Source organism: Aneurinibacillus tyrosinisolvens (assembly GCF_001015055.1).
Classification (GTDB): domain Bacteria; phylum Bacillota; class Bacilli; order Aneurinibacillales; family Aneurinibacillaceae; genus Aneurinibacillus_A; species Aneurinibacillus_A tyrosinisolvens.
The window spans coordinates 1-57,671 of sequence record NZ_BBWZ01000011.1; the positions used below are offsets into that span (position 1 = coordinate 1).

At 48.5% G+C, this 57,671-nt stretch carries 58 protein-coding genes and 2 pseudogenes (1 of these 60 running past the window's edge); 9 read left to right on the plus strand and 51 right to left on the minus strand.

Features of this window, described 5'->3' with window-relative positions:
* Window positions 1-543: 543 nt before the first annotated feature.
* The 14 genes from cotE to recA form a co-directional block, all read right to left on the minus strand.
* On the minus strand, window positions 544-789 hold the full coding sequence (cotE, locus tag MBEAL2_RS12000) for an outer spore coat protein CotE (RefSeq protein WP_052947679.1): 246 nt from the start codon (window positions 787-789) through the stop codon (window positions 544-546).
* Between the two features lie 277 nt (window positions 790-1,066).
* Complete coding sequence (locus MBEAL2_RS12005; RefSeq protein WP_047152550.1) at window positions 1,067-1,525, minus strand: YlbF/YmcA family competence regulator; 459 nt, start codon at window positions 1,523-1,525, stop codon at window positions 1,067-1,069.
* Window positions 1,526-1,528: 3 nt separating this feature from the next.
* The gene (gene miaB, locus MBEAL2_RS12010; protein ID WP_047152551.1) at window positions 1,529-3,031 is read right to left on the minus strand and encodes a tRNA (N6-isopentenyl adenosine(37)-C2)-methylthiotransferase MiaB; all 1,503 of its coding nucleotides are present in this window, start codon (window positions 3,029-3,031) and stop codon (window positions 1,529-1,531) included.
* 198 nt (window positions 3,032-3,229) lie between these two features.
* A complete protein-coding gene (locus MBEAL2_RS12015; RefSeq protein WP_047152552.1) occupies window positions 3,230-3,685 on the minus strand; it encodes a chemotaxis protein CheX in 456 nt (151 codons plus the stop codon).
* Window positions 3,686-3,746: 61 nt separating this feature from the next.
* A complete protein-coding gene (locus MBEAL2_RS12020) occupies window positions 3,747-4,109 on the minus strand; it encodes a response regulator (protein WP_047152553.1) in 363 nt (120 codons plus the stop codon).
* Window positions 4,110-4,680: 571 nt separating this feature from the next.
* Window positions 4,681-5,418 carry an MBL fold metallo-hydrolase gene (locus tag MBEAL2_RS12025; RefSeq protein ID WP_047152554.1) on the minus strand — a complete coding sequence of 246 codons (738 nt, stop codon included), beginning with the start codon at window positions 5,416-5,418 and terminating at the stop codon, window positions 4,681-4,683.
* Window positions 5,419-5,582: 164 nt separating this feature from the next.
* Window positions 5,583-6,449, minus strand: coding sequence for a 2-oxoacid:ferredoxin oxidoreductase subunit beta (locus MBEAL2_RS12030; RefSeq protein ID WP_047152555.1), 867 nt, complete (start codon window positions 6,447-6,449; stop codon window positions 5,583-5,585).
* Between the two features lies 1 nt (window position 6,450).
* A complete protein-coding gene (locus MBEAL2_RS12035; RefSeq protein ID WP_047152556.1) occupies window positions 6,451-8,187 on the minus strand; it encodes a 2-oxoacid:acceptor oxidoreductase subunit alpha in 1,737 nt (578 codons plus the stop codon).
* 234 nt (window positions 8,188-8,421) lie between these two features.
* Window positions 8,422-9,378, minus strand: coding sequence for a dipeptidase (locus tag MBEAL2_RS12040; protein ID WP_047152557.1), 957 nt, complete (start codon window positions 9,376-9,378; stop codon window positions 8,422-8,424).
* Between the two features lie 116 nt (window positions 9,379-9,494).
* Entirely contained in the window at window positions 9,495-9,755 is a 261-nt protein-coding gene (spoVS, locus tag MBEAL2_RS12045; RefSeq protein WP_047152558.1) for a stage V sporulation protein SpoVS, read from the minus strand.
* 120 nt (window positions 9,756-9,875) lie between these two features.
* Window positions 9,876-10,673, minus strand: a complete 798-nt coding sequence (locus MBEAL2_RS12050) for a TIGR00282 family metallophosphoesterase (protein ID WP_047152559.1) — start codon at window positions 10,671-10,673, stop codon at window positions 9,876-9,878.
* Window positions 10,674-10,777: 104 nt separating this feature from the next.
* Window positions 10,778-12,325, minus strand: a complete 1,548-nt coding sequence (gene rny, locus MBEAL2_RS12055; RefSeq protein ID WP_047152560.1) for a ribonuclease Y — start codon at window positions 12,323-12,325, stop codon at window positions 10,778-10,780.
* Window positions 12,326-12,580: 255 nt separating this feature from the next.
* Entirely contained in the window at window positions 12,581-13,249 is a 669-nt protein-coding gene (locus MBEAL2_RS12060) for a RecX family transcriptional regulator (RefSeq protein ID WP_047152561.1), read from the minus strand.
* A gap of 67 nt (window positions 13,250-13,316) precedes the next feature.
* A complete protein-coding gene (recA, locus tag MBEAL2_RS12065; RefSeq protein ID WP_047152682.1) occupies window positions 13,317-14,372 on the minus strand; it encodes a recombinase RecA in 1,056 nt (351 codons plus the stop codon).
* Window positions 14,373-14,642: 270 nt separating this feature from the next.
* Here recA and MBEAL2_RS12070 point away from each other — a divergent pair, with 270 nt between their 5' ends.
* The 3 genes from MBEAL2_RS12070 to bioA are packed head-to-tail and all read left to right on the plus strand — an operon-like array spanning window position 14,643 to window position 17,381.
* Window positions 14,643-15,230 carry a biotin transporter BioY gene (locus tag MBEAL2_RS12070; protein WP_047152562.1) on the plus strand — a complete coding sequence of 196 codons (588 nt, stop codon included), beginning with the start codon at window positions 14,643-14,645 and terminating at the stop codon, window positions 15,228-15,230.
* The gene (gene bioD / locus MBEAL2_RS12075) at window positions 15,227-15,988 is read left to right on the plus strand and encodes a dethiobiotin synthase (RefSeq protein ID WP_047152563.1); all 762 of its coding nucleotides are present in this window, start codon (window positions 15,227-15,229) and stop codon (window positions 15,986-15,988) included. Before MBEAL2_RS12070 ends, bioD begins: the two co-directional genes overlap by 4 nt.
* Before the next feature lie 16 nt (window positions 15,989-16,004).
* Complete coding sequence (bioA, locus tag MBEAL2_RS12080) at window positions 16,005-17,381, plus strand: adenosylmethionine--8-amino-7-oxononanoate transaminase (RefSeq protein WP_047152564.1); 1,377 nt, start codon at window positions 16,005-16,007, stop codon at window positions 17,379-17,381.
* A 64-nt stretch (window positions 17,382-17,445) separates the two neighbouring features.
* Here the strand turns inward: bioA and MBEAL2_RS12085 are convergent, their stop codons facing one another.
* From MBEAL2_RS12085 to MBEAL2_RS32250, 11 genes are all read right to left on the minus strand, one after another.
* Window positions 17,446-19,029 (minus strand): DEAD/DEAH box helicase, encoded by a 1,584-nt coding sequence (locus tag MBEAL2_RS12085; RefSeq protein ID WP_047152565.1) that lies wholly within the window; start codon window positions 19,027-19,029, stop codon window positions 17,446-17,448.
* Window positions 19,030-20,274, minus strand: coding sequence for a competence/damage-inducible protein A (locus MBEAL2_RS12090; protein ID WP_047152566.1), 1,245 nt, complete (start codon window positions 20,272-20,274; stop codon window positions 19,030-19,032). It lies immediately after the preceding gene.
* Window positions 20,275-20,324: 50 nt separating this feature from the next.
* Window positions 20,325-20,903: a CDP-diacylglycerol--glycerol-3-phosphate 3-phosphatidyltransferase gene (pgsA, locus tag MBEAL2_RS12095; protein ID WP_047152567.1), complete on the minus strand. Its 579-nt coding sequence runs from the start codon at window positions 20,901-20,903 to the stop codon at window positions 20,325-20,327.
* A complete protein-coding gene (rimO, locus tag MBEAL2_RS12100) occupies window positions 20,904-22,244 on the minus strand; it encodes a 30S ribosomal protein S12 methylthiotransferase RimO (RefSeq protein WP_439644861.1) in 1,341 nt (446 codons plus the stop codon).
* A 98-nt stretch (window positions 22,245-22,342) separates the two neighbouring features.
* A complete protein-coding gene (locus MBEAL2_RS12105) occupies window positions 22,343-23,200 on the minus strand; it encodes a helix-turn-helix domain-containing protein (protein ID WP_047152569.1) in 858 nt (285 codons plus the stop codon).
* 31 nt (window positions 23,201-23,231) lie between these two features.
* Window positions 23,232-24,029 carry a DUF3388 domain-containing protein gene (locus tag MBEAL2_RS12110; protein ID WP_047152570.1) on the minus strand — a complete coding sequence of 266 codons (798 nt, stop codon included), beginning with the start codon at window positions 24,027-24,029 and terminating at the stop codon, window positions 23,232-23,234.
* A 163-nt stretch (window positions 24,030-24,192) separates the two neighbouring features.
* A complete protein-coding gene (locus MBEAL2_RS12115; protein WP_047152571.1) occupies window positions 24,193-24,447 on the minus strand; it encodes a DUF3243 domain-containing protein in 255 nt (84 codons plus the stop codon).
* Window positions 24,448-24,558: 111 nt separating this feature from the next.
* Window positions 24,559-25,299, minus strand: coding sequence for an elongation factor P 5-aminopentanone reductase (gene ymfI, locus MBEAL2_RS12120; RefSeq protein WP_047152572.1), 741 nt, complete (start codon window positions 25,297-25,299; stop codon window positions 24,559-24,561).
* 14 nt (window positions 25,300-25,313) lie between these two features.
* Complete coding sequence (yfmH, locus tag MBEAL2_RS12125) at window positions 25,314-26,597, minus strand: EF-P 5-aminopentanol modification-associated protein YfmH (RefSeq protein ID WP_047152573.1); 1,284 nt, start codon at window positions 26,595-26,597, stop codon at window positions 25,314-25,316.
* Window positions 26,594-27,877: an EF-P 5-aminopentanol modification-associated protein YfmF gene (gene yfmF, locus MBEAL2_RS12130; RefSeq protein ID WP_047152574.1), complete on the minus strand. Its 1,284-nt coding sequence runs from the start codon at window positions 27,875-27,877 to the stop codon at window positions 26,594-26,596. Before yfmF ends, yfmH begins: the two co-directional genes overlap by 4 nt.
* Before the next feature lie 73 nt (window positions 27,878-27,950).
* Window positions 27,951-28,112 carry a hypothetical protein gene (locus MBEAL2_RS32250; protein ID WP_173427714.1) on the minus strand — a complete coding sequence of 54 codons (162 nt, stop codon included), beginning with the start codon at window positions 28,110-28,112 and terminating at the stop codon, window positions 27,951-27,953.
* A 223-nt stretch (window positions 28,113-28,335) separates the two neighbouring features.
* Between MBEAL2_RS32250 and MBEAL2_RS12135 the strand changes: the two genes are divergently transcribed.
* The gene (locus MBEAL2_RS12135) at window positions 28,336-28,626 is read left to right on the plus strand and encodes a hypothetical protein (protein ID WP_047152575.1); all 291 of its coding nucleotides are present in this window, start codon (window positions 28,336-28,338) and stop codon (window positions 28,624-28,626) included.
* Window positions 28,627-28,713: 87 nt separating this feature from the next.
* On the opposite strand, the gene MBEAL2_RS12140 is transcribed toward MBEAL2_RS12135, so the two are convergent.
* Window positions 28,714-28,923: a hypothetical protein gene (locus tag MBEAL2_RS12140; RefSeq protein WP_047152576.1), complete on the minus strand. Its 210-nt coding sequence runs from the start codon at window positions 28,921-28,923 to the stop codon at window positions 28,714-28,716.
* Window positions 28,924-29,106: 183 nt separating this feature from the next.
* Here MBEAL2_RS12140 and MBEAL2_RS32255 point away from each other — a divergent pair, with 183 nt between their 5' ends.
* Both MBEAL2_RS32255 and MBEAL2_RS12145 read left to right on the plus strand, forming a co-directional pair.
* Window positions 29,107-29,304, plus strand: a complete 198-nt coding sequence (locus MBEAL2_RS32255) for a hypothetical protein (RefSeq protein WP_082129915.1) — start codon at window positions 29,107-29,109, stop codon at window positions 29,302-29,304.
* A 28-nt stretch (window positions 29,305-29,332) separates the two neighbouring features.
* Entirely contained in the window at window positions 29,333-30,172 is an 840-nt protein-coding gene (locus MBEAL2_RS12145; protein ID WP_236692802.1) for a serine/threonine protein kinase, read from the plus strand.
* 50 nt (window positions 30,173-30,222) lie between these two features.
* Here MBEAL2_RS12145 and MBEAL2_RS12150 read toward each other — a convergent pair whose 3' ends face one another.
* Window positions 30,223-31,062 (minus strand): sulfurtransferase, encoded by an 840-nt coding sequence (locus tag MBEAL2_RS12150; RefSeq protein WP_047152577.1) that lies wholly within the window; start codon window positions 31,060-31,062, stop codon window positions 30,223-30,225.
* Window positions 31,063-31,097: 35 nt separating this feature from the next.
* Complete coding sequence (locus MBEAL2_RS12155) at window positions 31,098-31,964, minus strand: enoyl-CoA hydratase/isomerase family protein (protein ID WP_236692804.1); 867 nt, start codon at window positions 31,962-31,964, stop codon at window positions 31,098-31,100.
* Window positions 31,965-32,158: 194 nt separating this feature from the next.
* Between MBEAL2_RS12155 and ppdK the strand changes: the two genes are divergently transcribed.
* Window positions 32,159-34,789, plus strand: coding sequence for a pyruvate, phosphate dikinase (gene ppdK, locus MBEAL2_RS12160; RefSeq protein ID WP_369405500.1), 2,631 nt, complete (start codon window positions 32,159-32,161; stop codon window positions 34,787-34,789).
* Between the two features lie 58 nt (window positions 34,790-34,847).
* Here ppdK and MBEAL2_RS12165 read toward each other — a convergent pair whose 3' ends face one another.
* From MBEAL2_RS12165 to asnS, 5 genes are all read right to left on the minus strand, one after another.
* On the minus strand, window positions 34,848-35,258 hold the full coding sequence (locus tag MBEAL2_RS12165; protein WP_047152579.1) for a hypothetical protein: 411 nt from the start codon (window positions 35,256-35,258) through the stop codon (window positions 34,848-34,850).
* Window positions 35,259-35,275: 17 nt separating this feature from the next.
* On the minus strand, window positions 35,276-35,737 hold the full coding sequence (locus MBEAL2_RS12170; RefSeq protein WP_047152580.1) for a nucleotidyltransferase family protein: 462 nt from the start codon (window positions 35,735-35,737) through the stop codon (window positions 35,276-35,278).
* A gap of 116 nt (window positions 35,738-35,853) precedes the next feature.
* Window positions 35,854-36,597: a DnaD domain-containing protein gene (locus MBEAL2_RS12175; protein ID WP_047152581.1), complete on the minus strand. Its 744-nt coding sequence runs from the start codon at window positions 36,595-36,597 to the stop codon at window positions 35,854-35,856.
* Window positions 36,598-36,928: 331 nt separating this feature from the next.
* Window positions 36,929-37,393, minus strand: a complete 465-nt coding sequence (locus MBEAL2_RS12180; RefSeq protein WP_047152582.1) for a cupin domain-containing protein — start codon at window positions 37,391-37,393, stop codon at window positions 36,929-36,931.
* A gap of 262 nt (window positions 37,394-37,655) precedes the next feature.
* The gene (asnS, locus tag MBEAL2_RS12185; protein WP_047152583.1) at window positions 37,656-38,945 is read right to left on the minus strand and encodes an asparagine--tRNA ligase; all 1,290 of its coding nucleotides are present in this window, start codon (window positions 38,943-38,945) and stop codon (window positions 37,656-37,658) included.
* A 204-nt stretch (window positions 38,946-39,149) separates the two neighbouring features.
* Here asnS and MBEAL2_RS12190 point away from each other — a divergent pair, with 204 nt between their 5' ends.
* On the plus strand, window positions 39,150-39,557 hold the full coding sequence (locus MBEAL2_RS12190) for a MerR family transcriptional regulator (protein WP_052947680.1): 408 nt from the start codon (window positions 39,150-39,152) through the stop codon (window positions 39,555-39,557).
* Entirely contained in the window at window positions 39,547-40,455 is a 909-nt protein-coding gene (locus tag MBEAL2_RS12195) for a DMT family transporter (RefSeq protein WP_047152585.1), read from the plus strand. Before MBEAL2_RS12190 ends, MBEAL2_RS12195 begins: the two co-directional genes overlap by 11 nt.
* Window positions 40,456-40,798: 343 nt before the next feature.
* Here MBEAL2_RS12195 and MBEAL2_RS12200 read toward each other — a convergent pair whose 3' ends face one another.
* The 18 genes and pseudogenes from MBEAL2_RS12200 to dapB form a co-directional block, all read right to left on the minus strand.
* On the minus strand, window positions 40,799-42,328 hold the full coding sequence (locus tag MBEAL2_RS12200) for an AAA family ATPase (RefSeq protein ID WP_047152586.1): 1,530 nt from the start codon (window positions 42,326-42,328) through the stop codon (window positions 40,799-40,801).
* Window positions 42,321-42,842 carry a hypothetical protein gene (locus MBEAL2_RS12205; RefSeq protein WP_047152587.1) on the minus strand — a complete coding sequence of 174 codons (522 nt, stop codon included), beginning with the start codon at window positions 42,840-42,842 and terminating at the stop codon, window positions 42,321-42,323. Before MBEAL2_RS12205 ends, MBEAL2_RS12200 begins: the two co-directional genes overlap by 8 nt.
* 119 nt (window positions 42,843-42,961) lie before the next feature.
* Window positions 42,962-43,444, minus strand: a complete 483-nt coding sequence (locus MBEAL2_RS12210) for a cell wall elongation regulator TseB-like domain-containing protein (protein WP_052947681.1) — start codon at window positions 43,442-43,444, stop codon at window positions 42,962-42,964.
* Window positions 43,445-43,534: 90 nt separating this feature from the next.
* Window positions 43,535-43,672, minus strand: a complete 138-nt coding sequence (locus tag MBEAL2_RS31760; protein ID WP_161798205.1) for a hypothetical protein — start codon at window positions 43,670-43,672, stop codon at window positions 43,535-43,537.
* A 160-nt stretch (window positions 43,673-43,832) separates the two neighbouring features.
* Window positions 43,833-45,130, minus strand: a pseudogene (locus MBEAL2_RS12220) (amidohydrolase family protein).
* Between the two features lie 81 nt (window positions 45,131-45,211).
* Window positions 45,212-45,829, minus strand: a complete 618-nt coding sequence (locus MBEAL2_RS12225) for a redox-sensing transcriptional repressor Rex (protein WP_047152589.1) — start codon at window positions 45,827-45,829, stop codon at window positions 45,212-45,214.
* Window positions 45,830-45,889: 60 nt separating this feature from the next.
* Window positions 45,890-48,733, minus strand: a complete 2,844-nt coding sequence (gene dinG, locus MBEAL2_RS12230) for an ATP-dependent DNA helicase DinG (RefSeq protein ID WP_047152590.1) — start codon at window positions 48,731-48,733, stop codon at window positions 45,890-45,892.
* 108 nt (window positions 48,734-48,841) lie between these two features.
* Window positions 48,842-49,825, minus strand: a complete 984-nt coding sequence (locus tag MBEAL2_RS12235) for a tetratricopeptide repeat protein (RefSeq protein ID WP_152667781.1) — start codon at window positions 49,823-49,825, stop codon at window positions 48,842-48,844.
* Window positions 49,780-50,238 carry a tetratricopeptide repeat protein gene (locus tag MBEAL2_RS12240; protein ID WP_047152592.1) on the minus strand — a complete coding sequence of 153 codons (459 nt, stop codon included), beginning with the start codon at window positions 50,236-50,238 and terminating at the stop codon, window positions 49,780-49,782. Before MBEAL2_RS12240 ends, MBEAL2_RS12235 begins: the two co-directional genes overlap by 46 nt.
* 67 nt (window positions 50,239-50,305) lie before the next feature.
* Window positions 50,306-50,688, minus strand: a pseudogene (panD, locus tag MBEAL2_RS12245) (aspartate 1-decarboxylase).
* Window positions 50,673-51,542: a pantoate--beta-alanine ligase gene (panC, locus tag MBEAL2_RS12250; protein ID WP_047152594.1), complete on the minus strand. Its 870-nt coding sequence runs from the start codon at window positions 51,540-51,542 to the stop codon at window positions 50,673-50,675. The pseudogene panD and the gene panC overlap by 16 nt, the downstream one beginning before the upstream one ends.
* A complete protein-coding gene (gene panB / locus MBEAL2_RS12255) occupies window positions 51,539-52,396 on the minus strand; it encodes a 3-methyl-2-oxobutanoate hydroxymethyltransferase (RefSeq protein WP_047152595.1) in 858 nt (285 codons plus the stop codon). Before panB ends, panC begins: the two co-directional genes overlap by 4 nt.
* 299 nt (window positions 52,397-52,695) lie before the next feature.
* Complete coding sequence (locus MBEAL2_RS12260) at window positions 52,696-53,673, minus strand: biotin--[acetyl-CoA-carboxylase] ligase (protein WP_047152596.1); 978 nt, start codon at window positions 53,671-53,673, stop codon at window positions 52,696-52,698.
* The gene (locus MBEAL2_RS12265; RefSeq protein ID WP_052947682.1) at window positions 53,660-54,877 is read right to left on the minus strand and encodes a CCA tRNA nucleotidyltransferase; all 1,218 of its coding nucleotides are present in this window, start codon (window positions 54,875-54,877) and stop codon (window positions 53,660-53,662) included. The genes MBEAL2_RS12260 and MBEAL2_RS12265 overlap by 14 nt, the downstream gene beginning before the upstream one ends.
* A gap of 58 nt (window positions 54,878-54,935) precedes the next feature.
* On the minus strand, window positions 54,936-56,075 hold the full coding sequence (gene bshA, locus MBEAL2_RS12270) for an N-acetyl-alpha-D-glucosaminyl L-malate synthase BshA (RefSeq protein WP_047152598.1): 1,140 nt from the start codon (window positions 56,073-56,075) through the stop codon (window positions 54,936-54,938).
* Between the two features lie 13 nt (window positions 56,076-56,088).
* On the minus strand, window positions 56,089-56,805 hold the full coding sequence (gene bshB1 / locus MBEAL2_RS12275) for a bacillithiol biosynthesis deacetylase BshB1 (protein ID WP_047152599.1): 717 nt from the start codon (window positions 56,803-56,805) through the stop codon (window positions 56,089-56,091).
* Between the two features lie 6 nt (window positions 56,806-56,811).
* Window positions 56,812-57,222 carry a methylglyoxal synthase gene (mgsA, locus tag MBEAL2_RS12280; RefSeq protein ID WP_047152600.1) on the minus strand — a complete coding sequence of 137 codons (411 nt, stop codon included), beginning with the start codon at window positions 57,220-57,222 and terminating at the stop codon, window positions 56,812-56,814.
* A 10-nt stretch (window positions 57,223-57,232) separates the two neighbouring features.
* On the minus strand, window positions 57,233-57,671 hold the 3' portion of the coding sequence (gene dapB, locus MBEAL2_RS12285; RefSeq protein ID WP_047152601.1) for a 4-hydroxy-tetrahydrodipicolinate reductase. 362 nt of this gene lie beyond the right edge of the window; the window shows 439 of its 801 coding nt (coding positions 363-801); the start codon falls outside the window, past its right edge; it ends in the stop codon at window positions 57,233-57,235.

The following is a 57,671-nucleotide window of genomic DNA, read 5'->3' on the forward strand; positions in this document are numbered from 1 at the left end:
ACAATAATGTCGGATAAAAATTTAACTCGCACACATTCGAAGTTTCACTGTTCAGTTTTCAAGGAACTGTTCTTTCAGCGTCATCCGCTCGTTCAAGCGGCGACTTAACTATCTTATCAAATCATCAAGCACTTTACAAGTACTTATTTTTTCCAGCTTGTCCGCTTTTTTAGTTTCTAGTGGTCAACTTCACTGCTGGAACTAAATCATATCAGAACATCGAGCTGTTAGCAACACTTTTTTGTTTATCGTTCACCAGCTCTTTTTGAGCGGCACGTTTTATCTTATCAGGTTGGTGTGCTATCTGCAACAACCTTTTGTTTCCAAAGAAACGGACGCATAATACAAGGTTATTTACCTTTAGACAATCTTTTTCTCTTCATCTGCTTGCTTTGTTGTTTGCGCTGTTTCTCCGCCTGATTATCTTTATTCATTAGTTTTCCTTCCCTGCCGGTATCATAACTACCTTGATTGTATCAAAACAAACGAGAGGCAGGAATGTTCTTTCCAAACAGCGTTCATGCAAAATCGATACAATTAGCGTTACATCAGTTCCGTATTTCTGTTGTAGGAATACCAAATATTAATTTCGTATGTGCCGCTCACCTCTACGGTTTCTCCCACCTTATCAGCCCGGTACGTATGATTAATTACCCAGGCTCCCAGGATGTTTGCCGTTTTGTGGGATGGGGTAACAGTATGAGTGGATTGAGACCATCTCCGCCCTTTACCACAGACAGCTTTTGTGACGATCTCCCTGCACTGCACTTCTTTATCTGTACTCGACATGTTGTTACCTCCTCCATACAACGTTTCACTACATGTGTATGCAGGGCGAACATCACGGGTGCCAACATTAAATTTTTCTAATTGTACGCACCCGGATCATTGCACCCTGTATCAGCATCATGACTGATAATTATAGGTATGCAGTACATACGCCCAGGGTGATTAAAAAAGGACGGCCAAAAAACGCGTCTTACTTTTCTCTGAACAGCACCTGCTGAAAGGCAAAAAAAGATGCACAGGGTTTTCGCCCTGCCGCATCTTTTTTATCTTACTCAAATTAACAGGTTCCACATCCGCCGTCCGTTCCTTCAGGCTTTGCTTTCGGATGTCCCGTATCATTGTAAAGCGGATCGCCGCCGGTTGAAACGATAATTTTTTCAGAAACCGAATTGGCAATTACATTCGTCACCATCTGGAGGAGTTCGTTAATGTCCTCCTGGGTTTGTTTAAACTCCACCACAATCGGAATGGCATCCAGTTCGTCCTGCAGCGCATCGATTTCTTTTTCCATTTCAGGAATGAGATCATACCGGCGGTTATGTTCAAACGACACAATTTGCTTCTGTTTCTGTTTAATTCGTGTAATGAGCGTTTGAACCTTCGCGTTTCCGCTAATCTTCTCTTCCGCCTGCTTGAAGCGCGCTACTTCTTCGGAATCTGCAATCAAATCCGCAAGCTCGCGTGCCTGCCCTACAATCGAAGAATAATCTAATGTACGTTCCTCTTTCTCTTCCATGAGCTACACCTCTACTTTTTCAACTACCTCACCATTTAATGTCCATGTTAGCGGCTCATTTATTTTAACATGAATTAATTTGCCAATACAGTCCTTTGGCGCTCTGAAATTGACAAGTTTATTCGTACGCGTACGCCCTGATAATACATCCGGGTTGTTTTTGCTTTCTCCTTCAACGAGAACCTCAACGACCTGGTCGCGGAGCGCTTCGTTTTTCTCACGTCCGAGTCGGTTAACGACTTCCATCAGGCGCTGTAGACGATCTTTTTTCTCCTGCTCGCTCACATTGTCCTCCATATCGGCAGCGGGTGTGCCGTGACGCGGAGAATAGATGAAGGTGTAAGCTGAATCAAATCCGACCTCTTCCACGAGGGAAAGCGTGTCCTGGAATTGCTCTTCTGTTTCACCCGGGAAACCAACGATAATATCTGTCGTCAGCACAACATCCGGGATCGCTTCTTTGATTTTACGGACAAGTTCAAGATAGCGTTCACGTGTGTACTTACGCGCCATTTTCTTAAGAACTTCTGTGCTTCCGGATTGAACGGGGAGGTGAATGTGCTCAACAAGATTCCCCTTCTTAGCCAGCACTTCAATGAGGTGATCATCAAAATCACGCGGATGGCTTGTCGTAAAACGAATGCGGGGCACATCAATCTTGCGCAATTCGTCCATCAAGTCACCGAAGCCATATTCCAGATCCGTAAAATCCTTGCCGTATGCGTTGACGTTTTGCCCCAGCAGGAAAATTTCCTTGTATCCCTGGCGCGCCAAATCGCGCACTTCCGCAGTCACGTCCTCAGGACGGCGGCTGCGCTCTTTTCCGCGGGTATAAGGAACAATGCAGTACGTACAGAATTTGTCGCACCCATACATAATGTTAACCCAGGCGCGCAGTCCGTTCTGTCTCACCTTCGGCATATTTTCTACAACATCGCCTTCTTTGGACCATACTTCGACGACCATTTCTTTGTTGAAGAAGGCGTCTCTCATCAATACAGGGAGGCGATGAATATTATGCGTACCGAAAATTAAGTCGACATGCGGATAGCTTTTTAAAATCCGGTTCACAACCGCTTCTTCCTGTGACATACAGCCGCAGACACCAAGCACTAATTCGGGCTTTTCTTTTTTCAAATGCTTAAGCCGGCCAATCTCGCCAAACACCTTATCTTCAGCGCCTTCCCGGATCGCGCACGTATTAAAAAGAATGACGTCCGCTTCTCTCTCTTCCTCGGTCGGTGTAAAGCCCATCGAACCGAGAAGACCGGCGATCGTTTCGCTGTCATGCTCGTTTGCCTGGCAGCCGTACGTGCGCATTAAAAACGTTTTCCCCTTGCCCAGCGTCTTTAGTTCACCTTCAATATCACCGAACTGCACCACCTGTATTTCCTCTTTGCCGCGTTTTTTTGCTTCCTTCAAATCCGGCGGAATAAAATATTTCGAATAATCCTTACCGGATTTTAAGTCCGCTGAATGATTCGAGACAGTACGTTCTTTTTTCAAGGATGTTCCCTCCTGTTATTTCATAAAATAAAAAATGCATCATCGAAACAGTATACCACATGCAGAGCGCAAGGAGAATTGAGCGGGCTGAAAAACAAATGTTCTGTAATTGCTGACAAAAAAAGGCCGGGCTGCAGACAAGTACACTTGTGCAGCCGGCCTTCCAGGTCCAATCTGGAAAGACAGGAAATCCCTTTTCTATTCCTGGGCGCTCACGTGTATCATAATTTCATTCTCATCCACCTGAAAGGGAATACTCACAAATTTATGTACTGAACGGAATTTACTTTGCCCTTCGTTAATAATCGGCGGCGTGATGTTCACATCGAAACCATTATTGGTCAATTCCGTGCAGCATGCCGCCCCGACCCAGTTTCCAAATTCGGAGAAAGCACTCCATCCCATGTCATCGATTTGTTCGATTTCCATGCCACCGAACATTTTGCCAATAATGGCCCTTACTGCTTTCTCCGTCATTCCCAGAATGAGTTCTACTTTAAGCGAACCGGTCATTCCAACAATAACGGATACTTGTCCTGACATGACCGGGTTAACCTGCACTAAAGGCTGACCCGATTGTACGCTCAGACCCAGGTGATTCTCAAGAACGCTTCGTGTTCCAAATAAAATGGCGTTAATTTGTTTGGCTTGCATATTTCCCTAATCCCCCAATCCATCCCTCGCGTCCGCAGAGGCGAATCTATTGTGCATGATGCTAGTCGAGCACTTTTTTAATTGCTTCGATTACACGATCTTCCTGAAATGGCTTTACAATAAAATCTCTTGCTCCCGCCTGGATAGCCTGTACTACCATATTTTGCTGTCCCATGGCGGAACACATAATGATTTTGGCGTTTGGATCATGCTGACGGATTGCTTTTACCGCCTCAATTCCATCCATCTCCGGCATTGTAATGTCCATCGTTACAAGATCGGGCGCTACTACCTTGTATTTCTCAACAGCTTCCGCCCCGTTGCTTGCCTCTTCTGCTACCGTGTACCCGTGCTTTGTTAAAAAACCTTTAATCATCATACGCATAAACGATGCGTCATCTACGACTAATATTTTTTTACTCATTAAAATTCCCTCCCGAACTGACGAAGTAATAAATATCAAGATGTAATAACAAAAGAACTAGCTCATGCTCACCTTTATAAAAATAAAATGAAATAAGTTGTATTACTTTAGTATGATGCACGATTGGAAAATGGTCAATAACTGTTGTTGAAAATATTAACACCTATGCAGATTTTTGTTCGGGATATACTACATATACGTCCCGAGAAAACCTGGAGGCAACATCCGCGCCACCCATTGTGAAATCTTTCGGAATAAGCGGGATGTGCCCGTGCCGAATGTACCATCGAATGATGCAGGCTGTCTGGAAATTTGGGGGTCAAAAAATGAATTCGCAATAAAATGATGGAATCCCATGCGGGGGCAAAAACCAGGAAAGTTCCGCCTAGAAGGTAGGCCGGGCTGCCAGGGGGATCGGGCATCAAATAAAGGAGGAGTACGCTCCGGCGTACTCCTCTCTGATGTGCCTGGTTATCGCTGTTGCACCAATGACGGTATGGCCGGGTTTGATTCGCTGCGCAAGCAGCGTATGCGCCACATCGGTAGCGGGCATCCGTATGTTGGTGAACGCTCAACATTCAAACACCTGGCCGATTTCCGCCAGCTCCCATTCGCCGGGGAACGCCTCTCCGACATCTTCTGCATACTTTTCACGGGAAATGTCAGGGGATAGATGAGTAATGAGCAGGCGCTTCGCCTGAATTCTGCGGGCCAGTTCTGCCGCCTCCCGGGCAGAAAGGTGTCCGCGCTTTCCGGCAGGCACGAACTCTTTTGTAAACGTTCCTTCACAAATAAACAGATCACACCTATCAGCGAAGCGGCCCCAGTCGGTGTCCGGTCCGGTATCAGCGGAGTAAACAATCGTCTTTTTGCCATCCGTTATTTTCATCGCGTAGCAGAGCATCGGGTGTTCTGTTCTCAGAAACGAAAAGTTGAGGCCGGCAATCCGGAGCGAAGAATTCTCGTCGTATGTCCTTAGCCGTGTGTGGCTCTGGTAGTTCATGCGCTTCGACCAGTCTTCCGGGTTTTTCGGTCCGTATATTGGAAGCGTCCGGCTTGTTTTACCGAAAATTGAAGCCATGAGAACACCATATTGAAGAATCGGGATGTCACATACGTGATCATGGTGGTAATGAGACATAACGACCGCCGTAAGCTCTTCGATTTTAATGTATTTCATTAACTGGGCGTATATCCCGCTCCCACAGTCAATCAATATCTTTCCCTCTTCTGTTTCAAGTAAGTAGCCTGGCGTAGCCCCGCCCGGGCCGGGCGCCGGGGACTGGTATCCAAGTACGGTTAGCTTCATCCGTTTCATCCTCCTGCTGTCTCCGCTGCTAAAATAAGCGAAAAGCGTTGTCCCTTATACGATACCAGAAAACAGGGCCACAATACAAAAAAGGAAAAGCATATGCTTTAACAACAAAAAAATACCGGCACCCCAGGGGGCAACCGGTATTTCTCATGCAACTCTTACATAAATTCAGATACAAGCTGTTGGAAGCGATCCGCATCGAATGAAAGATCCTGCTTCGCAAGTCCTTCTTCACGGAAGCCCTTTACAAGGCTTTCATACGGTTCACGCTCTGTGTTCTGGTAAATCAGGCCGTTGATGAGGCCGTCTGTTTCCATTAATACACGCATTGCAGCGATACGATCAGCTGGATCATAGCCTTCAATGTCGCTGAGGTTTTTCACGTGCTCTTTAAACCAATCATACGTATTGATTTTGTTGAAGGTTACGCATGGGCTGAACACGTTAATTAAAGAGAAGCCTTTGTGGTTAAGACCTTGCTCAATTAAGCTGGTCATCCCTTTCAAATCGCTGGACATTGTTTGCGCAACGAACGTTGCACCCGCAGCCAGTGCCAGCTCAAGCGGCTTCATGTCACGTTCAATGGATCCTTTTGGTGTAGACTTTGTAACGAATCCTTCTGAGGAACGAGGGGAAGTCTGCCCTTTTGTTAAACCGTAAATTTGGTTATCCATAACGATGTATGTGACATCCATGTTACGACGGATAGAATGGATGGTGTGGCTCATCCCGATTGCAAAGCCGTCACCGTCTCCACCGGAAGCGATAACTGTCAGTTCACGGTTCGCCATTTTCAAGCCCTGTGCAATCGGAAGTGAACGTCCATGGATTCCGTGCACACCATATGCATTTATATAGCCGGAGATACGGCCGGAACAACCGATACCGGAAACAACAGCGAGATTTTCAGGTTCAAGGCCAACATTTGCCGCTGCGCGTTGAATAGCTGCCTGAACGGAGAAATCTCCACATCCTGGGCACCAGTTCGGTTTTACGCTATTACGGAATTCTTTAAAAGTTGCCATTTTACAACAGCTCCTTGCATTTGCTATAAATTTCTGCAGGTAAGAACGGGTTACCATCGTATTTTAACATACTATTGATTTTATCGGCAGCTCCTGCGTGCAGTTTGATTTGATCAGCCAATTGGCCTGTTGCATTATGCTCGATAACAACGACTTTCTTTGCACTGTTGATCAGTGATTTCATCTCTTCAGCCGGGAATGGGTGAATAAGGCGTACGTGAGCCTGATTTACCTTCAATCCTTCAGCTGCAAGGCGTTCTCTCGCTTCTGTAATCGCTCCGCGAATCCCGCCCATACCAACAACTAATAAATCAGGTGTTTCATGCGTACCTTCCGTATAAACGGCATTGTCAACTTTAAGCTTATCAAGCTTGCGTAAACGTTTATCCATTTGTTTCACACGGATAACCGGATCTTCTGTCGGACGGCCCGTTTCCGTATGCTCAACACCTGTTACGTGGTGAATTCCGTATTTCTGTCCCGGAATCACACGAGGAGAAATCCCGTCTTCTGTTACTTCATAGCGCTTAAATAATTCAGCTTCATGTTCAGGGATATCTTGTCCACCCATGAACTTACCGCGGCGGATTTCCACCTTGCTTAAATCAAGCGGCTCCACAGTTTGTTTGCCGAGGGAGAGCTGTAAATCCGTAAGCAGAATAACAGGAACCTGATATTCTTCAGCGATGTTGAAAGCTTCAACTGTATCATAGAACGCTTCTTCCGCCGTACTTGGTGCAAGTACAACTTTTGGAATCTCGCCGTGTGTGCTGTAAATCATTGCATTCACGTCAGATTGCTCTTGCTTGGTCGGCATCCCGGTTGAAGGACCTCCACGCTGTGTATTCACGATAACAAGCGGAGTTTCTGTAATTCCGGCAAGGCCAATCGCTTCTGTCATAAGGGAAAGTCCAGGACCAGCCGATGCTGTCATCGTACGAACGCCACCGTAGTTACCGCCGATTGCCATTGTTACAGCTGCGATTTCGTCCTCTGTTTGAATAACCGTTCCGCCGAACTCAGGAAGTTTTTTAACGAGGTACTCCATGATTTCGGAAGCCGGTGTAATCGGATAAGCCGGCATGAAGCGGCATCCAGCTACAAGAGCACCCATAGCTACAGCATCGTTTCCGATCATAAACATACGCTTCTTGCCGTCAGCTGGTTCAAGGCGCAACTCTTCAATCGGACCGCCTGCTTCTTTGTTTACAAACTCCGCTCCACGAGTGATGGCTTCCATATTCTTATCAACAACTTTTTGGCCTTTCTTGCCAAAGAGTTCTGTTACCACTTCGGTAAAAGATTCTGTCGGTAATCCAAGAACAGCTGTGGATGCACCAATAGCAACCATATTCTTCATAAGAGCGGTTCCAAGTTCTTCCGCAATTTCAGTGAACGGTACAGAGAACAGACGTACGTCCGCCCCTTCAGGCGCCTTTGGATTGAACTTGGAATCCCCAATAATAACGCCGCCCTTGCGTAATTCCGGACTGTTTACATCGATTGTCTCCTGGTCGAATGCTACAAGAATGTCAAGGTTGTCGGAAATCCCCTGTGTTGGACGGGTGCTTACACGAATTTTATTGTTCGTATGGCCACCTTTAATCCGGGAAGAAAAGTGGCGGTAACCATATAGAAAATACCCCGCACGGTTCAAAGCAATAGCGAAAATTTCGCCTGTACTGTCAATCCCTTCACCTTGTTGTCCTCCAACTTTCCAGGAAAGTTGATTAATCATGAACTCCACCCCTTCAAGACGTTAGAATGCTCGTTTTTTTCGATAGATAAGTGTATCATTTTTTAAACAGATACACCAGTTTCGAGCCTTCTTCCAATTGGTCGGTCGTCTACCTTATCTGTATCTATTTAAAAAATATGAACAAATTGTGTACTTCAAACATTTTTCATTGTAGACCTCTCGGATATAAATTGCAACCCTTGTAGGGAGATTTCTTGAAGAAAATTGCGATTCTTACAAAAGCGCAGTTAAAATGCGTTTCCAGTTGCCCCACAACCATTTATTCACCCTGTTTTCCCCGTACTCCTTCACGAGCGCTTCGCGCAGTTTAGTATACTCACGCTGGCTCGTTAAATCGATCATCGTCTCGTCAATCCCGTCGAAATCCGATCCGAACGCAAGGTGATCCTCCGCACCAAGAGATAAAAGGTGTTCAATATGGCGCAGGACGTCTGTTATATCAGTTTTGCTTTTTGCCGAAAGGAAATAAGGTACAAACGTCACCCCGATTACGCCCCCTGCTTTTATAACTGCTTTTATTTGTTTATCGGTCAGATTGCGCAGATGATCGCATACGGCCCGGCAGTTTGAATGGCTGGCGATAAATGGCTGCCGGGTCAATTCAGCCAATTCCCAGAAACCTGGTTCCGCTAAATGCGAGACATCCAGTATGATCCCTAACCGATTCGCCTCTATAACAACCTGTTTTCCGAATTGGGACAACCCTGCCGGATTGCTTTCACCTACCCCGTCAGCCGCCTCGTTGCGAAAATTCCATGTGAGCCCGATCGCGCGTACCCCGAGCTGATAAAGGATACGCAAATTAAGCAAAGACCCTTCGAGTGCGTCGGCCCCTTCTAATGTAAGAAGAGCCCCCTTCTTCCCGCCCTTTTCTACTTCCTCCAGGTCATGAGCCGTACGAATCGGTTTTATATACCGCTCATCCTTAATAATATGTTCATAGAACAAATCAATTATTTCCAGAGCGGCGGTAAACCGGCGAGAGCCTCTGATCCGCTGTGGAAGATAGACAGCGCATGCTTGAACCGCCACACCTGCCGCTGCCATATTCGGCATGGTCACACGCAGCGAAGATTCCTTTTCGCTATAAAAAGAAGGAATCGTTTCATTCTTTTGCTGCGCCTCCCACATTTTATATAGAACATCACAGTGTCCATCAAAAATCTTCATCGTGCAGTCCCTCCTGGTTTCTATATATCTAAAACAAAAAGCCTGTTCATTCTTTTGAATAAACAGGCGTAATTTGGTACCCACTATAAGAAGTACTCATTATTGAGAAGTTTCCGTTATCGAGGTTCAACAATCAGCTTAATAGCAGTACGCTCCTCGCCATCGATTTGAATGTCGGTAAAAGCAGGGACACAGATGAGATCAACGCCGCTGGGTGCAACAAATCCTCGTGCAATCGCTACAGCTTTAATCGCTTGGTTAAGCGCGCCCGCACCGATAGCTTGCAATTCGGCTGCACCACGTTCACGCAGAACGCCTGCAAGGGCACCAGCAACAGAGTTAGGGTTGGATTTTGCTGAAACTTTTAATACTTCCATCTTTAGTACCTCCTTAGATAGATAGATAATTACCACAATTACTCTATTCAGCGATGGCTCAAATCATTCCTACTATGTTATTTTATAATAAAAGAAAATTCAAAAAATTAAAACCTATTTTTATTCCATGAAAGGATGATCGTCGTCGATTACAATCCTTTGAATGGAGAGCGCGCGCCCGGTACCTTTTTCTATATCAATCATTACCCCGTTTAATTGGGGTTTAACCACGGCAACTTCGAAGCGAACGGGAAGCCCTGTGAGGAACTTCTTAATGACAGCTTCCCTTTCCATTCCAAGAATGCTGTCACGGGGACCGACCATCCCTACGTCTGTCAGGTAAGCCGTTCCACCGGGGAGAATCCGTTCGTCTGCCGTTTGCACGTGTGTGTGGGTTCCAACTACCGCACTCACTCTACCGTTCAAATACCAGGCTATTGCCTGCTTCTCTGAAGTAGCCTCAGCGTGCATATCCACAAAAATGTAAGGGGTACGCTTGCGAACTTGCTCCACAATCCGATCTGCGATCGTAAACGGGCAATCCGACGGGGGAAGAAAGGTTCTCCCCTGAAGATTGATAATGGCCAGTTCCCCCCCGAGCATTCCTTTTAAAAATGTATAGCCTCTTCCGGGCACGCCTTCCGGATAGTTAGCCGGCCTCACAATCAAAGCATCGTCATCAATAAAATCAAACACCTCTTTATTATCAAACGTATGATTGCCCAGCGTAATCGCTCCCGCCCCCCATTCATAAAACTGCTTCGCGATTTTCGGCGTAATTCCCCGCCCGTTAGCCGCATTCTCTCCATTGACAACCGTAAAGTGGGGGTTATATTTACTTTTGAGGCGGGGGAGCAGTTCCTGGAGCATGTCTCTTCCTGGAGAACCGACAACGTCTCCGATAAATAGCAATCTCATGTTATCTTCACCTTTCGTTTGTTCATTTTTTATGTAGTTTTACCAGTATGCCTTAAAGGAACACAAAAGCTTCCCCCAATTCCACGGAGAAGCTTTTGATTTCGTTACTTCGCATATTCAACTGCTCTTGTCTCCCGGATAACCGTGACTTTGATATGTCCGGGATAGTCGAGCTCGCTTTCGATTTTTTTCGTGATTTCACGGGCCAGACTGTGTGCTTCTGTGTCACCAATCTGATCCGGTTTCACCATAATCCGCACTTCGCGTCCTGCTTGAATCGCATATGATTTCTCTACGCCTTCGAACGACTCCGAGATTTCTTCCAGCTTCTCAAGGCGGCGGATGTACGTTTCCAGTGTTTCACGGCGTGCCCCAGGTCGTGCGGCAGACAGCGCATCCGCTGCAGCTACAAGCATCGCAATTACAGATGTCGGCTCGCAGTCCCCATGATGCGAGGCAATTCCGTTGATTACAACCGGATGTTCTTTGTATTTTTTCGCTAATTCTACCCCAATTTCAACGTGGGAACCTTCCACCTCATGGTCAATCGCTTTACCGATATCATGCAGCAATCCCGCGCGCTTGGCAAGCAGTTGCTCCTCTCCCAGCTCGGCAGCCATAAGCCCGCAGAGGTGAGATACTTCAATGGAATGCTTAAGCACGTTCTGCCCATAACTTGTACGGTACTTCAATCGGCCTAAAATTTTAATAAGATCAGGGTGCAATCCATGGATGCCTGTCTCGAATGTTGCCTGCTCCCCGTATTCACGAATACGTTCGTCCACTTCGCGGCGAGCCTTATCTACCATTTCTTCAATTCTTGCAGGATGGATTCGTCCATCCGCAACAAGCTTCTCCAGTGCGGTCCGTGCAATTTCACGACGGACGGGATCGAAACCGGATAGGATAACAGCTTCCGGAGTATCATCAATGATTAAGTCGATACCTGTCAACGTCTCAAGCGCGCGAATGTTCCTTCCTTCACGGCCGATAATTCGGCCCTTCATTTCGTCATTTGGAAGAGCTACTACAGATACCGTTGTCTCGGCTACATGATCGGCCGCACAACGCTGAATCGCAGTGGTAATGATTTCACGGGCTTTCTTCTCCGCGTCCTCCTTGGCCTGCTGTTCAATTTCTTTAGCAAGCATCGCGGCTTCATGACGTGCTTCAGACTCAACTCTATCGAGAATAATTTGTCGCGCTTCGTCTCTTGTAAGACTTGAAATACGCTCCAACTCCGTCTGATGAGACTTAAGGAGTTCTTCAGCCTGAACTTGCATTTGACCTATCACTTGTTCACGATTGGTAAGCTCCACTTCCTTGCGCTCGTATGATTCCATTTTCCGGTCGAGAGATTCTTCCTTCTGAAGCACACGCTTCTCCAGGCGCTGAATCTCATTTCGCCGTTCGCGTAATTCTTTCTCGGCATCCGTTCTCAGCTTATACACTTCGTCCTTGGCTTCAAGAACCCTTTCCTTCTTAAGTGCTTCCGCTTCTTTCTCGGCATTATCAACAATTTGCCGTGCTGCTTCCTCAGCACTGGAAATTTTCGCTTCTGCCAATGATTTACGAACAAAATAACCAATCAGGGATCCGACCACCAGAGATGCAAGTATAACAAGAATGGCAGGTACTAAAGTAAGTGTCATTTTCTGTCACCTCCTTGCATCTGAGGTTGTTTTCATTTGTTTCTGTTTCATTTACAGTTACAGGTTTAAGTAAAGGATGAGATCGCATTGCTTGATCTCAGTAAAATCATACAAAACCTTGTATATTCCAAAAATCGGGGCTAAGCGAAAAAAATAGAGTACCGCGATTCAAAAATTGGAATACACAAATTCATTTTGCCATCATACATCAAGAATGTCAAGAATGGGCAGTGATGTCACTCTCTGTAGCTCTCCTTATTCCTGCACTTCGCCTTCCACAATATCCTTTCGTATTTCCTCAAGCACACGGGCAATAAGTTCAAGTGTAAAGCCTCTCCGCTGTAAAAACGGCCCGACTTTATTTCTCATCTCCTGATAGCTGGAGAATCGAACGGCGGCATATTTTTTCTGTGCGATATGCAGACAGGCCTGCCATTCGTCCTCCTGCTCAATGCCGTTCATGGCATGCTCAATCGTCTGGTTGTTTATCCCGCGGTTCCTAAGCTCCTGACGCAACAAATTGCGCCCGCGCGGTTTCAGCCGCAGCCGCTCCTCGATCCATTGCCTTGCATATGCGCCATCATCCAAGTATTTTTTTTCGATAAATTCCGCTGTCACATCACTGCACACATGCTCGGGAAATCCTTTTTGCAAGAGGTATTGACGCACTTCTTCGGCCGTGCGCGGCCGGTAACCTAGATAGCGAAGCCCGTACTGTTCGGCTCGGTTTTTCTCCTCCGCCTGCAGAATGTCCGCCATCTCTTCTGCATCAAGCTGACGCCCTTTTGTAAGGCGGTATTTAATGAGTACATCTTCGTGCAGGGCGAAGCTGAATTCCTCATCGATATATACGTTAATTCGGCCCTTGTTTTTTTTCTGTCTCTCCAGCCGTGTGATAATAGAGGATGGCTTGTCCTTTTCCATGCCTTCTCCTCCTTCCCTGAATATATTAAAAAAGAAGCACCTATTTTAGGATGCTTCTTTCTGTTGGTTATTCAAAATCAAGAGCGAGCGCTTCATCCTTATTATCATTTTCAGCAGGGGGAAGCTGCGCGACCTTATCCAAATCATAGTGGTCGCGGATTTTAATCTCAATCTCACGGGCAATATCAGGGTTTTCCTTCAAAAACTGCTTGGAATTCTCCCGGCCCTGGCCAAGGCGCTCTTCATTATAAGAGTACCAGGCACCGCTCTTGTTAACGATATCAAGGTCTGTACCGATATCAAGCAAGCTGCCTTCGCGGGAAATGCCCTCTCCGTACATAATGTCAACTTCAGACACTTTGAAAGGAGGCGCAACTTTATTTTTAACAACTTTAATTTTTGTCCGGTTCCCGACCATGTCATTTCCTTGCTTCAAGGTTTCAATTCGGCGAACGTCAAGGCGAACGCTGGAATAGAACTTAAGAGCACGTCCACCTGGGGTTGTTTCCGGATTTCCGAACATGACCCCTACTTTTTCACGAAGCTGGTTAATAAAGACAGCAATCGTTTTTGACTTGTTGATAGCACCTGCAAGTTTACGAAGTGCCTGGGACATGAGACGAGCTTGAAGACCTACATGAGAGTCTCCCATTTCCCCTTCAATTTCCGCCTTCGGAACGAGGGCAGCTACGGAGTCGATAACGATGATATCAACTGCCCCGGAGCGAACGAGTGCTTCCGCTATTTCAAGCGCCTGTTCACCTGTATCCGGCTGTGAAAGAAGCAAGTCATCGATATTTACGCCGAGCTTACCCGCATATACAGGATCGAGAGCGTGTTCCGCGTCAATGAAAGCAGCCGTGCCGCCTGTCTTCTGAACTTCCGCGATAGCATGCAGAGCAACCGTCGTTTTACCGGAAGATTCAGGACCGTATATTTCAATAATTCGACCGCGCGGGTATCCGCCAATACCGAGTGCGATATCAAGCGCAATCGAACCGCTGGATACTGTGGAAACCTGGTGCGTAGCGGCCATCTCACCCAATTTCATAATCGAACCTTTACCAAATTGTTTTTCTATCTGGCGTAACGCCATATCTAAAGCTGCTTTGCGATCGGACAAAGCCATCGCTCCCTTCAATATATCTATAATTAAAAAATCATTGTCTCCTCGGTTAACCTAATATATATTTTACCTCTTTTTCACGCGTTTGCCAAGCACTTTTAACGAACATTTATTCGCTTTTCGATAAATATTTCACTAATTTTTTCCATTTAAATGTTAACTTTATTTTTTTTATAAGTTGACAATTCGGTTGTTCATTTTATAATCTGATAATTGTATACATTCGTCTTTGTATTTGTTAACAATTGAGAAGGAGTTGAGAGTCATATGATAACAAAACGAAGAATGTCAACCGCAGGCCTGACCCTCGTCGCTATGTTTAGCGCCTTAACTGCCCTCGGTGCTTTCATCCGCATTCCAGTGCCTGTAGTCCCCTTTACCCTGCAGATTTTGTTCGTTTATTTTGCAGGTTCCCTGCTGGGCTGCCGGCTCGGCGCTGCTAGCCAGCTCGTCTACCTGGCTGTTGGCCTGGCCGGTGTTCCTGTATTTACTGAAGGCGGGGGTGTCGGCTATATTCTAAAGCCAACCTTCGGCTACCTTCTTGGGTTCGTGCTTGCTGCCTACGCTATCGGCCGTCTCATTGAGAAAAAGGAAAATCCTCAGCTGCGCGACTTTACGATTGCCCACTTTTTCGGCCTCTTCATCGTTTATGTCTGTGGCACACTTTATTTGTACATTGCCATGAATTTTATCGCAGGTACAGCCTTCTCCTTGTGGAATACGTTTCTTTACGGTTTCCTGTTGGCCGTCCCCGGTGACATCGTGCTTTGCATTGCTGCTTCTGTGATTGGCGTTAAAGTATTTAAACAAATCAGCCCACTTAGACGAAGAATCGTAAAGGATGTGAAAGCATGAAAACAGGTAAAACTTTTTTTATTACCGGAACAGATACAGGGATAGGCAAAACGATGGCAACCGGTTGTTTAACAGCACTTTTACTTGCTCAAGGTTACCGCGCGGTTCCATACAAACCTGTGCAGAGCGGAGGCATTTGGGAAGATGCAAAGCTTATTGCTGAAGATGTCGCTTTCTATCGTGCCGTTTCTTCGCTGGCCTATGAACAGGACCAGCTCTGTACTTACTGTATGGAGCCTGCTGTCTCGCCGCACCTCGCTGCCCAGCAGACCGGAACATCGATTGATCCTGCCCGTATCTCTGAACAACTCGATATGCTGCGGGAAGAAAATGAACTCGTTCTAGTTGAAGGCGCGGGCGGTCTGGCCGTTCCGTTGTCCTCAGACGATATGTCTGTATATATGACAATAGATTTACTTAAAGAATTAAGGCTGCCGCTTCTTCTCGTTACACATCCGGGCCTTGGCACCATTAACCATACGGTACTGACCGCGGCGTATGCGCAGCTTCATGGCATTCCGGTACTCGGCCTTCTCATTAACCGCTTTCCTGGTGAACCAAACGAAATGGAACAGGATAACTTTTCTATGCTGGTACGCTTAACCGGCCTTCCGGTTGTCGGGACACTTCCGATTCTGGCAGAACCAACCGCCCATGCAGTGCGCGCGGCTCTGCCGGCGATAGAAAAGACCGTCAATGTAAACTTGCTGCTTCAACGGTTAGAAGAAGCACAAAACACGTGGATACATACAACATAATTCGGAGGGGATTGCGATGAATGATTGGGCTGCAAATCTTGAAGCATGGGACAAACAATATGTGTGGCACCCTTTTACCCAGATGAAAGCATACCGCGGGGAAAAACCGCTTATTATCGAACGCGGCGAGGGCAGCTATTTATATGACGTGGAAGGTAACAAGTATTTGGATGGCTACTCCTCACTCTGGGTTAACGTGCATGGCCACAGCCATCCAAAGCTCAATGCCGCACTCACGGAGCAGGCGAAAAAAATTGCGCATTCTACTCTGCTTGGCGCCGCCAATGTCCCTTCTATCCTGCTGGCCAAAAAGCTGGTTGAAATTACGCCGGAAGGACTGAACAAAGTGTTCTACTCCGACTCCGGCTCTACCTCAGTTGAAATCGCGCTGAAAATGGCGTACCAATACTGGAAGCTGAAAGACCCTGTTCGCTATGCGGCGAAAAACAAGTTTATTTCTTTAGATGAGGCGTATCATGGGGATACGATCGGCTCCGTTAGCGTCGGAGGCATGGATACCTTCCATAAAATATTCAAGCCGCTCCTGTTCGAACGCCTCGCAGTGCCAGCACCATACACGTACCGGATGACAGAGGACAACGATGAGGAAATGTGCCGAAAAACATGCCTGCAGGCGCTGGAGCAGTTGCTCCAGGAACGCCATGCGGAGATAGCCGGACTCATTATCGAACCACTCGTCCAGGGTGCAGCGGGGATGATTACAGCACCAGGGGGCTTTCTGCGCGGCGTGCGCGAGCTGTGCACAAAATACAACGTACTATTGATTGCCGATGAAGTTGCGGTCGGCTTCGGACGCACCGGTACGCTATTTGCCTGCGAGCAGGAAAATGTAACCCCTGATTTCCTCTGTGTTGCTAAAGGGCTGACCGCAGGCTACCTGCCTCTGGCGGCCACGCTCACCTGCGAAGAAGTTTTTGAGGCTTTTCTTGGGGAACCGGAAGAGGTGCGCACTTTTTTCCACGGGCATACGTATACCGGAAATCAATTGGCCTGCGCCGTCGCCTTGAAAAATATCGAACTGCTAGAGCAGGACGCCTTGATCGCCTTTCTGCCCGAAAAAATCGCGTTTCTCGAGCAGCGGCTGGCCGCTTTTCGCGACCTGCCCTATGTAGGGGATGTGCGGCAGCGCGGTATGATGGCAGGCATTGAACTGGTAACGGATAAAGAAAGCAAAGCGACATTCCCGGCACACGAGCAGGTAGAGCACCGCGTGATTCTCCACGCCCGCAGGCACGGCGCGATTATCCGCCCGCTTGGTCCGGTTATCGTCCTTATGCCCATTCTGTCGATGAGCATAGATGAACTAAGCAGTTTGCTGGATATTACGTACGATGCGGTCCGGTCCGTAACGGAACAAGCGTACATAAAATAGAAACTTACACTATACAGAAAAACCCTTTCGTCCATTTCTGGCGAAAGGGTTTTTCTGCGCCTGTTTACTGGCGCTTTGCACGTGGTTTTGCCGGTTCGATGTTAATGCGCTTTCCTTTCATGCGCGAGTGGCGCAGCGCTTCATATACAAACGGCGCGCTCTCCTTCGCTACTTCCACGAACGAAAAGTTCTCAAAAATATCAATGCGGCCGATGGATTTTCCAGAGATACCGACGAGCTCGGTAATCTCCTTAATTAAATCCGGCGGCTTGATTTCTACGCTGCGGCCAATGTTAATGAAGAAACGAACCATGCCGTTGGAAGCACCCGTTTCTCCAAAATCGTACACTTCTTCTTCTCCGGGTGAAATAGAAGAAGAGAAGGCAATCGAAAGAGCGGCTGCGGAAATTTTCTCAAGCGGATATTCTTCCTTTAACTGCCTGACCACTTCCATAAACGGCGTCATATCACTGTCACCTTCCACAAGGGCAATGAGCTGTTCCCGCCAAATCGTCTGCTGGCGCTCCATGACCTCTTCAATGGAAGGGACCGTCCGGGATTCAATGGCACTCTTTGATATTTTTTCAATCGTACGCAGCTGCTTCATTTCGCGCGGTGTTATGAGCGTCATCGCAATTCCCTTGCGGCCCGCGCGTCCGGTACGGCCAATTCGGTGCACATAACTCTCGGGGTCTTGCGGGATATCGTAATTTACGACATGCGATACATTGCCTACGTCAATTCCGCGTGCAGCAACATCCGTCGCAACAAGCAATTCAATCGTTGCGTCACGGAACGATTGCATTACTTTGTCGCGCTGGGCCTGGCTGAGATCACCGTGCAGACCATTCGCCATATACCCCCGCTCCTGCAGTGCCTCTGTCAGTTCATCAACCCCGCGCTTGGTGCGGCAGAACACGATGCCAAGATCGATTTCTTCGCTGTCAAGAATGCGGCATAGACTCTCCAGCTTGCTGCGTTCGAATACTTTATAATACACCTGTTCAATTGTCGGCGCTGTTACTTCTTTGCGGCTGATTGCCACTGTCTCCGGCGCGTTCATATATTTGCGGGACAGGCGAAGAATTTCCTGCGGCATTGTTGCCGAGAAGAGAAGGGTCTGGCGCTCGGAAGATGTTTCCTTAATAATTGACTCAATATCTTCCTGGAAACCCATGTCGAGCATTTCATCGGCTTCATCGAGCACAAGCATCCTTACCTGATCAAGGCGCAAAGTTTTGCGACGCAGATGATCCAGCACACGGCCCGGTGTCCCGATAACAACATGGACCCCCTGCTTCAGCGCCCGAATCTGATGCCCGATCGACTGGCCGCCATAGATAGGAAGTGTGCGAACCCGCTTATACTTCGCTATCTTCATTAATTCACCGGAAACTTGAATCGCAAGTTCCCTGGTCGGTGTGAGAACAATTGCCTGCACCGCATTCTGTCCGGTCACTTTTTCGATGAGCGGGAGGCCAAAAGCGGCCGTCTTCCCCGTTCCGGTCTGTGCCTGGCCAACCAGGTCCACACCCTCGAGGATTTTAGGAATACATTGTTCCTGAATGGGGGATGGCTCTTCAAACCCCATATCATGAATTGCTTGCTGAATCGTTTTATGTAAAGCAAAATCAGAAAAACCTGCCATTTAAAAACCACCTTTTTTTATTCGTTCAATCAATGTAAAAATCGCATACTTTGCCGCACGCAGCTGGATGCCATACCGCCCGCCGGAAAGCTGAAGCTCCTTCACTTCCGTTTTCGCCCCATCGCTTACTCCGATATATACCAGACCAACCGGTTTGTCTTCTGAGGGAGTGGGACCGGCTTCTCCCGTAATAGAAACCCCATAGCTGCTGCCCAGGCGCAGGCGGACCTGTTCAGCGAGAATCCGCGCCGTTTCTTCGCTAACGGCACCCGCAGTGTCCAGCACATCCTGCGGTACGCCAAGCTGGCCATGCTTTACACCGTTCGTGTAACAGACAACGCTGCCAGCAAGGGCGCGCGAGCTGCCTGGAACGGACGTCAGCAGATGGCTCGCTAAGCCGCCTGTTACGCTTTCCGCAAATGCTGCGGTTGCTCCCTGCTTCGTTAATTCTGCTACCAAAACAGATGCGAGTGAGTCTTCGTCATAACCGTATATATATTGCCCGACTCTTTCCTCGATTTTTTGTTCCACGGTACGGATGAGCTTTTCCGCCTCCGGGGCCGTTTGCGCCTGAGCAGTCAGCCGGATCGTCACTTCCCCTTCAGAAGCGAGCGGAGCAATCGTTGGATTACTCTGATTATCGATTAAATCAATCAGGCTTTCTTCCAGGGCGGATTCGCCAATTCCAAAGAAACGGAGCACCTTGGAATACACAATATTATTTTCGCTTAGCAGAGACAGAAGATAAGGCAGCCCATACTGGTTAAACATCGGATACAGCTCTTTTGGAGGGCCGGGCAGCATCATTAACTGCTTCGCACCATACGTAATCGCCATTCCCGGCGCCATTCCGTGGTCATTCGGAAGAACCCGGCTTCCTTCTACGACGAGCGCCTGTTTCCGGTTGTTCTCTGTCATCGGGATGCTGCGCTGTGCAAAGTAAGCAAGAATGCGCTCCATCGCCTGCTCGTCTTCTACGAGCGGCCGATTGACCACCTTCGCAACCGTTTCTTTCGTTAAATCATCCTTTGTAGGTCCAAGCCCGCCTGAAAAAATAATAAGTTCCGAACGATCCATTGCTTCCTGAATCACTGCATACAGCCTCTCAGCGTTATCGCCAACGACGGTATGATAATAAACACCAATTCCGATTTCAGCGAGTTTCTGTGATAAGAACTGCGCATTTGTATTCGCGATTTGGCCCAGCAACAGTTCCGTTCCAACCGCGATGATCTCTGCCTTCATAATGTAGAGCCTCCCATAAAAGTCAATAGCACTTTTGCTATTCACTGTACTTATGAAATCGGTATTACTTTTTTATTCTTAACAAAATATTCAACGCCCGATACAATCGTCATAATGACCGCAATCCATACCATGATTTTCGCAAAGGGAATGCCGAAAGACTGGAACGGAAAGTTTTGCAGAATTAAAGAAGCAACCGCAATGATTTGGAAAACGGTTTTCCATTTCCCCATCCTGCTGGCCGCAATAACCTGTCCTTCCGCAGCAGCTACAAGGCGCAGCCCGGTCACTGCAAACTCACGGCTAATAATAACAACCGCAACCCACGCATCCAGCCTCTGCATCTCCACCAGGGAGATAAGCACGGCGGAAATAAGCAGCTTATCTGCCAGTGGATCCAGAAATTTCCCCAGGTTTGTCACCATTTTGCGGGAGCGGGCGATGTACCCGTCAAGCCCATCCGTAACGGCGGCAACAATAAAAATAAGAGCGGCGATAAATTCACTGTACGTAATGTGTACGCCTCCTACTTTTATCGCGCCGAGATCATCAAACCGTACAAGCAAAAAGATCATTACCACTGGCACAAGAAAAATACGCACCAGCGTAATCCGGTTGGCCAGATTCAACTAGATAACCTCCCCCGCAAGGTCAAAGTCGTAGGAGTGAGTAATTCGCACAGGTGTAATCTGTCCCAGTTCTCCCCTGTACCCTGTCACAAACACTTCACCATCAATTTCGCTTGCATCAAATTGAGAACGGCCGATGTGGACATTATTCCTTCCGTCATACCCTTCAATGAGAACCTGCACTTCTTTGCCTACGAAGCGCCCATTCCTTTCATTGGCAACTTCGCGTTGCACTTCCATTAACTCGTTCGTTCTTCTTTCAATGATATCGGCAGGAACTTGATCGGGCAGGCGCGCAGCGGCTGTTCCTTCTTCTTGAGAGTAGGAGAACACACCGAGACGGTCAAACTGAATCTCCCGTAAAAAATCCTTGAGCCTCTCGAATTCTTCTTCCGTTTCGCCGGGGAAGCCGACGATGATGGAAGTGCGGAGTGCCACATCCGGAACGAGAGAACGAATCTTGGCGACCAGTTCACGGGTGTCCCGCTGTCTTCCAGGACGAAGCATCCGCTTTAAAACCGCATCTTCACTATGCTGCAGCGGCATATCAATATATTTGCAAACCTTGGGGTTTGTTGCGAACTCTTGAATTAACTCATCGGTAAAGTATCCCGGGTACGCGTAATGAAGCCGAATCCATTCAATTCCCTCCACCTCGGAAACTCTGCGGAGCAATGTATGAAGCACGCGCTCTCCGTACAGATCAAACCCGTAATTTGTCGAATCCTGGGCAATCAGATTCACTTCTTTTACTCCCTGTGCGGCAAGGCTTTCCGCTTCGGCTACAACCGACTCGATGGAACGGCTGCGGAACGCGCCGCGCAGTGCGGGAATAATACAAAATGTACATTTATTGTCGCATCCTTCGGCGATTTTGATATAAGCCGAATACGTTCCTTTCTCTACCTTGCGCCGCGTCACATTCTCATAGGAAAATGCCGGGTTACCCACAAACACCGGCTTCTTGCCTTCAAGAGATTCTTCTATGATCCGATTGATTTTATCAAAGTCGCCGGTGCCCACAATCCCATCGATTTCAGGCATCTCATCCAGGAGAACTTCCTTATAGCGCTGGGTCAGGCAGCCGGCAACGATGAGAGATTTCAAGTGTCCCGTTTGCTTTAAATCAGCCATATCAAGAATGGTATTAATTGATTCTTCCTTCGCCGCATCAATAAACCCGCATGTATTTACAACGATAACGTTTGCTTCTTCCGGATTGTCCACGAGAGTATAGCCCTTCTCATCAATTAACTGGGACATAATATCCGAGTCAACGAGGTTCTTTTCACACCCAAGGGTGATAATGGCTACTTTCTCTCCTGCTGCTGTTTTATTCACTATCCATTTCCTCCGTCCACGGACATGTGCGTCCATTTTTCCATCTACAGTATAATATACTAAAAAAAACGTGTCAAAAGAAAAGCCCCTGAAAAGACTCAGGGGGCTGTCTTGCGAACGATTTTAATTTTTTGAGAGCTTCGCTTGGCTTTGGTTGTGTCTATGGCCTGTCCATTCACTGTAACTTCAGTGTTTTTTGCATTATATACTTTAAGCGTTGCTGCATCGCTGCCCGCAATCTCCCAGCTCTTCGATTCGCCTTCCTTTAAGGTAAGCTGCTCGATTTGTCCCTTCGCATCGGAGACGGACAGCCAGTGTGCACCTTTTGTTGCCGTTACTTTTACGGAAATTTTATCCGCGCCGGACAATTCATAATTCATCGTTGAACTTGTACCTGGCAGTGCCGTTAATGTTCCCGCAGCTGCCGGTGGTGGTGCCGGTACGGCCGGCTTCTGTACCGGCGGTGTCGTTTTCGGCGGCGGAACGACGATATCAGGTTTTGGCGTGTTCACATTTGGCGCATTTGCCGCCGGTTGCGGAGGCGTTGGGACGTCCTGCTTCTGATACGCGTATTTAATCGAAACCCAGATAAGAGCAATAACAAGCACGGCGAAAAGGCACAGCAGGATGCGAGGCACCCAGCGGCTGCTGCCGCCTGTCCCTTCCTTTCGTGTCTGGCGACTCTGGCGCAATGGGGTTGGCTGCTGCTCTGTTTTTGGCAGTGCCGGCAGTTCAGCGCTGTATTGACTAACCAGCTGCTCAGAATCCAACCCCACTATATCCGCATAGCTTTTTATAAAGGCACGGACATAAAAATGCCCGGGTAATACTTCAAAGTTCCCATTTTCAATGGCTTCCAAGTAACGCCTTTGTATTTTCGTCGCTTCCTGAATGTCATTCAGAGACATTCCTTTTTCCTGTCTGGCTCTTCGTAAAACATCTGCTAGCTCAGACAAAATTCCCACCTCCCCAATCGATCGCATTCATCTACGGCATATCAAATCCGGAGAATCCTGTTTCTACGTTTTCATATGTAATTTCCTCATTCGGGTCATTACGCAGTTCAATAATATAATCAAAATGATTCAGCTCATATTCCGTTTCACGAATGAAAATATCCGGGTGCTCAATTACCTTCGTATACGGCATCCGCATAATTTCTCTCATCAGCATGACATGCTTTTCTGTGCTGCGCATGGTGGAAACGATCCCGTCTATTAAATAAACATGATTTCCGCTCATCTCGTCATTCGTCAGCTGATTGCGGACGGTCTGCCTCAGCAGCGTGGAGGAAATAAACGTCCAGCGTTTGTTTGCCGATACGCAGGCAGCTACCGTTGATTCTGTTTTACCGACTCTGGGCATCCCCCGGATTCCTACGAGCTGGTGCCCTTCCCGTTTGAAAATTTCCGCCATGAAATCGACAAGAACACCGATTTCCTCACGTACAAAACGGAACGTGCGTTTATCTTCAGCATCCCGTTCAATATAACGGCCATGGCGTACAGCCAGAAAATCCAAAATCGTGGGCTGTCGCAGTTTGCGCAATGTTATATTTTCAACCTTCTCCAGTATGCTTCCCAATAATTCGATTTTTTTTGCATCATCCGTTTGGACTAGCATACCACGACGGCGGTTAATTGTTCCGTTCAGCGACTCCACACCATTAATGGTCACAATATTTATCGATAACATACCAAGAATGGATGCGACATCGCCTAACAAGCCTGGTCGATTTTTATGGATTTCATACTCAAGGTACCAATCTTGTTTTTCTGTCTCCATTTCGAGCAAACCGCCCTTTCATAAGCATGGTCTTCTCCCATAACGACATTATTCTACACTAAAAAATCAAATCCTTCCACGATAAAAAGGAAAAACATCTGCAATTTCCGATAAAAATGTAAAATCCCCTCTTTTTAGGAGGGGATTCGACTTCTTTTGTTTATTAATGCTGCTGATTCTGTACGTATTTAACCATTACGCCGGCCATCGCTCTTTGCTCCTGCTCGTCGCCGGCGGCCCACAGTTCTTTTAAAAGCCGCTCTTCATCATTCTTCGGGTCTACCTTGGCGGCAAGATAGTCTCCGATTTGATAAGCCATATTTTCCATCTTATCTTCACCCATACCGGCTGATGCTGCCTGTGTTACGCGGCTCGCCAGAAATTGCTTCCAATCTCCAAAGTTCTCAAGTACTGACATATTCGTTCCCTCCTTTAATATGCATAGACAGGGCCGCTGTACGCCCCTCATTTTTAACCTGCCTCAAATCTTTTTCTTTTATGCATCGGTCTCGCATATGAAAGGATTGAATTAGCAATGCCAGGCACCGTTCGGGCTTATCACCTGCCCGCTGAGGTAAGCCGCTTCACCGCTCACAAGAAAAGCGGCCAGCGCAGCGACTTCCCCGGGTGTCCCCATTCGCCCGGCCGGAATTTCTTCCTTAATAAAATCAAGCTGCTCATCCGTAAATGACCCTGTCATCATATCGGTATCGATGAGTCCCGGGGCTATGCAATTGACGGTAATCCCTGAGGGAGCAACCTCTCTGGCCAGCGCCTTTGTAAAGGAAATAACCGCACCTTTTGCCGTGGAATACAGCACCTCATAACTGGCGCCTGTAATCCCCCAGATAGATGAAACCGTAATGATTCTTCCCCACCTCTGCCTTATCATGTGGGGAAGCGCCGCCTTTGCGCAAAAGAACGGGGCACGGACATGAATGTTCATCATCGCTTCCCACTGCCCTACGGTCACATCCTGAACAAGCCCATAGCCGCTAATCCCCGCGTTTAAGACGAGTACATCCACCGGGCAGGGGAACTGGCTGAACATTCTTTCTACTCCATCAGCAGCGGTTAAATCGGCTTGAACGAGGAGCGTCTGGCTCCCCTCATTCCGGCACCGCTCAGCTACAGCTTGGGCCTCGTGCAGCGAGGCGTGATAATGAATAAACAGGTGGAATCCGGCTTTCGCCAGGGAAACGGCAATGGCGGCGCCAATCCCCCTGCTTGCGCCTGTTATACAGGCCCACTTTCTTTTCTCTTCCCCCATTACGCTCTCCTCTGCTACTCGGCTGACGTTACAATTGAAACGGCAAACTGGTCAAAATCCATATGATCCTTCATGCGTTCATTGACTTCTGCAAGCGTGATTTTTTCCAGCATATCAGCGACTTTGAAAAGATCGGTCTCCCCAAATTTATATTTGGTAAAGGAGTTGGCAATGAATTCTACCGAGTTAAGCGCGCGCAGGAACTCGCCGATTTTTTTCGTTTTCGATAGCATGAACGATTCCTCATCAATCCCGTTCGCTAAAACAGACTTCAATTCGTTTTGTACGGTTGAAACAAGCGCATCCGGATCCTTCGTGTCGCCGCCGATGATCGAAAACCCATACTGCGTCTCGCCTGAGTAATCCGCGCCGAACCCCTCATTAATGAGGCCATCATCGTATAATTTTTGATATAAAGCAGAGCTTGGGCTAAAGAGAATGTCAAGCATAATCTCAGTGGCCACTTCTCTTTTAAGCAAATCATCACCGGTCAAACCCACTGTCTTCTCCTTAAAGCCAAACATGCATTTTGGAATGCCGACCGGCAAATGCACAACGGAGCGCTTATTGGCGACAGACGTTGGTTCATCCGGATAGAAACGCTGGATTTCTCCCTGCTTTCCATACAACTTCTTCGCCTGATTTTGTCTGACAAGCTCCATCATTTCTTCGGGATTCACTGCCCCAACGACAAAGAGAAGCATGTTTTCCGGGTGGTAAAACGTCTCATAACAGCGATAAAGCAATTCTTTATCGATTTTGCTTATCGATTCGACCGTCCCGGCAATATCAATTTGGACGGGATGATCCTGATAATAATTATCAATTAATCCGAAGTAAACCCGCCAGTCCGGATTGTCTTCATACATGCGAATTTCCTGCCCGATAATCCCCTTTTCTTTCTCCACATTTTCATCGGTAAAGTAAGGGTTTTGTACGAAATTCAACAGCGTTTCTACGTTTTTTTCAATATCCTGCGTTCCGGAGAATAAGTAAGCCGTCCGGTCAAACGTAGTAAACGCATTAGCGGACGCTCCATGCGCGGCAAATTCCATAAAAACGTCGCCTTCCTTTTCCTCGAACATTTTGTGCTCCAGGAAATGGGCAATGCCGTCCGGAACCTTTATTCTTTCCTTGCCGGGAACCATGAACTCGTTATCAATCGAGCCATACTTCGTTGTAAAAGTGGCGTACGTTTTACTAAAACCATGCTTCGGCAAAATATATACTTGCAAGCCGTTGTCAAGCTTCTCATAGAAGACAGTTTCATTTAACCGCTCGTAATGCATTTGCTTCATTTTGCTTCCCCCTTCCCGCGCAGAAAGTAAATCGTATCAATTTCTACCTGCTGCGCCACGCGCGCGATATCTTCTTTCGATGTACCGCTGATTCCGTCCAGCATTTCCTCCAGCGAACGGAGGCGCCCGTTCAATCTGCCGTTGTAATCCATGTTAACCATCGCGACAGCACTGTCACGCGATTCCCTTAGCTGATTTGACAGGGTCGCCTTCGTCTGGTTCAGCTCCAAATCGCTAATCTCGCCGCGCTTCATCATTTCCAGCTGCTGTTTAATAATCTCTACCGCTTTTTCGTAGTTCTCTGTTTCAATACCCGACATGATCATGCATAACCCTTTATGGCTTTCAAGCTGTGATACAGCATAGTAAGCAAGAGACGCTTTCTCCCGCACGTTCGTAAACAGCTTGGAATGAGGAAAACCTCCAAGTACACCGCTGTACATCATAAGATGAATAAACTGATCGTCCGCATAATTGATCTGCGTCCGCATTCCGATGTTTAATTTCCCTTGCGAAACCTGCATTTCTTCCACGACGACATTTTCCTTGACGACTTCCTTCTTATACTCAGTCGGGGGAACTTCTTTTATCCCCGTACGCGAAAGCGTGAGATGCTTGTCGATTAAAGCAGCCACACCTTCCTGTTTGACATCGCCTACAACGTAAATATCAACTGGATAAGAGGCTAATATCTCCTTATAAAAATCGTATAAATCCCGGGCCGTGACCTGCGGGATTTCTTCTTTAACGCCATAAGCCAGCAGGCGGTACGGCTCTTCCTTGCACATTTCCTCCGTGACGCGCTGGTTCGCGTACCGCATTTTATCATCAATTAATCCTTCAATTCTCTTGGCCAGCGCATCCTTCTCCAGAGCAACAAATTTCTCGGAAAATGCTCCGTTTTCAAGAAGTGGCCGTGTTAAAATTTCTCCTAAAAACTGTACGCCCTCTTCCAGCAGCGGCCTTGCATCCGACAGGAATTTCTCATTGGCGATTTCCAGATAAAGCTGAATGATTTGTTTCTCGCCCCTTTTCATAACGCTTGCACTAAAAATCGCTCCGTACAGAGAATTGAGGTGGCGCTGAAGCATGGCTGGCTCAGGATATTTCTCGCTCCCCCGCTGCAGAACGTTCGGAAGCAGCGCTCCCTTTGTGACAAACGACTCGGTAAGGGGCAGCTCAATATGTATCATAATGGTGTTCGTCTTAAACTTCTCAGTCGGCAGTACGTGAAGAGAAATGCCGTTTTGTTCCTCGCTTTTAAATAATAGCTCGTTCATGAATTCGCTCCTTTCATGTGGTTACACCCTTTTCACTATTCTACCCCATTTAACATATCATACCAACACCCGTTTAGAAGTCGCTTTCATACTGATGTGTTTCTTCGAGCTGGCTTTCCTCATCCGTCATGGACTGAAACCGGCCGCAATTCGGTTCAAGGCAAAGCATTCCCTTCAGGTTTCGGTCCGTATACGGCATTCCGTTTTCATTTCCGCAATACTTGCATCTCCACATAACGATGCTCCTTTCCCAAATGAATTTGTTTATAGTGTTTACTGCAGGGAAAGTTTTATGAGAGCAAGTATACGTTGTCGAATTATCAAATATTCAGTCTTTTTGTGCGCTTGCCCGGGAAATGCCCGCTGTTTCATTTCCAATGAATTCGGGTTTAAAAAATAAAGACGATCTCCTGTGCAGCCTTGTTTACATGACTACGATACAGAGGGAGCTGAATAGAATGAAGGATGACAGAGTGTTAGCTGGCCCTGACAATACAGATACAAAGCAAATGGCGATGGCTTTTGAAATTGAAGCGACAAACAGGTGGCAGAAAGTAGGATCGATGCTGCAAAGTGAACAAGTGGAGTGGAAAGTCACTTCCGCTGAAGGCAAACCGCTTGATAAATCATGTTATGAAGTAAAGTATGAAAATATCGGGAATAAGTCAAAAGAAATTTTCTTTAAAAATACGTGTGATACAACCATCGTAGTTACGAGTAAAGTTGTACAGGACGAAAACAACCACTAAAAAGCCCGCGAAAAAAGCTGTTGGTCCCCCTGCCAACAGCTTTTTTCGCGGGCCCGTCCTATTTTTTTCACTAAATGAAGAGAGTCCTTACAGATAAAAGCCTTCCTTCGCATACGCCGAATCAGTAAGAGGGGTGGCCATAATTAAAGAATCAAGCACGCGAATCCATCCTTTAGCCGCACAAACATCCGCTTCTGCTATGATCATATCTGCTGTAGTATTTAAAAGAACAGCCAATTCTTCAATATCCACCCTCCCCTTCTCCCATACTGTATCTAAAAATTCGTTTCTGAACATTTTCATGTCCCCCTTCTTTTTAGTTTTCATCTCTCTTTACTATACCTCTTTTAGAAAGAATATTATGTCTATTCTTGAGACGAAGAATGATGAAAAAATCGAGCCAATTCGACAAATGCAAAAATGAAACTTCTGTGTTTCCCATCCGTAAATACAAGAAAGACAAAACGAGGAGAGAAAAATATGATTAAATTTTTACTTTTTTTAGCCGTTGTTTATTTCGTTTTCAAGTTCTTCATAAGAAGGAGCCGATATAAGCGCCACCGGCATTTTAGCAGCAGTGACTTCCATCGCCCGCACTCACACCGTCACGGGCATTCACAGTACGGCCACTCCCACTATAAACACCGCCACAAGAGCCACAGCTTCTTCTCCAGCTGAGGGTTTTTCAGCAGTTAGGAAGCGTCCCATGCTAAACGACATGTACACCCGAATCAAAGAGTGGTTTATGGATCGGCCCCTCCCTGAAGGCAGTCTCGTAAAATCGAGCTACCGAATAGAAAAAGTACTGGGACTGGGAAGCTACGGCATTTCCTATCTTGTTTCTGATTTGTCTTCAGGCAAACTCCGTGTGCTCAAGCAGGTGAGGCCAAGCCGCCTGGGAACCGCAAAGGGCCGGCCATTGTATGAATACGAGATAGGCATCCTATCCGGCATCGGGCACTCGCAAATGCCCACTCTGTTTGATGCGTTTGAGGAAAAGCAAAACTTATTTTATGTCATGAGTTATATAGAGGGCAAAACACTCGAAGACTTATTGTTTGAAGATGGCTGCACATACGATGAACAAAAGTCGTTTCAGACGATTATGGATTTGCTGGAGCTTGTGGATTACTTGCATAGGAAAGGAATCATCCACCGGGATGTTCGTATTCCAAATGTCATCTGGCACGAAGGCAAGGTATATTTAATCGACTTCGGCCTTGCCCGTTATCTTGGGGATTCTGCCTCCTATACGGAAGAGACGACGGATGGATATTGGATGGAGAAACGGTTAAAGCGGGAAGTCCACCCGCGAAGCGATCTATACGCGCTGGGCCATTTCATGCTCTTTATGCTTTACAGTACGTACACAAATGAAGATAAGAAGGAAGAAAGCTGGGAGGATGAACTTGAGCTTTCGGCACCTGCTACCCACATCATTCGCCGCATGCTCCAGCTTGATACGCCTTATAAATCGATAGAAGAGCTAAGAGAGGATATTGCACGCCATTTAGCTTCTCTGAATGCTGAGCAACCCGGCACCTAATATGGCCGGGTTGCTTTTCATTCTCAGTGTTTACATAACGTTTTTATGGTTTACTTCTTGTCACCTTTCACGATCCCATGTTCCGGATAAGTAATCCAATCGCTCCAGCTGCCAGGATACAGCTTCATGTTTTTGTACCCTGCCGTCTCCAGCGCGAACAAATTCGCGCACGCTGTTACGCCTGAGCCGCAATAAACGATAAGTTCGCGATCACGTGGCAGCTGCGCAAAGTGCTCAGCTAATTCCCTGCCCGTGCGCCAGCTTCCGTCGCCAGTAACAACGTCCTGCCAGTCGTAATGGAGCGCGCCCGGGATGTGTCCGCCAACGGCATCAATCGGCTCCACCGCCCCGGTATACCGCTCAAACGCCCGGGAATCGATGAGCACCGCCTCGGGATGGAGCGTGCTGTTCCGAACGTCCTCCACTGTTCTTAGCAAGTCATGGTGCATATCCGGCTCGTAGTGCACGGCTGAGCGGCGGGTAATCTCGTCGGTCACCGGGAGGCCGGCTTTCTGCCACGCCGCCAATCCACCGTCCAGAAGTGCGGCATTTTTATGGCCGACATAACGGAGCAGCCAGTAGCAGCGGGGCGCCATTGCACCCTTCTGATCATCATATAAAACAACGGATGTATTTTGGTTTATTCCTGCCCCGCCCAATTTTTTTATAAAGTCCTCGGGATTTGGCCACGGATGCCTGCCTCCGTGCTCCCCTTTTGCGCCCGACAAGTCTTTCTCTAAATCAAAATAAACAGCGCCCGGAATATGGCCCGCCCCGTACGCCTCCCTGCCTTTGTCCGGTTCACCGAGGATAAACCGGCAGTCAATCAATGCAAGTTCCGGGTCATTCAGGTGTTCGGCAAGCCAGGAAACTGAAACAAGTGTGTCCATGAACGTGTCACTCCTTCTCCCACTAGTTTTTTGTGTTATTTTCCTGTAAAGCGAGGCACCCGTTTTTCTTTAAAGGCGGTGACTCCCTCCTTATGGTCATCTGTCATCGCCATAACGGTTTGCGTGGCACGCTCCATCTCCAATATGTCCGCCAGATCGGCTGTAAGCGATTGGTTGGCGATTTTTTTAATCATAGCGTACGCCCGGGCTGGGCCGTGCGCCAGCTGCCGTGCGAGTTTGGCAACCTCCTCCCGGAGGGCATCGGCGGGATAAATTTCGTTCACCATCCCCCAGTCCTGCGCTTTTTCCACTGAAATCGTTTTGCCGGTAAAAAGCAGTTCCTTGGCCCGGTGCGTTCCGAGGGTGCGCGGCAGGAAGAACATGCCGCCTCCATCGGCAATTAAGCCGACCTGGGCAAAGCTTACCGCAAATTTGCTGTCTTCCGCCGCTATGACCAGATCACATGCCAGAGCCAGGCATACACCCGCCCCGACTGCATACCCGTTCACCGCCGCGATAACCGGCTTCTCAAGCTCAGATATTTTCTGGACGAGGTCGTTGAGCAGGGCGACAAAACCGTTTACCTGAAGGGGTGAGAGCTCACTCATGCTTTTCACATCCCCGCCCGCGCAAAAAGAACGCCCGGCTCCGGTTAGAACCACGGCCCGGATCGCTTCGTCGCCTGCAGCTCTGTCGAACGCCGCAAGCAAGCCTCTAATCATTTCCTCGCTATATGCGTTCAATACGTCGGGCCGATTCAATGTAATGAACAGTACGTGGTCTTCTACTTCTATAAGCAGGTGTTCGTTTGTGTTTCGCTCGTTCATTAATGGATTCATCCTTTCTTCCAGCAGGAATTTACGCTTTTTTCTCGAAAATAATACATATTCAACATTCGCCAAACAATATGCACATCCTTTTAAAAGAACGAAATTAAACGTCAAAGATTGTTCACACATTGAATGGTTTTTTATCAATATAATGTTTCTGTACAATCCTTTCTTTTCTAAAACATATGATACGGTATAACCACGCTAGTTCATCGGAGGTGTCTTTCGCTTTCACGCGATATGTTATGAAGGAGAAATACGTATATTTGTTTAATGAAGGAAATGCTTCAATGAATGGACTCCTTGGAAGAAAAGGCGCTAACCTTGCTGAAATGGTCAACTTGAAACTGCCTGTTCCTCAAGGATTTACGATTACAACAAACGCCTGCCGCAGGTTTTACGAAGAGGGAAAAATTATTCATCCGGCCATTGAGCAGGAAATACTGGAGGCCCTGGCCGCGCTTGAGCATTTGACCGGCAAACGGTTCGGCCACCGTGAAAACCCTCTGCTCGTTTCTGTCCGTTCCGGCTCATCGATTTCTATGCCCGGAATGATGGATACAATATTAAACCTTGGCCTGAATGATGAGACGGTTGCTTTCCTGGTTCAAAATGAGGCCAATGCCCGGTTCGCATATGATTCATACCGGCGCTTTATCCAAATGTTCGGCTCCATTGTGCTTGATGTTGACGGCAATTTATTTGAAGAAGAACTGGAACGAATGAAATTAAACAGCGGGGTTGAACTCGATTCCGAATTAAATGCAAACCATTTGCTTACATTGATTACGACTTATAAAGAGATTATCGTCAGAGAAACAGGGGAACCATTTCCCCAGAATCCCCATACACAGTTAATGATGGCTATCGGGGCTGTGTTCGGCTCGTGGTATAACCAGCGTGCCATGATTTACCGCAGAATACAGAAAATTCCCGAACACCTGGGAACGGCCGTCACCGTTCAGGAAATGGTATTTGGAAATCTGGGGTCGACATCCGGGACGGGTATTGCCTTCACCCGCCACCCTTCGACCGGAAATAACGAGCTGTTCGGTGAGTTTATTTTAAATGCCCAGGGTGAGGACATTGTAGCGGGAATTCGTACTCCCCACCCGCTGTCTATATTAAAGGAAAGCATGCCGGATACTTTTGAGCAATTTAGGAAAGCGGCCCATACGCTGGAACAGCATTACCATGATGTACAGGACATCGAGTTCACCGTAGAAGACACACGGCTCTATCTCCTCCAGACGAGGGCGGCGAAACGCACGGCGGCAGCTACGATTAAAATTGCCGTCGACATGGCGAATGAAGGCCTTATTACACGGGAACAGGCGATTATGCGCATCGACCCTGCCTCGCTCATGCCGCTCATGCAGTACAAGATCGACCCGCATGCTGATGTTCATGTTATTGGTTATGGGATGAATGCCAGCTCCGGCGCAGCGACAGGCATCATTGTGTTCGACGCAGAAGAGGCCGAACGCCAGCACCGCACAGGCCACTCTGTTATTCTTGTACGGCAGGAAACAACACCCGAAGATATACACGGCATGGTCGCAAGCGCCGGGGTCCTCACAACGCGCGGCGGCGTAACGAGCCATGCAGCCGTTGTAGCCCGGGACTTAGGAATCCCTTCGGTCGTTGGCTGTGAGTCGTTTAAAGTCAATCTGGCTGAACGCCAGCTGCATACGGATTCCATTGTACTGCAGGAAGGCGATGTGGTGACGATATGCGGCTCAACCGGCCGGATTATTCATGGAGAAGTCCCGCTCGTCCCGCCGACTTTTACAGAGGAATTTTGCACGCTGCTTGCCTGGGCAAATGAATATAAGACCCTTGCCGTTTACGGCAGCGTGAATACTCCGCAAGAAGCCAGATTTGCCAGGAAGATGGGGGCAGAGGGGGTCGGGCTGTGCCGGACGGAGCTGATGTTTATGGACCCTGTCCGGCTGCCGATTGTTGCCAGAATGATGCTCGCCCACAGCAAACGGGAACGAAGAAAAGCACTGCATAAATTAATCCCGCTCCAGAAGCAGGATTTTCTAGGAATTTTCCGCGCCATGGCAGGATGCGAGGTGACGATTCGCCTGATTGATCCGCCGCTGCACGAATTCCTTCCTAATCCGGCGACGCTGGCCCTGGAAATCGAACGGGCACGGGTGGCGGGAGACGAGGATCTTTTAGAAGAAAAGGAAGCCCTGCAGAAACGAATCGATATTCTTCATGAGCTTAATCCTTCTTTCGGTCACCGCGGCTGCCGAATCGGCATTACGTATCCGGAAGTTTACGAAATCCAGACAAGAGCGATTGCAGAAGCGGCACTTGAACTAAAAGCGGAGGGCATTACGGTATATCCCCGCATCATTGTCCCGCTCGTCAGCCATTCCAGAGAAATGAAAGTCGTACGGGAGAACGTTGTAGAGACGCTGGAGCAGGTATTCAGTGTGTATCTTGATCGAATCGATATTCTCGTGGGCGCCTTTGTGGAACTTCCGCGCGCCTGTATAACAGCAGACAAAATGGTTGAATATGCAGACTTTCTGACCTTCGGAACGAATGATTTAACACAATCAACGTATGGTTTCAGCCGGGATGATGCGGAAGGAAGATACCTTGCCTATTACCTGGATAATAATATCCTGCCTGAAAACCCGTTTTCTGTGCTTGATGTTGACGGGGTTGGCGAGCTCATTAAAATAGGAATTGAACGGGGACGAAAAACAAAACCCGATATCAAAATAGGCGTATGTGGTGAACATACGAGCGAGAAACAATCCGTCCGGTTCCTGCAGGAGATTGGGCTCGATTTTATTTCATGCCTGCCCCACCGGGTCCCGTCGGCAAGAATCGCCGCCGCTCAGGCTGCCATACTCAAAACAAGAAAGCCAAAATAAACAAGGTGGAGCTTACAGGAATTTATTTTCCTGCTGCTCCACCTTGTTTTTATTTCGATTATTCATCGAGCGGTTTTAACTCATACCCGTCTTCAAACAACTGCTTGTACTTAATTTCAGGAAATGGGAGATGGGTGTGGGTATAATATCTTGTATCCATAACAATGCGCCCGTTTTCAGGAAAACCAAGATTATCGAAATAAGGCTTTGCCTGAACGAGCCTCCTTTGAATCTCAGACCAGGACTCATACTGCCAGCATATTTCCAGCTTATCATTAAACACGCTAAAGTGTACGCCCGTATCTGTAAGAAACGGTTCTACCTTCGTATGCATGATATCCCCGTTCCACACGATCATATCCCCGTTTGCAAGCAGGAGCCCTCTTGCATATTTCTCTTCACGGTAAATATTTTTTACATCACGCCTTGTCGGATTCGTACATAGAAACAAATCATCCAGATTTCCCATACTAACACCCCGCTTAATTATGAAGAAAAATAAGTTAATGAAGGACAGGCCGCAAGGTATCCTTGCGCTTTCTTATGGGCAACACCGCTGCCCCGGTGTTCCGGCGTCGGCCGTACGATCCCATTCATCAGGTCGCTCAATCCATAGGGCGCAATAATCTCAGGAACGCCCGCTTCGCTGCAGCGAATCCCAACGCTCGTTGCCGTATGCAGCCAATGAGAAAGCCCATCTTCGACAGACATATACATTTTCGTCCCATGCCGCCATCTGGCAAAGCTGGCCTGGTTTTTCACATCAAAAGTATAATTTGGGAAACGGAGGGCCAATTCCTCCCTCGCCGCCTTTTCCTGTTCCCTGCCTCCGGCCATATCAAAAAAAGCGACATCGAAGTCTTTAATGATTAACCGGCAATCTTCCGGATATAGCGATTTCCAAACCGTATTGCGAATCGCGCCTCCTGCCAGCCACCAGTTTGGCAGATTGCATGCCGCAAGGGGGGGGCAGCACGTCCCACACGGGTGACTGCTGAAGAATTTGAATCAGCTTCCTCTGCATGCCGCTCTCTCCTTGTGTACTAAAAAAAAGACAGCGGAATCTATGATTCGCTGTCTTCCTCCAGCCAGTTATAGAAAGGAAATTCCTGGGGAACAGCACTCGCCGCCGCTGCTGCCGAAATACCCGGCTGAAAAACGGTCCGTTCCCCGCGCTGGTGCTTGCGAAACTTCAGGCTGTATTCCCGCGCCTGCTGCGGGGTTCTTATGTTATTCCGGTGCCATTCAAAAAGAATACGATCGATATATCGGAAGAAGAGCTTTCCGGAAATAACCGCCTCTCGCAGCGCTGCCATAATGAGCTGCTCGCTATATCCGTCCTGGTCCAGCCACATGGCAAGGTTCTCAGACTCAATCGGCGAGAGAGGGCGGCCGAATTCTTCTTCAAAAATCGCATACAAGTTTTTGGCAATCCCTTCCCGCTTCTCATCGTTCTGCTTTTTCTCTCCTGTCTGCTCAAGCAGCAGAACGATTTTTTTATGTAAAGGCACAAAACAATACCACTCCGAACGTATGCCTGTTGAAGAATCCACTTCTTCCTCAATCGATATGTACTGCTGCTGGACAAGGCGCTGGAGCATCTTTACAATGCCGGCCGCATCTGCCGACATCCGCTCTTCCAGCTGATGAATGGTGGGAAACAGGTTCCCTTCCATCTTAAATCCAAGCAGATGAACAACAAGCATCATCTCCTCGTCAGCCAGTCCAATCTGTCTATAATGCTGCAGGATAAGATTCGGCAGTGGAGTTGTTCCCGCCTCCAACATTTTAAACACTAAATCACTCATCGAAATCCACCCCTCGTATCACCTATTCACAAAAAGGGGATTACATACAAAATAACCACCCAAGGCATTAGCCCCTTAGATAAAATCTATTTTAATCGTAATTTAATCCTCCCTATCTTCCTCAAGTTTTTCCATTTTTACCTCTGCTTTTTCTATTCTACTTCGATATTTGTTGATGTCAATAACGCCTATTTCGTAAGCTTCGTCAATCCTCTCCATAGTCTTATCTTTTTCTTATTTGTGAAAAGGCCGGAAACTATACACGAGCTGCATTGGCGGTTATGACTAAAACAAGCCAGCTTCATTAAGCTGGCCTGCTTGCCTATTACGATTAACTTTTCTCATCTTCCAGCCAGTTTATTGGTTGATCAATGACGACACCATCTTCTGTCATACCTGTGACCAGGCTGTTTGCCTTCGCCTGGATGCAAATAAAATAAAGATTTTCGCTCGAGTGATTCCGCCAGGTTCTCACTCCTTCGGTCGCCACACGAATAACGGTACCTTCCCGTACTTCGAAGGTTTCCCCATCAATCTGAAATTGCCCCTCTCCCTTAACGAAGATATACAGTTCTTCATTTTCCTTATGCTTGTGATGAAAAGGCATAGATGCTCCGGCTGGAAATACATTGAGTGAGACTTCCATTCCAGTGCATTGAAGCTCTTCCTTTAAAAACACTTTCCCGTAGGCTTTGAAAGGAGAAGTCATCTTATACTGGGACAAGTCCTCCCATTTACCTACATGCGCGGCCATGAAATTTTTTCCTTGCACCATTCGGTCAAATAATAGACTCATTTTTTCGCCCTCCCTGTTTTTGCGTGATAATACTTCTCCTTATATAGAAACCAATCGGTCTCTTTTAGCTCAAAAAAACGGTTTCTTCAACCAGTGGTAACTTGAGACTTATCGGTTTCTTTTTATTCTATAACTCAAGACTAAAAAAGTCAAAGAATAATCAGAATATTTAATCCAAAATTATACTTAACTGAAAAAGCCGCCAATCATGGCGGCTAAAGAGCTAATGCAGTCAATCATATTAGGTCTCATTCATTTGTGCTTATGGGTATAAACGGTTTAACAGACGCGGGAATGGAATCGTCTCCCTTACATGCTCCGTTCCGCAGATCCAGCCTACCGTCCGCTCTAACCCAAGCCCAAACCCGGAGTGAGGGACAGAACCGTACTGGCGCAGATCAAGGTACCACTGATAGGCTTCCAGTTTCAAGTCGTGTTCCTCAAAGCGCTTCTTCATCAATTCAAGGTCATCGATCCGCTGGCTGCCCCCGATAATTTCCCCGTATCCTTCCGGCGCAATTAAATCAGCGCAGAGCACGACATCCGGGTTCGCCGGATCAGGCTTCATGTAGAACGCTTTGATGCTCGCAGGGTAGTGCGTGATAAACACAGGCTTATCGAACTTCTCAGCGATCGCCGTTTCGTGCGGTGCGCCGAAATCCTCGCCCCATTCAATCTCATGCCCATCTTTTTTCAGCATTCCGATCGCTTCCGTATACGTAATACGCGGGAACGGAGCCTTTACATTTTGCAGCTTGCTTATGTCGCGGTCGAGGCGCTTCAGTTCAAGCTGACAGTTTTCCAGGACGTACTGTACGACATAGCTCACAAAGTCTTCCTGAACACGGAGGCTTTCCTCGTGTTCAACGAAAGCCATCTCCGGCTCAATCATCCAGAATTCAATTAAATGGCGGCGCGTTTTAGACTTCTCAGCGCGGAATGTCGGCCCGAAAGAAAATACCCGCCCCAATGCCATCGCGGCCGCTTCCATATACAGTTGTCCGCTCTGCGACAAATAAGCCTCTTCATCAAAATACTGCGTGTGGAACAGGGTTGTTGTTCCTTCCGCAGAGGTTGGCGTCAGAATCGGCGGATCAACCTTATAAAATCCACGCTCTTTAAAGAACTCATACATCGCCTGGATAACAGCGGAACGAATGCTTAGTACCGCCTGCTGGCGCTGCGAACGAATCCAGAGGTGGCGGTGATCCATTAAGAATTCCACCCCGTGTTCCTTCGGTGTAATCGGATATTCCTGTGCAATTTGAATCGGCTCTACGCCTGTTACCGTTAATTCATAGCCTGATTTGGAACGCTCATCGGCACGAACAGTACCCGTTACATAGAGGGAGCTTTCCTGGGTTAACGATTTTGCGGCTTCCCATACCTGTTCAGGCACTTCCTGCTTGACTACAACACCTTGAATGAAACCGGTTCCATCCCTTAATTGGAGAAATTGAATCTTCCCGCTGGAACGCTTGTTAAATAACCAGGCTCCCAGGCGCACTTCTTGATCTACATGTTTTCCAATTTGTGCAATCGTCGTAAGCATGTGCTCAATCCTTTCTCTATGTATATAATATGCTTTCGCTGCATGTCCATAAATAGTTTAAGACTACAGAATTATACTATCCCCACCCGCTTTTTGCAATTGCTGGCGGCCGGTTTCCCCTTTTCTCTATTTTTTTATTTCATGCAGGGGTTGACTTAGAGTTAACTCAAAGAAGTAAGATAAATTCATCCACTAAAGGAGGAATTGACTATGTATACAATAAATGAAGCCGCGCAGAAAACCGGAATCAGCGCCCATACCCTGCGCTATTATGAGAAAATCGGCCTTCTTCCTTCCCCTGTTAGAGAAAACGGTGTAAAAAGGATGTACGCAGAAACGGATATTTCCTTTATTTTATTTTTGTCCGGTTTAAAAAACACAGGGATGAGCCTAAACGAAATCTCAGAGTTTGTCAAAGACGGCTGCATCATGCAAAAAATGCCGTCCGGCAGCACCCTTACTCCCTCTCTTACAAAAAGGCTGGAAATTTTACGAAAACACCTGGGAAATATGGTGGCACAAAGACAGCAACTGGATGAAATCATTTCCTTAACGGAAGGAAAAATTTCAATTTACGAATCCATGCTGGAGGAGGTGTCACATGAAGGCTAGGATTTATTTTATGCTGCTCGCCTTCCCGCTCTTCACCGGCGCTACTTTTCCGGCAGCTAAGTACGCCGTCCAATACTTCCCGGCACTGTCTGCAGCATCCTGGCGCTTTGGCCTGGCCGCCGTCTGTTTGCTCCTTGTCCTTGCGGCGACGGAAGGAATTAGAAAGCAGGTGGTACGGGAAAACGGAATCGCCTTTTTCATTCTTGGTCTGCTCGGCATCTTCGGGTTCAATCTATTTTTCTTTCTTGGAATGAAGCAAACCTCATCGGTTAACGGCGCGCTCATCATGGCGACGAATCCGCTCCTGACCGTCCTTCTGGCCCGCATCATCCTTAACCATGCCATTACAGCCCGTCAAGCCGCCGGGCTCATTCTCTCCCTCTTCGGAGTCCTGGCAGTTATTACCCATGGCTCCTGGGAGCTCGTTCACAGCCTGGCTTTCTCTGCCGGCGATCTGTTTATTCTGGCCGGCAATCTCTGCTGGGCATTGTATAGCGTTCTCACGAGGCGTTTGGTTAAGAACAGCTCATCCCTTGCGACGACTACGTATACAATGCTAGCCGGTGCAGCCATTTTACTTATTGTCTCTTTTCTTACACCGCAGCCCGTTTCTGCAGTGTCAATTCCGCTGATGGCCTGGATCGCCATTTTATTCATGGCTTTCTTCACAAGCGTACTCGGCTATTTATGGTGGAACAAAGGGGTTCAAGAGCTTGGACCGGGCAAAACATCCATTTTCTTTAATTTCGTTCCCGTTGTAACGATGCTTCTTTCTTTTGCGGCAGGCATCCCGATTAGCAGCGTACAATGGTATGGGGCAGCCCTTGTCCTGACCGGGGTATTTGTCTCAGCAGAGTATACTTTCATAAGAAAGTGCGTTCCAAAGCCGTCATACTGAAAAATGAAAAAAGGGAGTTCATTCCACTTGCCTTTCCCTTCCGCGAGGAAGAGGGGACTGTCCGCTCCACCTCCCTGCGAGCAGATCCCGCAAAACATCTGGGTGGTTCGAAGATGGAGACAATTGCGGGCTTGTTCTGCTCTCTGGAAGGTTCCGCTGGGTCAGGAAGGCCGGTCAGCGTGGACTGCCCTCCCATTTTTCTAACGTTTTTGACCTTACGGTCTTTTTCTCTACTCCTTTAAAGCAACACATATCCCCTGCATTAATAAACAAGCCTGCGAACCCTTCAACAAAGGATTCTGCAGGCTTGTTTACCTTGTTCACAGCTAATGTTTATAAACGATTATGCATTCATGAGGTGGGTTTCAATCTCTTCAATATTGTTCTTCTTCGGTAAAGCCTGGGCTTCAACGAGCATCACACGGAACTCATCCCCGTTAAGAACTTCTTCACGCAGCAAATGATTTAACGCATGGCCGAAAACAGGGAAATAGGTGCGAAGAATGGCGCGTGTCTGGTCTAATAATTCATTCAGGATGCGCTGGCGTTCCTCGTGGAGCGCTTCTTTCCCTACCATATCCATTTTCACGATGCCAAGCTGGGACAGTCCGCTGTCAATAATCGTGTTAACAAGGCGAAGAGCCTGCTCGAAATCGTTGCGCGAGCCTGTGCTTCGCCCGCCGTACAGCATTTCTTCCGCTACCGCTCCGCCCAACGCAATCATAATCTGTTGTTCAAGATTTTCAAGCGTGTACAGGTAACGATCCTGCTGCGGGCTCTGGCGGACGTATCCAAGCGCCTGGCCGCGGGGACGCAGCGAAACCTGGGAAACGGAATCCGGGCGGACAACCTCAGAAACAATCGCGTGTCCCAATTCATGGTTAGCGACACGTTCTCTTTCTTCCGATGTTGATTCCCTGTCTGTCTGTTCACCCATCATGACTTTATCGATGGCATGGGAAAAATGCCGGTTTGTAATTTCCTTGCTTTCCTCCCGGAAGGCATAGATAGCCGCCTCGTTCGTCACGCTCTCCAGCTGGGCACCGGAGAAGTTGAACGTATCGCGTGCTACCGCTTCGATGTCCACGTCAGCTGCAAGCGGCTTGTTTTTCGTATGAATCTCAAGAATTTGTTTCCGGGCCTTCATATCCGGTAAATCGACGACAATTTGTCTGTCGAAACGGCCCGGGCGAAGCAATGCATCATCCAGCATATCCGCACGGTTTGTCGCCGCAACCATTAATACGCGCGGATGCTCGGATGTCGTAATGCCGTCCATTTCAGTCAGGAGCTGATTGAGTGTCTGGTCGTATTCACGGTGCTGGCTTCCTTCGCGCTTCCCGCCCAGCACGTCAATTTCATCGATAAAAATAATCGCGGTGTCCTGATTGTTTTTTTCCGCTTTTTGCTTCGCTTCCTTAAAAAGATCGCGGACTCTCTGCGCACCGACACCGACATACATCTCAACAAATTGGGAGCCGGATGCAGCCACAAAGGCGGAGTTCGTGTAATTTGCCGCCGCTTTCGCCATGAGGGTTTTCCCTGTTCCCGGCGGTCCGGTAAGCAGCAAGCCTTTCAGCGGGCGGATTCCATACTCCTTAAGTGAATCTTTATGAATGAGAAAGTCGAGCGCCTCTTTTAATTCTTTTTTTGCGCGCTCCTGTCCCCCGATTTCGTTGAACTTAACGGTTGTTTTCGGCACATCGACCGTTGTCCTTTTTTGCGCCATGGACATTCCTCCCTGTTTCGTTACGAAGAAAAAGAGGAAACTAAGAATAAGCGCGGCAATAATGAATGGGGCCACATTCACGCCGATAAATACTAAAAACGCAACAACGACAGGGACAGCACCAATAACAATCTCTTTACCCATTGCGGCTCACCTCTTTTTGGCGCGGGAGAACTGTGTAATACGAGCTCTTTCCGTCATTTAAATAAATGTAGATATTTTCCTCGTCCATATGCGACAGTGCACTTGCTAGCTGATGTTTCTTCTTTATATCATTCAATACACCAGGAATCCTGGAATACGTATGGAGATCCATTGCTTCCGCGATAGCAAACGCATTATCATCCCACACTTTCTTCAACTGCTTATTCGGAGAATCCAATTCAATAACCGCATTTTTCCCGTTCGATTTGTCAGCGACTATTTTTTGTATTTGTTTGTATTCCTCCGCAAATTTCTCAGAATTGTTAAATGTGAGGTTCAAAACGACTGAATCACGCTTTACATTGATGTGGTTCAATTTCACATCTTTCATCACGGCTATTTCGTTTGCGATTGGTTTTTTCACAAACTGGTTCTGAAAAACATACCACCCTCCAAAAAGCAACAAACTACTGAACAATATGGATAAAAAGATGGGCAATACACGTACCTTCACCTCTACCCACCCCTTTCTAAAAAAGTGATATATTTTTGTATATCACGTAGTATATCATAAATATGTTGTTTGTGGGATAAACTATATACTTTGTCACAAAAAAGACAACCTCTTCTGAATTATGAGGTTGCCTTCAGTAAACGATACGACTTAATAAACCGGCCTGTATGCATATCGAAATAATAATAATTGAACCGGTGTTCCTTATCAAGGAATAGAACTTCCCAGAACTTGTCGTTTCCTGTCTTGCCAGGAATCACATGGACAAACTCGGTTTGCGGGTTCTCTTTTTTAATCGCCTGGATGACGCTTTCCTTCGACACAACTCTGTCTGTATTTTCCACGTCGACAGCGCCGTCTTTAAACCAGGCAATCTGCTTCTGGCCCTGTCCGGTTCTGCCCTGTACAACAAGATAATCCTCTTTGCCGTGGAACGTATCAACTTCGTCGATTTCCTGGATTTGTGTTTTCTCATGCGCCAGCTCCGTTCCCTGTGCAGTCACATTCCGCTGCTGGCTCCGCACATGCCAGTACAGGTCAAAGCTTGCCCATAAGGCGAGTAAAACCAATCCGGAAACAACATATATGATCCATCTTTTCACATCTGTTCTCCTTCGTCTTAAATCCGCAATACATGTTAATGGGCACAGGGTTAAAATCTGCTAAACATACTGTCCATCCCAGCGGAGATACTAAGCATACGCGCAAGAGGAGGTGAGCGCGTGTGCAGCAGCACCATCATGAGCAAGCGTTGAATAATTTGCCGGATGAAGTTGTAAGGTTGCTGTCGGATGAGTGGAACCCCTCGTGGCTGTCCCTCTCATCTCCATACCGCAGTCCCCAGGTTGAAGGCACTTTTGCGGCCTTTCGCCAACCGAATATTTCCTCATGGATCGACATGGAAGAGCCATGAGGTTTCTGCAACTATTTTATTATTACTCCCTACCTACTACCTATCTTTGTATCCCCGCCGGTATCCGGCGGGTCTTTTTACTGTTTGTTTAACGTGTCAAACATACGGTTGGCATTTTCAATAATGATCGGTTCATCCATCGTCAGGCATTTTCCATCCTGTACGACCTGGACCCCCTGGACGAATACATCCTTCACATCGCGCCCGCTTGCTGCGTACACAACGTGAGAAACAGGGTCATGTGCAGGGTGGAAGAAGACCTGATTTGAATCAAGCACAATAAAGTCGGCCTGTTTCCCTACCTCCAGCGAACCGATTTTATCCTCCATAAAAATAGCTTCCGCCCCATAAATCGTCGCCATACGAAGCGCCTCGACAGCAGGTACGGCCACCGGATCCTTACGGTACCCTTTATGCAGAATCGCCACCATCTTCATTTCTTCGAAAAGATCAAGATTGTTATTGCTTGCCGAGCTATCCGTTCCGAGCGAAACGCAAATTCCCCGTTCCATCATATCCGGAACGCGGGCGATCCCGCTGCCAAGCTTCAGGTTGCTGATCGGATTATGGGATACTTTAACGTTATGTTTTGCAAGGGTATCCAGTTCTTCGTCGGTTAAATGAACCGCATGAGCCACAAGCGCCGGGCGGTTAAATACGCCTAGCTTTCCAAATGCGCGACAGGACGCGCACCATAGTCGTCTACGTTTTGCTGAACTTCCCATTCGGTTTCAGACATATGGATATGAATCGGAAGATCCAGTTCTTCCGCTCTTACCACAATGCGTTCAATGTAATCCGGCGGGCACGTATAAGCGCCGTGCGGCGACATCATCGTCATAATTCTTCCGCCGGCAGCATTGTTCCACTTCTCGGCAAACGCGCTGGCCTCCTCCAGCTTCTGCGTTTGGACATCAGGCGGGCATAGCCCGATGACGCCACGGCAGAGCCGGGCCCGCATGCCGGACGCAGCGACGAGTTCTGCTACCATATCCATATGGTCATACATGTCAACGAACGTGGTTGTTCCGGTTTTAAGCATTTCCACAATCGAGAGAGACGTACCCCAGCGAACGTGGTCCTCCGTAAATTGAGCTTCGAGCGGCCACATTTTTGTCTCCAGCCATTCCTGGAGCGGCAAATCGTCCGCATACCCGCGTAAAAGAGACATGGCTGTATGGCCATGGGTATTGATTAATCCCGGCATCACGATTCTTCCCCCGGCATCAATCACCTCTTCATACCCGCCAGGTTCGGAAGGAGTCGGTCCTACATAAACAAGAACTCCATCTTCAAAGCCGACAGCGCCATCATGGAGCACTTCGTTTTTCTCGTTTACGGTTAATACAGTAGCATGGATTACGATCGTTTTCATCTGCATTGCGGGGCGAGTCAGCCCGTCGTCCGAACGGGTGAGCGTTTCACCCCTCCTCCTTTGTCTCTATTGTCATTTTCCTTACAAATAGTATGCAAGGCTGTGCAATTCCATCGTAACGTCCGCGTCATGTACACGGACGCCTTCCCGTACCCGCAGGTTCACAGGTGCAAAATTTAGAATTCCCGTAATTCCCGCGTCCATGAGGCAATCGGCAACCGACTGGGCAGCTTCTGCGGGTACTGCAATAATGCCAATCCGGGTATTCATTTTCTTTACCGTCTGCGGCAGCTCTTCAAGCGGCTGAATTTCAAGCCCTGCCGTCTTCTTGCCGATTTTCCCCGCATCCGCATCGAAAATCGCCGTAATTCTCATGTTGTCCTTTAAATAGACGTTGTAGTTACTAATCGCATGGCCCAAATGTCCGGCACCGATAAGAACAACGTTAATTTGCTGGTCCAGCTTCAGGATACTCTTGATTTTCTCAATTAGATAATTGACCTCATAGCCGATTCCTTTACGGCCAAACTCCCCGAAGCAGGCTAGATCCTTTCGGATTTGGGCGGGATTCAAATCCAGCGCTTCGCCAAGCTGCTGCGAAGATACCGTGCGTACATTCATATTGTGCAGACTGCTTAAATAACGCAAATAGACGGGAAGCCTTCGTACAACTGCTTCAGATATTTTTGGTGCTTTCAATTCAGGTCCTCTCCTTCTTCCCTAATCCCTTTATATCCTATTCTGGTTATTTTTTCATAATTAAGCAAGCCATTCAGATATGGCAGGCAGCAGTTCATCCGTCGGCATTCGAAGCGTTGTTACCTCCGGAAGCGAGCGCAGGAACATACGGCCGTACCTTGCGTCCACAATCCGGCGATCATATACAAGCACAACGCCGCGGTCACTGCTCGTTCGAACGAGGCGGCCAAAGCCCTGCTTAAAACGGATGACCGCCTGCGGAACGGACAATTCCATAAACGGGTTCTTCCTCTGTTCCTGCAGTTGCTGATTCCGCGCCTCGACCAGCGGATGGTTAGGCGGTACAAAAGGAAGGCGCACAATAGCCAGGCAGGACAAATCCTCCCCCGGGATGTCTACCCCTTCCCAGAAGCTGCTCGTTCCAAGCAGAATGCATGACGTAAGCGCGCGGAACTGCTTGGTTAGCTTACTGCGGCTGCTGCTGTCCACTCCATGCCCGAGAACGGTAACGTTTGCCTCCTTCAGCCTTTCTTTCAGCGGCTCATATACGTTTCTTAACATTGCGTACGAAGTGAACAGCACGAGCATACGGCCGGATGTTACGACAGCGACCTTCGCCAGAGAATCGATGAGCGATGCAACGAATGTTTCTTCTGATGCATCTTTTATGTTCGGAACTTCATCCGGTATGCAGAGGAGCGTTTGCTTTTTATAATCGAACGGAGAAGGAAGCATCGCCGTTTCCATCTGCTTGTCTTTAAACAAATCAGCAATCCCGAGACGGTCTGTCGCATACTGGAAGGAGGAATTGACACTCATCGTAGCCGATGTCATAATAACGCTTTTCTTCTTATCAAAAAACATCTCCCGCAAGAGGCCCGATACATCGATTGGAACCCGGTGTAAATAGATGCCCTTTCGCGTACTGCGAACATCAAGTTCGATCCAGTACACATGATCATCATCACCGGCAAGCAGCATCAGATGCAGCAGCTCGGAATAGTGAAGGCAGTCCTTTACCATCCCGTTCAGATCTGTCAAAAGGCCGCGGAGTCCAATCGGAACGTCATCGCCCTGCAGGTTTTTATGCGTGGATTCCAGTTTCTTGCCGATGGCCAGCAGCAGTTCCACACTGTTTTTCACGGCGGATACAACGGACTTCCCCCACTTGCTGTTTAAATCATCCTGCTTATACCGAAGAACCGTCCGCCCGATTTCTTCTCCTTCTCTCGCCCGCTGGGACGACCACTGGTACAGTAAATTATACATTTCCCGGATCGTTTCCTTGCCTTCCCTGATTTGCTGGTACGACGTTTCGATTTGATCCTTTACTTTCTCATAGCGGGTATCGCTCCAGCCTCTGACGGCCTCCTCCACTTCCTCCAGAAGTCCAAACCCGCGGTCCGGCCGGAGGCGGTGCAGCATTCCTTCAAGCTGGTAGGAGGTAAGCACATCCCCCAGATGGCGGCTGGCCACGTCCTCGAAATGATGCGCCTCATCAATGACGGCATATTCATACGGCGGCATAATGCGATGCTCCGCGCTCATATCCGTAAACAGCAAGGAATGGTTCGTTACAATGACTTCCGCCTGCTGTGCCTTTCTGCGGGCCTGGTGATAAAAGCAGCGGGAAAACCAGGGGCAGTGGCGGTTCAAACAAGAATTGGCGTCACTCTGCACCTGTTTCCAATACATCTGCCCCCCGGAAGGAAGGTTCACTTCCTCGATGTCTCCGGTTTCGGTTTCTGTTAGCCAGATGAGCATTTGCGATTTGCTTAACTGTACCTCGTAATTATCGTGCTCATCCTCAAGGCTGTGGGCGAATTTACGGAGGCACAAATAATTATTGCGCCCTTTCAGTATAGAAATACGCGGGGAATCATCGGCAAAGATCGCCTGCAGGATGGGCAAATCCCGGCTGTACATCTGTTCCTGAAGCTGAATCGTATGCGTGGAAATGACGACGGGCTCCTGCTGCTGCTTAGCCCAAAATACAGCAGGAATTAAATAAGCGAGCGATTTTCCCGTTCCTGTTCCCGCCTCCACCATTAAATGGCGGCCGGACACAAAAGAATCATACACCCGCTTCATCATCTCTACCTGTGCCTGGCGCAGTTCAAAGCCCGGCATGAATTGCTGCAGCAGCCCATCCTCTCCAAACAGGCTTTCCACATACTCATCGAATGATACCGTGTCTTCCAGCGGGCGGCCGGACGCTTTCTCAATGGCGGCGCGTTCCCGCAGGCAAATCTGGTGCACAACCTCCAGCCCCGCGTCGGGCTCGTATGTGCCTTTCTGGATTTTTCTACGCTCCATTCCTGAGAGGAGAGCTTCGATATCCGAGTGGAAAGAGCGGCTCATGGACTGCAGGTGCTGAATCGTTACCAGCGGAAGCGAATCGAGCTTTTGAATCAGCTGGAGAAGAAGAAGCGCTGTCGCTTCCGCGTCGGAGTCGGCCTGGTGCGGCCTGTCGTGATCAATATCGAGGCCAACGGAAAGGTCGGACAGCCTGTACCCCTCCTGCCCCGGCAGGAGCAGCCTGGAGAGCTCCACCGTATCAAGCAGCGGACCGGTAAACGGATTGTAGCCGGCATCTGTCAGCGCATTTTGCAAAAAAGACAAATCAAAGAAAACGTTATGCGCAACAAATGCGGCCCCGCTCAGCATTTTCAGGAGCGCTGGCAGGGCGTCTTCGATGAGCGGGGCGCCCGCCACCATCTCATCTGTAATGCCGGTTAATTTTTCTATAAAAGGAGGAATCTCCATTTGCGGGTTAACCAAAGTTGCAAAACGGTCGACAATCTCCCCGTTCTCTAGGAGGACGGCGCCGATTTGGATGATTTTATCTCCATCCTTCGGCCGATTGCCAGTCGTTTCAAAATCAACAACGAGAAAAGTATTCAAAAAGTTTCACCTCAAAACTATTCCACTTCTGCATTTACCAATGGACAGGTGTTCCCTTCTTATTTTCTATTACTTACTAAAGAAGTGCAACAAGAAAAAAACCGGCTCCTACTGAACCGGCAAAATCGCCCTCCACCTGTCGTACGCTTGCGTATGCTCCTGGGCGTGATAATGAAGGAGTCCGGAGTATAAGTAGCTCTCAGGGACAGTGCCGCACTGCTGGCTGAGTGAAAAATGCCGCTGGGCTTCCTCCTGTTCGCCTCTGCTCATAAACCATCTCCCCGTATAATAATGCCCCAGAGCCTGGATTTTCCTGTTCTTGTCCTTCACCAGCTTATCACATAGCGGCTTTATACGTCCAAGCCAGCCCTGGCGAAATGCGCTCTCAATCAAACCCGCAATCGCAAGCGGGTGTCCATGCCGCTGCTCAACTTGTTCGAAAATGCGCCACGAACGTTCCCAATTGCCCTGGCGCAGCAAGACCCAGGCGTAGGAGCAGGCAAATTCCGGCTCATCCCGGGATAGGGTAAGCGCGTACTTAAAATGGCTAAGGGCGGATTCGTGCTGCCCTTCCTGCCAGAGAGACCAGGCCAGCCCATGCCATACCCATGCTTCCTTTCGCATTTCCGGAAGCAGCCGGCGATAGCAGCGGGCTGCTTCCCCGAACATCGACAATTGCTCGTAGCCTCTCGCAATCTGCTGCCAGTCAGACGGGATTTCCGCTTCCTTTTCCGCCTGCCTTATAGCCTGGTGCGCCTTCTCTTTATGTCCGAGTTTAGCATAGCAATGGAATAGCAAGAGGAGTAGCTCTAAATCGCTATCCCGCACAGCGGAAAGCTTTTCCCCTGTTTTCACCGCTTCTTCGTACCGCCGTGCATGGTAGTACGTAAGAGTAAGATTGTATGCGGCATCATGAAAGCTCGGTGATGCGGCAAGAGAACGCTGGAACCACATAATCCCCTGCTCATTGTTCCCTTCCAATACCGCTACACAGCCCATTCCGTTATACGAGGCAGCCCTAATAAAGGGGTGTGCGGTCGTTTCCGTCAGTAAATAAAACTGCCGGTAGGCAATGTCCCATTTCTTCGACATGAGAAAGCCAAAGGGAGATAGAGCCGCGCCATCGCAAGGTCCGGTTCCTCGGTAACGATCCGGTGAAAGGACTTAACCGCTTCATCGTACATGGATAAATCAAAATAACCCTGGCCTTTGCGGAATTGGGCTGCAAGAGGACGGGGCAGGTATACCTCACCGTCTCCCCCGCCCGCGGCACCCGTATTCGGCTCCCCTGTTTCCAGCGCGCTTTCCTCTTCGAACATTCGCTGCAATTCAACAAGCTGTTCTTCAAACTGGAGCCACTCCTCCACAATTGTGTCGCTTATTTCCCTTAGATCCATGACGTCTTTATAATACGTCATCTTTTCTTTGGCCGGCACTTTGGCAATTCGATTTTTTATTTGTTTGACTTTGTCCGTCATGGCTGAAAAATAATTGGAAAAAAGCAAAAGAAAAACCACCTTTCCTGCGGCGTGAGGTTACACTCAGTTTCTCACAAGAAGGTGGCATCTATAACTAAAAAATTGTCGCGTGGATTTCTTCACCTAAGACTGGGAAATTCCGTTGTTTTCATCCATAATGGCGACTTTCGGCTTATGGTTTTTTGCATCAGCGTCTGTCATCATGGCATACGCTATAATGATGACCGTATCGCCGGGTTGAACAAGGCGGGCTGCCGCACCGTTCAGGCAAATAACCCCGCTGCCTCTTTCGCCTTCAATTACGTACGTCTCCAGGCGGGCGCCGTTGTTGTTATTTACAATTTGGACCTTCTCATTCGGCAGGATATCGACGGCGTCTATAATATCCCCATCGATCGTTATGCTGCCTACATAATTTAAATTTGCTTCCGTCACGGTTGCACGGTGGATTTTTGCTCTCATCATCGTACGGAACATAAAGCTTCCTCCTGACTGGCTGTAAGGATTATATTATCAATCAGACGCGTGCGGCCAAAGCGGACGGCAAGGGCAATTAACACATCACCTGTAAGTGTTTGAATTTCTTCGAGTGCAGGATAGCTGCGGACTTCGATATAGTCGATGTCTGCCAGCAGAGTTTCAGAGATGGTGTTCTCAATTATCCGGCGCAGTACGGCTGCATCCTTCTCCCCCCGGGAAAAAGCAGCTTTCGCTTCCTGAAGGGAGTGGGACAGAACAAGCGCCTGCCTTCTTTCCTCCTCGGAAAGATACACGTTCCGGGAACTTAAAGCAAGGCCGTCCTCTTCCCTCACAATTTCACAAGGGATAATTTCAACCGGTATATTCAAATCCTTCGTCATCTGCTGAATGACAGCAACCTGCTGCGCATCCTTCATGCCGAAAAACGCATAATCCGGCTGCACCATATTAAACAGCTTGGTAACAACGGTCGCCACTCCGTCGAAGTGACCCGGGCGTGAGGCTCCGCACAATGATTCTGTTATTTCTTTTACTGTAACCATCGTTTTACTTCCCGCTGGATACATTTCTTCAACAGTGGGAACAAATAAGAAATCAACGCCAGCTTTCGATGCAAGCAGGCTGTCGCGTTCAAGATCACGGGGGTAGTGCGATAAGTCTTCATTCGGGCTGAATTGAATCGGGTTGACAAAAATGCTCATCACGACAACATCCGCTGTCTCTTTCGCCCGTTTGACAAGGCTTAAATGCCCTTCATGCAAATATCCCATTGTCGGTACAAAACCAACCGTTTGGGAACGTACGGGCTTCAATGCTTCCCGAAGCTCTTTCACGGTAAAAATCGTTTTCATACTTTAATCCCTCCGCCGTATAGCTGGTCGATAACTTCCTCTTTCATTGAGAAAGAATGTGAATCAGACGGGAATTGCCCGCTTCTCACTTCACTTACGTATTGCTTTATCGCGGATTTGACAGCGCTGCCAATATCTGCGTATTTCTTAACAAATTTAGGCACCCTGTCGCCCCCGTAGGACAGAACGTCATGGTAAACAAGCACCTGGCCATCACAGCCCGCACCGGCGCCAATGCCAATCGTCGGAATGGTTAACCTGCGTGAAATGAGCTCAGCAAGCTGCTTTGGTACGCATTCCATAACGAGTGCAAACGCCCCCGCTTCTTCAAGGGCGAGCGCATCATCCAGCAATTTCTGTGCAGCCTCAGGTGTCTTCCCCTGAACTTTATAGCCGCCAAGCTGGTGAACAGACTGCGGCGTTAAGCCGATATGGCCAACAACCGGGATCCCTGCCTGCGTGCAGCGGCGGATTAAAGGAACGAGTTCTGCTCCTCCTTCGATTTTCACAGCTTTTGCCTGTCCTTCCTGCATAATGCGCCCGGCGTTGCGAAGCGATTCCTCAATCGTCCCGTGGTACGTAAGAAATGGCAGGTCGGTCACAACAAAAGCGCGTTTTGCCCCCCGCGTTACCGCCTTTGTATGATGAATCATGTCATCAAGCGTAACGGGAATGGTCGATTCATAGCCTAGCACAACCATGCCAAGTGAATCACCGACTAATATCATGTCCACTTCCGCTTCATCCGCCAGCTTGGCCCCCGGGTAATCATACGCAGTAAGCATGGCAATTCGCCGGCCTTCCTTTTTCATTTCTTTCAGGGTAGCAGTCGTAATCGGTGGGCTGCCTGTCATTTCGATTCCTCCTTGTGCCTTGAGCTCACAGGAAAAGCGTTCGAAAGGCATATAAAAACGCCTTCAAACAAAGAAGAAGGCGTAAAAACCATGCTGTCACATGGATAAAATTTCATTCCTTCTGTCTCGGTCCTCATTGGCTCAGAGCAGATTTATCATTTTGGTTTCAAACAAAAATAATAAAAAAAACGGGTGGTTAGGTGCCGTTCCGCTGGATACGACCCTGACACACCCATTATACCAAAAAGCAGGCGGTTCGCAATCATTTTTGTCTGCCGGCCGCATACGGGAGGGGAATCTCAAGCGTGGATTTCCACGTCAGCTGAGTATACTTTCGTCACCGTTCCGTCGTCCTGCCTGACAAGAAGGACTCCGGCATCGTCAATGCCCTCGGCAAAACCGGCCAGCGAACCCTGCAGCGTGCGAATCGTGACCCGCTTCCCAATGGTGATTGCATGCGCCTCCCACAGCTCCTTAATCGGTTCAAAACCTTCCCTTACATACTGTTCATACAGGTGCTCAAGCCGCCGCAAAATCCCCTGGATGAGCGACACCCGCCGCAGCGGCGCCCCGTTCACAATGCGCAGTGAAGTAGCGATTTTCTGTACATCTGCCGCAAAATCATCCAATTCAGCATTTACATTAATCCCCATCCCGATAATAAGCCAGTTAATCCGATCCGATTCGGCGTTTAATTCAGTTAGAATTCCGCATATCTTCTTTCCGTCCAGCAAAATATCATTCGGCCATTTAATGTCGGCCTGAATCCCGCACACATCCCGTACCGTCTCCACGATAGCAACCGCGGTAAGCAAGGTGAGCTGCGGGCATTTCTGCAGCTCCAATACCGGGCGCAGGAGCAGGCTCATATAGATGTTTTTCCCTGCGGGTGAGTGCCAGACTCTCCCCAGCCTTCCCTTTCCGCCAAGCTGCTGATCAGCGACAACAAGCGTCCCCTCCGGTGCTCCGGCCTTGGCCAGCTCCTGGCACTTATTCTGCGTGGAGTCAATTGTTGCATAATAGTGTACTTCCTGCCCAAACGAGCGGGTTTTCAGGCCGACTTTAATCTCTTCCGCGATCATCACATCCGGCGTCGAGATAAGCCGGTAGCCGGCCCGGCGTACCGCTTCGAATATGTATCCCTCTTCGCGCAGCTCTTCAATATGTTTCCAAATGGCCGTTCGAGATACCCCGAGCCGCTTGCTTATTTCTTCTCCGGAAACGAACGAATCGCCGGACTCCTTCAGTAATTGCAGCATTTCCTCACGTATATTCATCTACAACCACCCTTGCTCTCGACAGTAAGGCATGCGGCTCGTTTAAGATCTGCCCCGCGTTCACATCACGCGCCAGCCTCAGCAGCAAATCACGCACCCACGGACCCGGTTTGCGCTCAAGCGCTTTCTGTAAGTCCGCGCCGTTTATCAAGAGTTCATTCATTTTTTTTATTTCCATCTTTTCATACAGCTTCCCTGGCTCTACAGCCAGCGGCTCCTCTCCGGAGCGCACACCATATACGGCATAGGCCCGGGCCACCTTCTCAAAGCCATATTCGAGCATCATCAACTGTAGTTTGCTATCATCCGGTGACTGGCAAAAGACATTTACAAGCGCAACCGTTTCTGCACAGGCACGAATGAATGCTTTTTCATTGCGCAGTTCACGGAGAACGGGTTCCACTTCCTCTTGCTTTCCCCGCGCAACAAAAAGATAGGCCCAGCGTTCAACAAGCGTGGACAAGCGGGAAAGCGGCAGCATTGCCTCTTTCTCGCAGCCGCCATCCGCAAGCAGGCGGTTTAAACCGGGCAAATACGGGATGAGCCCGGTTTCGCATACAAGGGAGACGGCACGGTCCGGCCCAGAGCTGTCCAGCGCTTTGCGCCATTCAGCGTTAATCCGCTCTACTGCGATGTACTTTATGCTTTGTGCCTGCCGTTTTATCGCAGAAAGCGTTCTCTCCTCAATCGCAAACCCAAGCTGGCAGGCAAAACGCAGGCAGCGGAGCATGCGGAGTGCGTCTTCTTGAAACCGTGCCTCCGCTTCCCCCACCGCACGGATAATCCCGCGCCTCAAGTCTTCCGTTCCGCCGTACGGGTCGATGATTTCTCCCCGAAGGCCGAGCGCCATGGCATTTATGGTAAAATCTCTTCTCGCCAGATCCTGTTCAATGGAACGGACAAAAAACACCTGATCCGGACGCCGGTGGTCCTGATAGCCTGTTTCCATACGGTACGTCGTCACCTCAACCGGGACACCGCCTGCTACAACCGTAACCGTTCCATGGGCAAGCCCTGTCGGTATGACTTTGTCAAAGAGGCGAACCACCTCTTCCGGACGGGCGGATGTGGCGACATCCAGATCATGTACGGCACGCTTCAGCAGCGTGTCGCGCACATAGCCGCCAACGAAATACGCGCTATGCCCAGCTGTCTCCAATGCCTGCAGCACGCTTTTCCCCGCATCGATTATTCGCTGTTCCAACAGTTACCTCCCGGATGTGTGCGCCGCCTTTCAAAAGGATCGCGTTCCTCAGACACGGTCATTTTGAACAGGATTGCGTTTCTGCACTGAGCACACGCCTGTATATTTCTTCGTATTGCTTGGTAATCGCTTCATGGCAGAACGTATGGTATGCCCTTTCCATTGACTGCCTGGAGAAGGTCTCATACATCCCCTCATGTAAGAGCAATTCAACAGCCTTTTGCGCCATTCCTTCAACGTCCCCAATCGGCCGGGTAAAGCCTGTTTCCCCGTCCTTTACCACTTCCGGCAGTCCGCCCGCATCGCTGGAGATAACGGGCACGCCACACGACATAGCTTCCAGAGCAACGAGCCCAAAGCTTTCCTGTTCCGATGGGAGAAGCAGAAGATCGGCCATTGAGAGGACACAGGCGATGTTATCCTGTTTGCCGAGGAAGATAACGTCCTGCTGAACACCGAGGCTTTCGGCAAGTTCGCGCACAACCGGCAATTCAGGCCCTTCTCCGATCATCAGCAATTTTGCCGGAACTTGCTGCTTAATTTTATGGAAAATACGAACAACATCGTCCGTACGCTTGACAGGGCGGAAGTTAGAAATATGTATCAGGACTTTCTCGCCATTCGGTGCGAATTCTTCGCGTACGTCCGACATCTCACGCGGATAATACTCCCGTTTGTCGATAAAGTTATAGACGAGGTCGATCGGTCTTTCTACCTGGAGCAAGTCTTTCGTCTGCTCGATTAAGTTATTGGAAACCGCAGTAACCGCATCGCTCTCCTCAATGCCGAAGCGGATAATGTCTTTGAGCGTATGGTCATATCCAAGTACGGTAATATCTGTCCCATGCAGCGTCGTCACGACTTTAAGCTTATCCCCGACCATTTTCTTGGCCAGGTAGGCGGAAATCGCGTGAGGAACCGCGTAATGAACGTGCAGGACATCCAGCTTTTCCGTAACCGCTACCTGTGCCATTCTGCTGGCCAGTGTTAAATCGTACGGAGGATACTGGAACACCGAATAACCGTTCACATCCACTTCATGGAAATAAATATTCCGGTAATATTTCCCCAGGCGAAACGGCATGCCTGACGTGATAAAGTGAACGATATGCCCGCGTTCAGCCAGCAATTTCCCAAGCTCAGTTGCAACAACGCCCGAACCCCCTACAGAAGGGTAACATGTAATCCCGATTCTCATTTTTTTATTCCTTTCATGGGAATGTGCGCAGAAGCAGCGGCGTCCGGCTTACAAATCCTTCGGCATAAGCAACGCCTGTTTCCTGGCCAAAGCCGTACTCACGCGCCTTAATGCGCTCTAAATACCCCTCCGTGAGCGGAGTTGAAACCGAACCGCTTTCCTTCTCGAATTGAGAACGGTACGCTGCAAGTGCGGCCATCTTTGTCTCCATTTCTTCAGATATATCCACCATAAACTGGGGCGTTGTCTGGCTGTTAATAAAATACCCAAGCATATGATTGACCTTATGGGCTGCAGGGGAGGCGCCATCCGCTGTTTCATACTTACGGATCCTTGCGTTAAACACTGCTTCCCGGACGATGATGCTGCACATTTCATGGTCCGGATGCCGGTCTTCCCAGTAAGGCATAAGCACGATGTCCGGCCGGTACAGCCTGATCGTATGGGCAACGAGCCGTATCTGTTCAGGCACCGCCCGTAGCCCTCTATCCGGCAGGTGCAGATTCAAACGGGTATGGAGTCCGAGCAATTGCGATGCCTCCTCCGCTTCCTGCTGGCGCCGTTCCACCGTTCCGTTCGATGATAATTCAGCAAGCGTTAAGTCACAGATTCCTGTTTTCTTGCCTTGCTTTGAAAATTTATACAACAATCCCCCGGCACCGATTTCCACATCATCCGGGTGGGCGCCAAAAGCGAGCACATCCAATTTAACAGGTTCGTCCTTTATCATAACAATTCACTTTCCTTTATATTTGTTTACGGCTTCCCGCCAGGAGAAGCTGCCCTGCTGCAGGGCATGGATAAGCATTTCGGCTGTTGCAATGTTCGTGGCCAGCGGAATGCTATGGACATCACACAGCCGCAGCAGCGCCGATACATCCGGCTCGTGCGGCTGCGCTGTCAGCGGATCGCGCAGGAAAATAACCAGATCCATCTCGTCCTGTGCAATGAGGGCACCGATTTGCTGGTCGCCCCCAAGCGGGCCGGACAGAACCCGGTGAATCGCGAGTCCGGTGGCATTTATAATTTGTTGTCCTGTTGTCCCTGTTGCGTAGACCGTATGCTGCCGGAGTGTGTCACTATAGGCGATGGAGAAGTTGACCATTTCGCTTTTTTTGTTATCATGCGCGATGAGTGCAATATTCATAATGTCTACCTCACACCATTACGTTTTCAAGGCCGTACAGCAGGCCTTTATAATCCATTACTTTTTTAATGGCCAGATTTACGCCAGGCATGAATGATTCGCGGTTAATGGAGTCATGGCGTATCGTCAACGTTTGCCCCACGGCGCCAAAAATGACTTCCTGATGGGCAACAAGCCCGGGCAGGCGGACGCTGTGAATACGGAAGCCGTTATAATAGGCGCCCCGTGCTCCTTCGATTGTCTCTTCTTCTTCAGGGTGTCCCTGTCTCCGCTCATTTCTCGCTTCCTGAATCATTTCCGCCGTTTTAACCGCGGTTCCGGAAGGAGCGTCCAGCTTCCGGTCGTGGTGCTGCTCGATTATCTCCACATCCGGCATATATTTGGCCGCCTCGCGTGCAAATTTCATCATAAGCACTGCACCGATAGCGAAATTGGGAGCAATAATCGCA

Excerpts from the sequence above, each read along its gene's own strand:
- cotE (WP_052947679.1), bottom strand. The coding sequence starts at position 789 with ATGTCGAGTACAGATAAAGAAGTGCAGTGCAGGGAGATCGTCACAAAA.
- MBEAL2_RS12005 (WP_047152550.1), bottom strand. The coding sequence starts at position 1,525 with ATGGAAGAGAAAGAGGAACGTACATTAGATTATTCTTCGATTGTAGGG.
- MBEAL2_RS12015 (WP_047152552.1), bottom strand. The coding sequence starts at position 3,685 with ATGCAAGCCAAACAAATTAACGCCATTTTATTTGGAACACGAAGCGTT.
- MBEAL2_RS12020 (WP_047152553.1), bottom strand. The coding sequence starts at position 4,109 with ATGAGTAAAAAAATATTAGTCGTAGATGACGCATCGTTTATGCGTATG.
- MBEAL2_RS12025 (WP_047152554.1), bottom strand. The coding sequence starts at position 5,418 with ATGAAGCTAACCGTACTTGGATACCAGTCCCCGGCGCCCGGCCCGGGC.
- MBEAL2_RS12030 (WP_047152555.1), bottom strand. The coding sequence starts at position 6,449 with ATGGCAACTTTTAAAGAATTCCGTAATAGCGTAAAACCGAACTGGTGC.
- MBEAL2_RS12035 (WP_047152556.1), bottom strand. The coding sequence starts at position 8,187 with ATGATTAATCAACTTTCCTGGAAAGTTGGAGGACAACAAGGTGAAGGG.
- MBEAL2_RS12040 (WP_047152557.1), bottom strand. The coding sequence starts at position 9,378 with ATGAAGATTTTTGATGGACACTGTGATGTTCTATATAAAATGTGGGAG.
- spoVS (WP_047152558.1), bottom strand. The coding sequence starts at position 9,755 with ATGGAAGTATTAAAAGTTTCAGCAAAATCCAACCCTAACTCTGTTGCT.
- MBEAL2_RS12050 (WP_047152559.1), bottom strand. The coding sequence starts at position 10,673 with ATGAGATTGCTATTTATCGGAGACGTTGTCGGTTCTCCAGGAAGAGAC.
- rny (WP_047152560.1), bottom strand. The coding sequence starts at position 12,325 with ATGACACTTACTTTAGTACCTGCCATTCTTGTTATACTTGCATCTCTG.
- MBEAL2_RS12060 (WP_047152561.1), bottom strand. The coding sequence starts at position 13,249 with ATGGAAAAGGACAAGCCATCCTCTATTATCACACGGCTGGAGAGACAG.
- MBEAL2_RS12070 (WP_047152562.1), top strand. The coding sequence starts at position 14,643 with ATGATAACAAAACGAAGAATGTCAACCGCAGGCCTGACCCTCGTCGCT.
- bioD (WP_047152563.1), top strand. The coding sequence starts at position 15,227 with ATGAAAACAGGTAAAACTTTTTTTATTACCGGAACAGATACAGGGATA.
- bioA (WP_047152564.1), top strand. The coding sequence starts at position 16,005 with ATGAATGATTGGGCTGCAAATCTTGAAGCATGGGACAAACAATATGTG.
- MBEAL2_RS12085 (WP_047152565.1), bottom strand. The coding sequence starts at position 19,029 with ATGGCAGGTTTTTCTGATTTTGCTTTACATAAAACGATTCAGCAAGCA.
- MBEAL2_RS12090 (WP_047152566.1), bottom strand. The coding sequence starts at position 20,274 with ATGAAGGCAGAGATCATCGCGGTTGGAACGGAACTGTTGCTGGGCCAA.
- MBEAL2_RS12110 (WP_047152570.1), bottom strand. The coding sequence starts at position 24,029 with ATGGAGACAGAAAAACAAGATTGGTACCTTGAGTATGAAATCCATAAA.
- MBEAL2_RS12115 (WP_047152571.1), bottom strand. The coding sequence starts at position 24,447 with ATGTCAGTACTTGAGAACTTTGGAGATTGGAAGCAATTTCTGGCGAGC.
- ymfI (WP_047152572.1), bottom strand. The coding sequence starts at position 25,299 with ATGGGGGAAGAGAAAAGAAAGTGGGCCTGTATAACAGGCGCAAGCAGG.
- yfmH (WP_047152573.1), bottom strand. The coding sequence starts at position 26,597 with ATGAAGCAAATGCATTACGAGCGGTTAAATGAAACTGTCTTCTATGAG.
- yfmF (WP_047152574.1), bottom strand. The coding sequence starts at position 27,877 with ATGAACGAGCTATTATTTAAAAGCGAGGAACAAAACGGCATTTCTCTT.
- MBEAL2_RS32250 (WP_173427714.1), bottom strand. The coding sequence starts at position 28,112 with ATGTGGAGATGCAAGTATTGCGGAAATGAAAACGGAATGCCGTATACG.
- MBEAL2_RS12135 (WP_047152575.1), top strand. The coding sequence starts at position 28,336 with ATGAAGGATGACAGAGTGTTAGCTGGCCCTGACAATACAGATACAAAG.
- MBEAL2_RS12140 (WP_047152576.1), bottom strand. The coding sequence starts at position 28,923 with ATGTTCAGAAACGAATTTTTAGATACAGTATGGGAGAAGGGGAGGGTG.
- MBEAL2_RS32255 (WP_082129915.1), top strand. The coding sequence starts at position 29,107 with ATGATTAAATTTTTACTTTTTTTAGCCGTTGTTTATTTCGTTTTCAAG.
- MBEAL2_RS12145 (WP_236692802.1), top strand. The coding sequence starts at position 29,333 with ATGCTAAACGACATGTACACCCGAATCAAAGAGTGGTTTATGGATCGG.
- MBEAL2_RS12150 (WP_047152577.1), bottom strand. The coding sequence starts at position 31,062 with ATGGACACACTTGTTTCAGTTTCCTGGCTTGCCGAACACCTGAATGAC.
- MBEAL2_RS12165 (WP_047152579.1), bottom strand. The coding sequence starts at position 35,258 with ATGGGAAATCTGGATGATTTGTTTCTATGTACGAATCCGACAAGGCGT.
- MBEAL2_RS12175 (WP_047152581.1), bottom strand. The coding sequence starts at position 36,597 with ATGAGTGATTTAGTGTTTAAAATGTTGGAGGCGGGAACAACTCCACTG.
- MBEAL2_RS12180 (WP_047152582.1), bottom strand. The coding sequence starts at position 37,393 with ATGAGTCTATTATTTGACCGAATGGTGCAAGGAAAAAATTTCATGGCC.
- asnS (WP_047152583.1), bottom strand. The coding sequence starts at position 38,945 with ATGCTTACGACGATTGCACAAATTGGAAAACATGTAGATCAAGAAGTG.
- MBEAL2_RS12195 (WP_047152585.1), top strand. The coding sequence starts at position 39,547 with ATGAAGGCTAGGATTTATTTTATGCTGCTCGCCTTCCCGCTCTTCACC.
- MBEAL2_RS12200 (WP_047152586.1), bottom strand. The coding sequence starts at position 42,328 with ATGGGTAAAGAGATTGTTATTGGTGCTGTCCCTGTCGTTGTTGCGTTT.
- MBEAL2_RS31760 (WP_161798205.1), bottom strand. The coding sequence starts at position 43,672 with ATGGAGATGAGAGGGACAGCCACGAGGGGTTCCACTCATCCGACAGCA.
- MBEAL2_RS12235 (WP_152667781.1), bottom strand. The coding sequence starts at position 49,825 with ATGTCGAAGAAATGGGACATTGCCTACCGGCAGTTTTATTTACTGACG.
- panC (WP_047152594.1), bottom strand. The coding sequence starts at position 51,542 with ATGAAAACGATTTTTACCGTGAAAGAGCTTCGGGAAGCATTGAAGCCC.
- panB (WP_047152595.1), bottom strand. The coding sequence starts at position 52,396 with ATGACAGGCAGCCCACCGATTACGACTGCTACCCTGAAAGAAATGAAA.
- MBEAL2_RS12260 (WP_047152596.1), bottom strand. The coding sequence starts at position 53,673 with ATGAATATACGTGAGGAAATGCTGCAATTACTGAAGGAGTCCGGCGAT.
- bshA (WP_047152598.1), bottom strand. The coding sequence starts at position 56,075 with ATGAGAATCGGGATTACATGTTACCCTTCTGTAGGGGGTTCGGGCGTT.
- bshB1 (WP_047152599.1), bottom strand. The coding sequence starts at position 56,805 with ATGATAAAGGACGAACCTGTTAAATTGGATGTGCTCGCTTTTGGCGCC.
- mgsA (WP_047152600.1), bottom strand. The coding sequence starts at position 57,222 with ATGAATATTGCACTCATCGCGCATGATAACAAAAAAAGCGAAATGGTC.